This is a genomic window from Lapidilactobacillus concavus DSM 17758 (assembly GCF_001435835.1).
Classification (GTDB): Bacteria; Bacillota; Bacilli; order Lactobacillales; family Lactobacillaceae; genus Lapidilactobacillus; species Lapidilactobacillus concavus.
The window spans coordinates 1-56,992 of record NZ_AZFX01000001.1; the positions used below are offsets into that span (position 1 = coordinate 1).

Sequence of the window (56,992 nt, forward strand, 5' to 3'; positions counted from 1 at the left end):
ACCTTTCCGCCAGCTGTCTTCGCCTGCGCTGGCTAACTTGCACTTGCAATTTGCGACTTAAACTCTTTTGAGAACTTAGACATATGAAAACCCCCGGTATTGGATTTGGTCCAACATCGGGGGTTCAGTTCACTGACTAAACTGTTGCTAAGCCGGTTTTTCAATTGTCGGTAAACATGCTAAAATGGAAAGCATGATTTGATTCTGTTAGTGAATTAAAACAGACATGGAAGAATGAGGAAAATAAATGGCCCATCAATATTTCGAAAATAATGAAGACTTGGCGCACGAACGACAAGAAATCAAATTGAATCTACCATCCATTCAGTTAAGTTTAACCACCGATAGCGGTGTTTTTTCGCGCGATCGGGTTGACTATGGCACCATGGTCTTGCTGAAAGCAATCATGACAAAGATCCAGTCGGCTGCCACTCAGAAGATTTCTGTGCTGGATGTTGGCTGCGGTTACGGACCAATCGGGTTAGTGCTGGCGAAGTTATCGCCTCAGATCCATGTGGACATGATTGATGTCAATGAACGTGCGCTGCAACTTGCGCAAGAGAACGCTACCAAAAACGGTGTGGACACGCAAGTCAATATTTTTCAAAGTGATGGCTATACCAGTGTACCAGCAAAGCAATATGATTTTGTGATCACAAATCCGCCAATTCGTGCAGGCAAAAAAGTGGTTGATTCGATTCTTAAAGGCAGCCAAGAATTTTTAACAGCTCAGGGCGCTGTCTTTGCAGTGTTGCAAAAGAAACAGGGTGCGCCTTCCGCCAAGAAATTACTCGAAACCATTTATCCGCGCGTTGAAATAATCAAGCGTGATAAAGGTTATTATATTTTGGCTGCTCAAAAGAATTTTGATTAATAGACGATAATTTTTTTGAGTGTGCAAGCATTTACAACTCTAGCACCTAACCGACGTTTAATCGTTGAATGACGTGATCAGTAGGTAGCAGAGAACGAGGTCGTCCATATTTTTTAAATTCAAGTTGGTGGCTTCGTGGAAACGATCAAGACGATACTGTAACGTGTTTCGATGTAAAAAAAGCTGTTTGGCTGTTGAACTGAGATTACCCACGTTTTGGTAAAGCGCGATGATGACATCTTTAATATCATCGTCTTGGTTGAGTAATTGATTTAATTGCCTCGCTAAGACTGAACGTTGGAGTTGCGGACGTGCATAATAGTCTAAGGCTAGACTAGCTAAGCTACTGACAGAAAGTGTGGACTTCGCGAAGACAGCTTGCTCCTCGTTGAAAATCAGTGCTAATTCTTCATTTACCGGCCAAAAATTGCCCAGAAAAAGTTGGACTTTAACGAAGAAGTCACTCTCCATTGTTTGTAGAATACTTTGCAGCTCCGACATTGAAAGTGAGGAAGAGCCAGAACCATTAGTCTGCACAATGATCATCGTGGTTGGATTGATATAGAAGTGAGTCACGACCTGATTAAAGAGGTTGACGAGTGCTTCGGTTAACTCGCGTCGATCCATGTCGTCATGATCACGGTAAGTTAATCGGCACTGAATCAAGCGGACATGTTGTGCAGGATCTTCTAAATCGGGTGGCAGTTGTGTTTGGTGAGTCAAGAATTGATACCAATGATTGAGTGGATTACTCGTGGCATAATGTTGATCACTAAGTGCTTGTAGTAACTTCAAGCTGTCTTCACTGAGTTGGTCAGTTTTAAATAATAACCAGCTACCTTCAAATGACCATATTTTTTCATCAGGTTGTTCGGCACGTGGACCCTTGAGGTGCTGTGCGGTTGGAAAAGCATTTTCGATGCGATTCAAAAGCTCGTTTGTTTGATTATCCATTTTTTCACCACAGTTGTTAAAATTGAACACAAGAAAATCGCTTATTTCTATTAAGTTTAACATTTTTCAGAAGAAAGGTCAGCGTTTGATGGAAACACTTTCGACACTTACAACTCAAGAACAAGAAACTTTAATGCGTTTGGCATTTGAACAGGCACATCAGGCCGAATCGCTCGGTGAGGTGCCGATCGGGGCAATCATTGAGCGAGATGGTCAAATCATTGGCTCTGGTTATAACTTACGGGAGACAAGCCAGGATGCCATAGATCATGCAGAAATTATGGCAATCAAGCAGGCATGTGAGACGATTGGCAGCTGGCGCTTAGAGCGTGCGCGGTTATTTGTGACACTGGAGCCATGTCCGATGTGTGCCGGTGCGATCATCAATAGCCGCGTTGCTGAGGTTTATTTTGGTGCGAAAGATCCGAAGGCAGGTGCGGTTGGTAGTTTATTGAACCTACTGACCGATACACGCTTCAATCATCAACCAACGGTTTTTCCTGGCGTCTTGGAATTGGAATCGCAAGCATTGCTTCAGAACTTCTTCCGAGCGATCCGGGCTAAGCAGAAGCAATTGAAAAAAACTCAGCGGAATCGCTAGCTTTTTATTTCAAAATTCGCTACAATAGTAATTGCCGAAAGGCTAGGGCAATGATCCGCTCACGAATTGTGTCAGATTCGGAAGAAAGCAGCACTAAGTTTGCTGGATCATGTGCCTTATTTTTTTGTCTAATTTTTTAGTAATTAAGTGATTGGTTTGTAGTAATCATGGCTTTTTTTTGTTAAAGTTAAGTTAACTCGAAGCAATCATCATGTTTGGTGACGGATTGCTTCGAAATAGAGGGAACACTGAATTTATCCATGTTCTATGACTAATTCGTGTCCATTAAAAAGAAGGAGAAATATGGCTTATCAAGCACTGTATCGCGTCTGGCGGCCACAAAACTTCCAACAAGTTGTGGGACAAAAGATCGTGACACAAACGTTAAAAAATTCCATTGTCACGAATCAGATTAGTCATGCCTATCTTTTTTCTGGTCCGCGGGGTACGGGTAAAACTTCCTGTGCCAAGATTTTTGCTAAGGCCATCAACTGTCTGAACAGTCAAGACGGTGAGCCCTGCAATCAATGTGAGAATTGTCGGGCAATTAACGAGAACCGATTGACAGATATTGTTGAAATCGATGCGGCGTCAAACAATGGCGTTGACGAGATTCGCGATATTCGTGACAAGGTGAAGTATCCACCGACCCAGGCTAAATATAAAGTTTATATCATCGATGAAGTCCATATGCTGTCAACAGGTGCCTTCAATGCGTTATTGAAGACCTTGGAAGAACCACCAGCACATGTCGTCTTTATCCTCGCAACGACTGAGTCACAGAAGATCTTACCGACGATTATTTCACGGACGCAACACTTTAATTTTCGCCGAATTTCGCCCCAAGACATCTCAGAACAACTCGTTAAAATTTTAGCAGATAAGCAAATCAGTTATGATGAAAAAGCAATCACGGTTATCAGTCGTGCCGCTGACGGTGGAATGCGCGATGCGCTAAGCATTTTGGATCAAGTGCTATCGTTTGGCGACGATCATGTGTCATTGGAGAATGCATTAGAGGTAACGGGTGATGCCAATGATGAGCAACTTGATCAGTATTTGACCTCAGTACTGCAACATCAAGTGACACCAGCACTAACTCAGATCAATGAACTGTTTAGTCGTGGCAGTTCTGCAAACCGATTACTTGAAGGTGTGCTGGAATTGCTTCGAGATCTACTTTTACAGAAGAATGATGCAACAACGCTAGCGACGTTATCATTTCGTGAGCTATCGCCATCATTGATTACCGCTGTCTCAGTGCTAAGTTCGAGCCAACTTTATGAGATGATCGATATTGCAAATGATATTCAGTTACAACTAAAAAATAGCGCACACAGCGATTTATTTTTAGAAGTCATGACCGTTAAACTAGCACAGGTCACACAGCAAGGTGAGGCTTCCACCCAAACGACGGCATCTTCGACAGATACGCTAGATACAGGGGAAGTTCAACGACTACAAAAAGAAGTTGATGAATTAAAGGCGACGATTCAACAACTGCAGCAACAAACGCTGACCCCAACGTCAAAACTTTCCGATTCTTCCTCAGTTCAAAACGGCTTAAAGCGCCGTGCCGAGGTCAAGATCGATCGTAAACGCGTCTATGCTGTTTTAGCACAAGCAACCAAGGAAAGCCTGACAGCTGTTCGCGATGTTTGGCCAGATTTGCTATCGAAGTTGACCCCATCAAAACGGGCCATGATGCGTGTTTCCGAACCAGTTGCCGCCAGTCCAGACTCGATTGTGGTTGCATTCACCTATGAGTTCACCTTAAAGACGGCAACGACAGATCATGAGTTGCAAACTACCTTAAAACGTGAATTAAATGCTCTGATGCATAATGAGGCAGATATCATCTTGGTCCAGAAAGATCAATGGCCGAAGCTTCGCAAGGATTATATTGCGACTTTACACCAGACATCCGCAAAGGCAACGACTCCTTCGATTCAATCGATTGAGCAATCCAAGCCAGCCATTATTGATGAAGCAACCAAACTGTTTGGTAATGAAGTTGTAAAAATTAAAGCTGATTGATTTTAAACAAAAAAAGAGAGGTTGATTTAAATGCGTGCAAATCCCGGAAATATGGCAAATATGATGCGTAAAATGCAAAAAATGCAAAAAGAAATGAAGGCTGCTCAAGCGGCACTGGAAGTTAAAGAATATACGCAGACTTCCGCCGATGATTTGGTTAAGGTAACGATGACTGGGCAACATCGTTTGACGGATGTGACGATTGATCCGAAAGTCATCGATCCCGATGATCCAGATATGTTGCAAGATCTTCTCATCGAAACGATCAACCAAGTCTTAAGTGATGTGGATGAAGACACTGAAAAAACCATGGGTCAATACACTCGTGGCTTGATGTAGGACGTGGGCAGGATGCAATATCCAGAAGCAATCGCACAATTGATCGAAAGTTATATGAAACTTCCGGGGATCGGTAGTAAATCCGCCACTCGGCTGGCTTTTTATACGATCGACATGGACGAAGAAGACGTCAAAGACTTCTCTGATCGCTTAATTGCGGCTAAAAAGGATCTCCACTACTGCTCGATTTGTGGCAACATTACTGATGAGGACCCTTGCGAAATTTGTCGAGATACCGCACGTGATCAATCTAAAATTTTAGTGGTCGAGCAGCCTAAAGATATTATGGCAATGGAAAAAATGAACGATTATCAAGGTCTCTATCATGTTTTGCATGGCGTGTTGTCACCGATGGATGGCAAAGGCCCGGAAGAGTTAAACATTGCACCATTGATCAAACGCCTGCAGAAGACGGACGTTAATGAAGTGATTATTGCGACGAACGCTTCTCCAGAGGGCGAATCTACGGCAATGTATTTAGCACGCTTGATCAAGCCAGCAGGCATCAAAGTCACACGGTTGGCACATGGATTGTCTGTGGGCTCTGACATTGAATATGCTGATGAAATGACCTTGCAACGTGCTGTTGAAGGCCGACAGGAGATGTAAGATGTTTCATTTTAAGCCTCAACAACGCTTGCGAAAAACGACTGATCAACAATTGTTATCACAAATCGATAAGGCCAAAAAGAACTGGCTCTGGTTGCGAAAGACTGAAGCTCAAGATATTGATGCCGATCCTGAACTCACGCAGAAGGTTAGATTACAACGCGCAAAGTATAATTTTTTATTCATGGAAGCGCGTCGAAGAGGGACCCGAGCGTTAACTCTCAACGAAGGGGTCACACGTCGATATTGAGGGTAGAGTTTGATTTTTTGCTTTCTTATTAACAAATTAGGTAAAATGGAGTAGAGACAGATTATGGCAGGATTGTTCATTTCATTTGAGGGACCAGATGGTGCTGGTAAGACGACAGCAATCAAGTCGCTCGCGGAAAAAATTAGTCAAGCTGATTCACGTCACGTCATGATAACACGTGAACCTGGTGGGAGTCGAATTGCCGAAAAGATTCGTCAGATCATTCTCGACGCTGAAAATGTTGAGATGGATGATTGGACTGAAGCGTTGCTCTATGCTGCTTCAAGACGGCAACATTTAGTGGAAGTGATCCAACCTGCGCTTGCTGCCAATCAGATCGTCCTTTGTGATCGCTATGTGGATAGCTCAATCGCCTATCAGGGTGGTGGCCGTCAATTAGGTCCACAAAAAGTTGCTGACCTGAACAACTTTGCGATTCAAGGCGTGTTACCAGAATTGACGCTGTATTTTGATCTTCCTGTTGAAGTTGGTTTGAAACGAATCAAGAAGATTGGTGCCGGTTTTGATCGCTTAGAAGGTCAAGCATTGGCATTTCACGAGCGTGTTCGCCAGACTTATCTTCAGCAATTGAAGAACAATACCACGCGTATCAAGTCTGTCGATGCGACTCAAGCACCCGATGTAATTGTTGACCAATGTTTCGAGCTCATTCAACCGTTTTTAACCGAAGATTGAACTACTGGAGTCTTCTCGGGTTGAATAAATACTGTTAGTGCTTTGATTGATCATTTGAGGAGGAATTAGAATGAAATTAATTCTTGCAATCGTTCAAGATAAAGACGCAAATATTTTAAGCAATGAATTTATTGATGCCAATATTCGCGCGACCAAGCTTTCGACGACAGGTGGCTTCTTGAAGTCTGGAAACACGACGTTTATCGTCGGGGTTGAGGATGATCGAGTGGATGAAGTCTTGTCCCTGATCAAAGAAACCTCACATGCGCGTCAACAATTTGTGATTCCACCTGCTAACTTGGATCCAATGGGTGACAGTTCGATGCCATATCCAATCGAAGTTCAAGTCGGTGGCGCTACAGTCTTTGTCTTACCAGTTGATGCTTTCCATCATTTCTAGGAAGACGAATTTATTGTGAAAGCTAATCTAACCGAGTTACAAAATTATTTTAAAACTGTGATAGAACATCATGAATTGAGCCATGCCTATTTGTTTAATGGCCCGGCCAATTCAGGAAAAACTGCGTTGACGGAATGGTTGGCAATGCGGTTATTTTGCGAAAACTTGCAACAAGGATTGCCGTGTGGTCATTGTGCCGAATGTCTTCGGGTCAAAGAAAACAACAATCCGGATTATCTTGTGATCAGTAGCGGGACCAAAACAATTGGCATCGATGATATCCGCCATTTGAAGCAGGAATTATCAAAGAGTGGCCTCGAAAGTCAGCATCGTATTTTTGTCGTCAAAGATGCGGATAAGATGACGATACCAGCTGCGAATTCATTATTAAAGTTTCTAGAAGAGCCTGTGAGCCAAGTGGTGATTGTTCTAACGACGAGTCGATTAGGACATATTTTGCCAACGATTCAGTCCCGTGTCCAAATCATCAACTTTCAGGCGCCTTCTCTGGTTAAACGTCAGAGTGAGATTCAGGCTTTAGGGGTGTCCAGTGAGGTCAGTCACATCTTGAGTGAAACGCAATTGACTGTAGAAGAGTTGAAAAACGTCGTAGAAAACTCGGATTTTGAACTACTTCAGCAAGTCTTTTGGCGTTGGCTAAACCAGGTTTTTGCTGGGAAGATGACGGCTTTTCCATTGGTACAAATGGAACTACTACCTAATTTTAAGGAGCCACTCCTTCAGCAAATTTTTCAGAGCATGTTGGTTGATGCGTTCAGCGATTTATTGGCGGTCAAGAGTCATCTGGACCGTCAATTAAATTGGGATCAACATCTGGCGAATTATGAGCAGGCTGAGACATCATTATCCATGATGCAAGTTGCGGCAGAACTCGAATGTGTCTTGCAAGTTCGACGTCAGTTAGAAGCAAATGTTAGTTTTCAAAATGTTCTTGAACAGTTAACGTTACAACTTATAGCCGTAAAAGAGGGAAATTGAAATGAGTCAGCAGGATCCTTTTACAGACTTTCAGCGTCTAGCTACCGAAGCAGATCAACTTGCCCGTGATTTAACTGCGTTTCGACAAGAATTAAACCGCGTGTTAGAACAGAATGCAGAGTTGATTATTGAAAATAAACATTTACGCGGTCGCTTAGATCAATTATCAGAGCAAAACGAGCAGAGTGACAAGCCAGAAATGTTACCTTCACGGCGCAACTTAGAGAAGCTCTATGATGCTGGGTATCACATCTGTAACATGATGTACGGCGCACGGCGCGAAAACAACGAGCCTTGTGCCTTCTGTACAAATATTATCTATGGCAATGGTGATCGAACTAGTCGCCAAGCTTAAAAGGGGGGCCTTTAACGTTGCAAATTCAACAGAGTTTTGCGGCTACGAATCAAGGCACTCTTTTTTTGGTGCCGACACCAATCGGAAATTTGGATGACATGACTTTCCGAAGTGTCAAAATATTGAATGAAGTCGATCTGATCGCCGCGGAGGACACACGTAATACCGGCAAATTACTTGCGCATTTTGAAATCAAAACGCCTCAGACTAGTTTTCACGAACATAATACGCAACAGCGGATTCCCGAGCTGATTGAGAAGCTGAAGGCTGGAACGTCGATCGCACAGGTTTCCGATGCTGGTTTACCTTCGATTTCTGACCCAGGTCACGAGCTGGTCGTTGCTGCCATCGCAGCAGATATTGCGGTGGTACCACTACCAGGTGCCAGTGCGAGTTTGACCGCATTGATTGCTTCAGGGTTGTCACCGCAACCGTTTTATTTCTATGGCTTTTTGCCGAGAAAAAATAAAGAATTGGTGGCAGCATTAGCAAGTTTCAAAACGCGACAAGAAACAATCATTCTCTACGAATCTCCTCATCATTTAAAACGGACTTTGGCAGATTTGAATAGTGCGTTTGGCGAAAATCAACCGATCGTACTGGGTCGCGAACTGACCAAGATTCACGAATCTTTTGAGCGAGGCACAATTAGTGAGCTGCAGGCTTGGTACGACGCTCATGATCCACGAGGTGAGTATGTTTTGCTAATATCTGGTCCCGGGCAGAACCAAGTCGATCAGCGCTCAAATGATTTATCAGATGGTGAGATTATTCAAGCCGTCGACGCTAAGATCGAACAAGGATTCAAGCCGAATGCAGCAATCAAATGGGTTGCTGAGCAATTGCAGAAACGTCGTCAGGAAGTTTATCAAATTTATCATCAGATTCTGGCCAATCACATCGATGACAAAGACTAGATTTGTCAATGTGACGGTCAAATAATTTAACAAGTTGAGGTTCAATTAATCATGGTTGTTGAAAGATATTCAGAAGATTTTCAGGTGCCGTTTTATGAATGCGATCCTTCGGGAACACTTCATTTGTCGGCATTAATGAACCATCTTGTGTTGGCGTCGGAGCATCAATTAACCAATTTAGATGCGGGTCCTATTTTTATGAGTACCTTAGGGCTGGGTTGGGTCACCACCCAGTATGAAATTCGAATTAGCCGATTACCACGTCAGCACGAACACGTGACTGCGACGACGAGGGCAACGCAATATAATAAGTTTTTTTGCTATCGTGACTTTTGGCTTTATGATAGTCAGGGGAATGAACTCGCATTTGTGAGAAGCATGTGGGTCGTGCTAGATTTGAAGACGCGGCGAATGGTCCGGTTACCCGATGATTTAACGAAAAAAATAGCCTCTGAATTCAGTCCAGAGGTTATCCGTTTTGACCGTATTGAGAAGCTGGATTGGTCGCATGAATCAGTGATGGCAAAAACATTTCGTGTTCGCTATTTTGACATCGACAGTAATCGCCATGTAAATAATGCCCACTTTTTCGATTGGATGTTAGACAGTCTGCCGTTAGACTTTTTAAAGGGTCATGCAATTGAAAGCATGTCGATCAAGTACGACAATGAAGTGACTTATGGCAGTGAAATTAGCAGTCAAGCTGTTCAAAATCAGCTGATTACGCATCATCGAATCATGAATGGGGATCAACTCGCTGCGGATGCAATTATTCATTGGCGTTAAAATAACAAATGTTATGAGAGGTAATTTGGCGTTGAATTAGGAAACGGCGTTGTTAACGTACGTTTCTAGTTCGGCGCCTTTTTTACCCGCTGAAAGACCGACGAGAAGTTTAATACGCGCCTTTTGCCCATTGAGACCGCGGCAGAAAATAATACCCATCTTTTTCAGTTCTACACCGCCGCCTTGGTAGTCGTAAACGTCCTCTGCAACGCCGTTGAAACAACGTGAGACAAGCACGATTGGAATCTTATGGTCGAGCAATTTTTGGAGACCGGGTAATGTTTCTGGTGGGAGATTACCAGCGCCGAGTGCTTCAATCACCAATCCTTTCGTCGCGGTCGTGTCGATTGCTTCAAATAAGCTGCTGGTCATCCCGGCATAAGCCTTTAACAGATAGACGCCGTCAACCAAATGATCGATGTGGCAAACTTCTTGATTGATCAACTCTTGGTAAAAGTGAACATGGTGCTTGGAGATTAATCCGATCGGTCCGAAAGTTGGTGTTCGGAATGTAGAAACATTCGTGGTGTGGGTTTTCGTGACGAAACGAGCGGTGTGAACTTCGTCATTCATCGCAACGAGTACCCCTTTGTCGCGGGCCGCATCAGAATATGCCGTCCAAACGGCATTTCGAAAGTTATAGAGGCCGTCACTTCCAATTTCGTTAGATGAACGCATGGCGCCAGTGATTACCACGGGAACGTGTGTTGGTAAAGTTAGATCGAGAAAATAGGCGGTTTCTTCAAGCGTGTCTGTTCCGTGGGTCACCACGATGCCATCAATATCTTCTTCGTTTTCAGCAATTAAGATGCGATTGCACAATTCAAGCATGCGTTCAGGCGTCATATGTGGTGAGGGCAGGTTGAATATTTCCTCGCTGATCAGCTCAAGCTTGCCGGCAAACTCGTTGTCTGTATCTAAAAGTGGATTATGTTGATTAGGAAGGATATTTCCTTGTTGATCGGCCGACATTGCAATCGTGCCACCGGTGTGTAGAACTAAAATCTTTTTCATTTTTGACCTTCTATCATTAGTTAGGGATTAGTCGTTGTCGCATTGGAGGCAATCGTCTGACTGATTTTTCAGACAAGATTAAATTGATTTTAACACAACTTGGTCGGAATAATCAGTATCAGTCGAAGCGGGTAAGACAAAAAACTTGTTCTCTTTGTGAATTTGGCTTATGATTTTGCTATTCGGAGTAGGCAATTAAGCGTTAAGTGCTAGCGGAACGGAATGTGAACGTTAGCTTAAAAGGGTAATCCGCGATTTAATTGCCGCATTCGCCGCATTCGGACCATGTCTTGATCCCTTAAGTTTTGGGGGACATTCAGATGATTAATTTAATCTGGCGTCATAGACGTGTCGATTTGAGTCGTGGCACTCCAACAAAGGAGTGGTTTATATGAATCGAATAACTAACCATCAATCGAATTTGTTTCGGTTGATTTATTTAGCGTTTCTCATTGTGGTCCGTTTAGCCGTGGGACGCTTTTCTTTTGGCACGACATTTCTGCAGCTCAGTGGTACTTTTCTAGTCAGCGCCTTGATTGGTTACTGGTATGGGCCGTTATACGCGGGTGTTGCAGGTGGAATCAGCGATGTGGTTGGGGCACTTTTGTTTCCTAATGGGCCTTTCAATCCGGCGTTTACGTTGGTTGCGATTCTGAGTGGGGTCATTTATGGCGTTCTTCTGGACCATCGTACGATGTCACGGTTGAGTTGGTGGCATGTGGCATTGCTATCATTGTTAATCAACTTGGGCATCAATTTAGTGATTAACACGTTATTGCTGTACTTGATGTATCACACCCCCTTTTGGTCGCTATTCTGGGTGCGTCTACCTAAGGAATTACTCATGATACCGATTTATTACTTCGGCATTTATTACTTGTTGAAAACCGTCGATCGATTACATCTGACTGAACGGATCGATCAACATCATCCTGACAGGCGCACACCACGCAAATGAAACTCACAGATGACTCGTTAGATTGAGTGGCAGGGTTTAATGACGAATCAAAAAGGGCTCAGCTAAGATACAAGTTTTGTCGCCTTGGAATTTATGTTAGAATGTTTTTATTGACAACATGGCATCACTAAACAACTTGAAAAGAATCACGTTCACGTTGAACCGTTAAAATTAGTTGTCCCATTAGCTGTTCAGCTGATGACTTTAAATGAAAGAGGCGTTTACTTTGCGAACGCTCGCAATTGATACTTCAGCAATTCCACTAAGCGTTGCAATCATCGAAGATGGTGTTCCCGTTGCATCGGTGATGACTGCGCGCAAGAAAAATCATAGTGTCACACTCATGCCTGCAGTTCAAGAGGCTTTGGGACTCGCTCAATTAAAAGTTGATGAGCTTGACCGTTTGATTGTTGCAGCTGGTCCAGGCTCTTATACTGGTGTTCGGATTGCCGTGACAACGGCAAAAACGCTGGCGTGGACCACGGGGAAACCCTTATATGCTGTCTCAAGTTTGGCTGCGTTGACAACTTCTTGGGCACAATCAAGTGGTCAAATGATCGTGCCATTGATTGATGCACGTCGACAACATTTTTTCAGTGGCTTTTATCAATGGCAGTCTGGCGAGATTAAGCAGTTGGCACCGGATGATTATTTAGATCGTCAGTTGATTGTCGAGCGGATTCAGTCACTCGCAAGTCATCATGAGAAGATTGTGTTGAGTGGTGATTTGACGGATGAACAACAAGATTTCTTCGCAGAACAGTTAAAGCCGACTAACGTTGAATTGACGTTTGCACAGGGATTGCAGCGGATGCCGATTGCCGCTGAATTCGAAAGCTTAATTCAAAATCGTCAGCCAGTTGCTGATCTTGATGCTTTTGCGCCGATTTATTTACGATTAACCGAGGCGGAAGTCAACTGGCAAGCACAACATCCTAACGAGGTTTCTGAGCATTATGTTGAACAAGTTTAAGAACTTTTTTCAATCACAAACGCGGTCAGATGTAGTGCCACGTGAGTTTACTGCAACTAACTTTGAGCTCAATCAGCGAACATATGGGTTGCGTCGATTAACGACAGCTTCACTAGATCAGCTATTGATGATTGAGCGAGACGTTTATGCCGGCCAGACGCCCTGGGACCGTCTGGTTTTTTTAAATGAACTGAACAAGCGCCATAATCATCTCTATGTTGGCCTGTACAATGACCAAGAAGCATTGATCGGTTTCATCGGTTCTTGGTACGATGATTTTGAGCTGCATATTACGAATATCGCAGTGCTGAGTGCCTGGCAAAATTTGGGTTTAGGCCGGGAATTGATGACTTTCATGATCAATCAGGCCAAACAGCGGGATTGTCAACAAGTGACACTAGAGACGCGTGCAAGCAATGAGCCTGCTAAACATCTGTATCATCAGCTCGGGTTTATCGATCATAAGATTCGCAAGAATTATTATGCACTTGATAACGAGGATGCCATTTCAATGCGATTACCTTTGAACGATCAACGCCAAGAGTCACCATTGATGAATTAAGCATCTCATTTGAACATCGATCTTAAGTATGACACTAAAAAGTTTTAACAAAGTAGAGTGAAGATTTTGGTAAAAAACAAACGCGAATTAATTTTGGCATTTGAGACAAGCTGCGATGAAACTAGCGTGGCAGTGATCGAGGATGGTCATCGTATTCTCAGCAATATTATTGCGACACAAATTAAGAGTCATCAACGTTTTGGCGGGGTTGTTCCGGAAGTTGCGAGCCGTCACCATGTGGAGCAGATCTTACACTGCACACAGTTGGCGCTGACGGAGGCTGATGTCACTTATAGTGATTTAACGGCTGTGGCAGTTACTTATGGTCCTGGCTTGGTTGGCTCATTGTTAATTGGGATCAGTGCGGCCAAGACGATTTCATTTGCCCATCAGTTGCCGCTGATTCCCGTTAACCACTTGGCAGGTCATATCTATGCGGCCCAACTCGTAACGCCGCTAAGCTATCCCTTCATGGCTTTGGTGGTCTCTGGTGGTCACACCGAGCTCGTGTATGTTTCAGCTCCAAACACCTATCAGTTATTAGGCGAGACGCGGGATGATGCCGCTGGCGAAGCCTATGATAAAATTGGACGCGTGCTCGGAATCAATTATCCTGCCGGTAAGGCGGTCGATCAACTGGCACATGAAGGCCAGGATACATTTAACTTTCCGCGGGCAATGTTAGCAGAGGATAATCTTGACTTTAGTTTCAGCGGATTGAAGAGTGCGTTCATCAACACCGTGCATCATGCCGATCAACTTGGTGAAACATTGAATCGTGCCGATCTGGCGGCAAGTTTTCAAGCCAGCGTCTGCGATGTTCTTGTCGAAAAAACGCAGCGCGCACTAGCAGCTCATCCCGTCCAACAACTCGTTGTCGCCGGTGGGGTGGCTGCGAATCAAGGGTTGCGCGAGCGATTGACAGCGGTACTCGCCAATGATCAAAATGAGACAGAATTGATTGTCCCACCGTTGCGTTTGTGTGGTGATAATGCGGCGATGATCGGTGCGGCAGCCTCGGTTCAATTAGCAACAAAACAGCCATTCGCCGATCTCAATTTAAATGCCGATCCCAGTTTGGATTTAGTTTAGCGCTTTAATGAATTGACCGATTTTGGACGCGCACGATTAGAAACGTTGATAATGTTGACGAGAAATCATTGACAGCGGAATCATTTTGAGCTATGATTTTCCTATGATGAAAACGGTTATCAAGTTTTCATGCAAACATAAAGGAGCGTTTCACAATGGCTGAAAAAACAATCATGTTAGTATGTAGTGCAGGTATGTCAACTAGTTTGTTAGTGACAAAGATGCAAAAAGCTGCAGAAAAGAAGGGGATCGATGCAAAGATCTTCGCAACCGCAGCAGGTGACGCTGACAACGCACTTGCTTCTAACGACGTTAACGTTTTGTTGTTAGGACCACAAGTTCGTTTCATGTTATCACAATTCCAGAAGAAGCTAGAAGGCAAGGATATTCCTGTCGATGTTATCGATATGCGTTCTTACGGTATGATGGATGGCGACGCTGTCTTGTCACAAGCCGAAAAATTAATGAACTAATTCATCAATTTTACCAAAAAACTAGTCCTCTTAAACAAGAGGGCTAGTTTTTTTAGTGGGTTAAATTTAATTTATAGCTTGTCAGAATGTCGGTGTTGATATGTTGATCAGAGGATCATTGCTGACAGACATCGATATCGTTGAGATTGCTTAGCTCAATTTTTCTAAATCCTCGGATGCCAATAACCAGTCGTTTTCGGTTGCTTGCTGTTTGGCTTGTGTGTCTTCTAGTTGTTTCTGTAACTCGGCAAGCTTTTCGAAATCGTTCAAGTTTTCTGGTTGAGTCATTTCGATTTGAATGGCCTGATTCCGCTCATCAAGTTCATTGAGTTGAGTTTCCAAACTTGCAATTTTCCGTTCAACGCGACGAATTTCTTTCTGCTGTTCTTTATCTGCTTTGAAGGCGGCCTGGTTGTCGCTGATCACAGTTTCTTTTGTCGTTTCATGTGGTAATTCGATTTGTTGCCTTTTCTCAAGATAAAAATCGTAATTGCCTTGATAAATGTGACTACCATGTTCATCAATGTCGACGATTTTATCAGCGAGGCTGTTGATAAAATAACGGTCATGAGAAACAAATATTAAGGTGCCAGCGAAGTTTTGCAAGGCCTGTTCGAGAACTTCCTTACTCTGAATGTCCAAGTGATTCGTAGGCTCATCCATGAGGAGCACATTACGCTTTTCCATCGCAAGTTTTGTTAACAGCAAGCGTGCTTTTTCGCCACCAGACAATTGGTGCACGACTTTCTTAACATCGTCACCGCGGAAGAGAAAACTGCCTAGGACGTTGCGAATTTGTTGCTCAGGCAGCAGGGGATGCTCATCCCAAATCGTGTCCAGGACCGTTTTTGAAGCGTCTAACTGACTCTGATTCTGATCATAGTAACCAATTTCGACATTGGCGCCGAATTTGAAGTTACCAGCAAGTGCGGGAATTTCCTCGAGTAGCGTTTTGATGAGTGTCGATTTCCCGATGCCGTTCGGACCAATAATAGCTACTTTTTGTTGCTTGCGGACGTCAAAGTTAATCGGTTGTGCCATGATGTGATCCTCATAGCCGATTGCTAAGTCGTGGACCAGTAAAACTTCCTTACCGGTTTCTGTTGTCGTTTCAAACTGGAAATGCGCACTACTTTCTCCAGACTTAGGCTTTTCGAGACGAACCATCTTATCCAATTGCTTTTGTCGACTCTGAGCACGTTTGGTGGTCGACTTTCGGGTCATATTTTTGGCAACGAAGGTTTCTAATTTGTCGATTTCTTCTTGTTGTTGCTCATAAGCTTTTTCCGCATGTTTGAGTTCTTCGGCGGCTTGGCGCAAATAAGTTGTGTAATTGCCTTTATAGTGTTTCAATTGGTGCTGACTAAGCGCGTAAATTTCCTTGGCAACGTGATCGAGAAAATACTGGTCATGAGAGACGACAAGGATTGCGCCGGCATAGCTCTGCAAATAGTTCTCAAGCCAGTTGAGTGTTTCGATATCTAAATGGTTCGTTGGTTCGTCCAAGATCAGTAGCTCGGGCCGTTGTAATAAAATTTTAGCTAGCGCAAGCCGAGAACGCTCGCCACCGGATAATTCTGAAATCTGCATGTTGTAAGTTTCTTCTCGAAATTGGAAACCGTTCAGGACGGTTTTGATCTCGGACTCGTAAGTATAGCCATGATGAGACTTGTAGGTGTTAAGTAAGTTGTCATAGTTTGTCAAGAGTGTCTCGTTTGTCGGCTCATCGATTAATTGTAATTCCATGGCTTTCAATTGTTGCATCATTTCTTGTAATTCAGTGAAAACTGTTAGCATTTCTGCATAAATCGTTCGCTCGGAATCTAAACCACTATTCTGGGCGAGATAACCAATATGAATACCTTTATTCTTAACGACCTGTCCTTGATCGGCAGGATCAATGCCGGCGATGATCCGTAGTAATGTTGACTTGCCTGCACCATTAACGCCGACTAATCCAATTCGTGCACGATCTTGAACTTCTAAGTTGACTTGGTCAAATAAGGTATCCGCACCGAAAAAGCGAGCCACCTGTTGGGCTTGTAAAATAATCATAAACTGCCTCCTGAACAATGGAAATTTGAAATTAAGGAAAAATTAATCACTGCAGTTCGTCAAAGCTTGAACATGTAGAAATGCCTAAAGCGCTAAGGTTAGGCGTATAACTTGAAACAAAATCACGAAATGAGCTAAGATACGGAGTAAGTTAATTCTTGTTAAATTTCTGAAATTGTGGAATAATTCTTAATGATAATTGACATAGTACCAAATCTAAAAAAAAGTTTGAAAGTCTGAGGTGTTTCAGCAATGGCTGAAATAAAAATTCCAAAGGCAACCGCAAGACGGTTACCATTATACTACCGCTACCTGCAATTTTTGCATGGCAGTGACAAAACAAAATTTTCTTCTGCTGATCTTTCCGAAGCAGTGAAAGTTGATAGCGCGACGATTCGTCGTGATTTTTCATACTTTGGCGCACTCGGAAAGCGTGGTTATGGTTATGACGTTGAATCATTGTTATCCTTTTTCAAACGTCTTTTGAATCAAGACCATTTGACGAACGTGGCATTGATTGGTGTCGGTAATCTGGGGCATGCCCTGTTGAACTATAATTTCCGCCAATCAAATAACATTCGTATTAGTGCTGCGTTTGATGTTGATTCAAAGATTACGGGTACCATCCAGAGCGGCGTTCCGATTTATGATATGAGCGAACTCGAAACACAATTGTCTCAACAACAAATCGATATTGTTGTGTTGTCCGTCCCAATGGATGTTGCGCAAGATATTACGAATCGTTTGATCAGTGCCGGTGTCCACGGCATCTTGAACTTCACACCATTGCGTGTCAGTGTTCCAGATGACGTTCGTGTGCACAATGTTGATCTTGCGAATGAATTACAAACTTTGATTTATTTCTTGGATAACTTCAAGGATGATGGCACACTCGTTAACCCAATGGCTGGCGATGTGGATGAGTTTAAGACATCTAACGCTCATCCAACGCCTGAACATTAATTGAATAAACATCATTTCAACAAAAATCATCACTGAGGATGGTTTTTGTTTTTTTTTGTTTATCGTCACCATCGAGACATGTCAGCGTCCATGTTTTTTCTACCAGTTAAGTGGGTGCGTCCGAGTGATAAAAAAAGATTGTCGCAAAAGTTCCACCTTTGTCACAATCCATGCTATTTGTCTCAGTGTTGTTTAAACTTAATGAACTAATAAGGCCAAGGCCATGGTGATGCCGTTGAATAAGCCGTGAGCAACGATGTTCACTGTAATTGACTTTGTGCGTCTGAATAACCAGCAGAGTGCAAGTCCTAAGCCTGCGTAAACAATTAGATAATGATTATCATTGTGGGCGAGGCCGAAGAGTAGCGCAGAAGTCAGGGCAGCGCCTAGTGGGTTGATCAATGTTCGCCCAACGCCGTAAATATTTTTGCGAAAGACGATTTCTTCCATCATTGGTGCGAGCACGACCGCATAAATCACAAAAGCTGGGGCCATTTTAACAATCTGAAGAATCTCTTGAGTGTTTTGTGATTGAGTTTGTTGACCAAAAATAAGAATAATTGTCAATGAACAAACGATCTCGACTGCGAATAATAGAAACATTCCGGCGACACCATACAATGTCTTGTCGGCAATCGAGAGCTTGGGGGCAGGGGCTAAGCCTAATTGTCGATCTGTCGAACGATCAACTAAAATCAGAACCAAGGTGCCAACGGCCGTGATCGCGACTTGAAGATTAATGGCGAGTGCCCCGCGGAGTTTAAAAAGCTGTAAGATCCATCCGGGTAAGACTAAGACGACAAGGTAAATCAAGATGATCATGCCGATTTTTGAGAGTACACGTTTATTCGTCATAAGTTATCCTTTCTGTTATTAATGGTTCTATCATATCAATTTTCAAGACAATAAACAAAGTCGCTTGATGTCTCGCTAAATATTCACGCGAAGCGATTCAATCACGATGACAATGTTGGTCAGATTCAAGCATTTTTTCAAAAATATGAAGCCCAATACTTGCATTCACCTCTAGAAATGTTATGATATTTCTTGTGGTTAGCACTTAGATGTAATGAGTGCTAAACTAATAAATCATATAACGGAGGGATTTTCTGTGTTAAAACCTTTAGGAGATCGAGTAATCGTTACTGTTGAAGAGCAGGAAGAACAAACAGTTGGTGGCATCGTCTTAGCAAGCAACGCCAAGGAGAAACCACAAACTGGTAAAATTGTAGCCGTTGGTGCCGGCAACGTCACTGATTCCGGGAAGCAATTACCTCTTGCAGTTAAAGAAGGTCAAACAGTGATGTTTGATAAGTATGCCGGCTCTGAAGTTAAATACGAGGGTCAATCCTACTTAGTGCTTCATGAAAAAGATTTAATGGCAATTGTTGACTAAGTTAAATAAATAAATTTTATTCGAGGTGTATTTTTAAATGTCAAAAGAAATTAAATTTTCTGAAGATGCCCGTGCAGCAATGTTACGTGGTGTTGATCAATTAGCAAATACAGTTAAAACAACCTTAGGACCTAAAGGACGTAACGTCGTTCTTGAAAAATCATATGGCTCACCAGAGATCACTAATGATGGTGTCACAATCGCTAAGGATATCGAATTAGAAGATCATTTCGAGAATATGGGTGCAAAACTTGTTTCCGAAGTTGCTTCTAAGACGAACGATATTGCCGGTGATGGGACGACAACTGCAACGGTCTTGGCACAAGCGATTATTCGTGAAGGCATGAAGAACGTCACTGCAGGTGCAAACCCTGTTGGTATTCGTCGTGGGATCGAATTAGCAACAAAGGCTGCAGTTGATGAATTGCACAAGATTTCTCATAAAGTTGAGAACAAGAGCCAGATTGCACAAGTTGCTTCCGTTTCATCCGCTAACGAAGAAGTGGGTAAGTTGATTGCCGACGCTATGGAAAAAGTTGGTCATGATGGTGTCATCACGATTGAAGAGTCTAAAGGGATTGATACAGACCTTGATGTTGTTGAAGGGATGCAGTTCGACCGTGGCTATCTCTCACAATACATGGTGACAGATAACGACAAGATGGAAGCCGATCTCGACAACCCATACATCTTGATTACCGACAAGAAGATTTCTAACATTCAAGAAATTTTGCCATTGTTGCAAGAAATCGTTCAACAAGGTAAGGCATTGTTGATTATCGCTGACGATGTTGAGGGCGAAGCTTTACCAACGCTTGTTCTGAACAAAATTCGTGGCACATTCAACGTTGTCGCTGTGAAGGCTCCTGGTTTTGGTGATCGTCGTAAAGCACAATTAGAAGATATTGCAATTTTAACTGGTGCAACAGTGATCACAAGTGACCTTGGTCTTGAATTGAAAGACACGAAGTTGGAACAATTAGGTCAAGCAGGCAAGGTTACCGTCACAAAAGACAATACAACAATTGTTGAGGGTGCGGGCTCTAAAGATGCTATTAATGAACGCGTTGACTTGATCAAGGGTCAAATCGCTGATACAACGTCTGATTTCGATCGTGAGAAGTTACAAGAACGTTTAGCTAAATTAGCTGGTGGGGTTGCTGTGATCAATGTTGGTGCCGCAACTGAAACCGAATTGAAAGAACGCAAGTATCGCATTGAAGACGCCTTGAACGCAACTCGTGCTGCCGTTGAAGAAGGCTATGTTGCTGGTGGTGGTACTGCTTTGATCAACGTCATTCCTGCAGTTGCTAAGCTTTCTGAAGAAGGCGATGTTCAGACAGGGATTAATATTGTCCTGCGTGCACTCGAGGAACCTGTTCGTCAGATTGCTGAGAATGCAGGTCTTGAAGGCTCTGTGATTGTTGAGCATCTGAAGAACGAGAAGGTTGAAATCGGTTATAATGCCGCAACTGATCAATGGGAAAACATGATCGAAGCCGGCATCATCGACCCAACTAAAGTGACCCGTTCAGCATTACAAAATGCAGCAAGTGTTGCTGCCTTGTTGTTAACAACAGAAGCAGTTGTTGCTGACAAGCCAGAACCCGAAAAAGCTGAAGCTCCTGCAGGTCCAGGTGCCGGCATGGGCGGCATGATGTAATTTGGATTAAATTGGAAATTCAAGAAAAGCTTCGATTTGATATCGAAGCTTTTTTTATGCATTCGGTCAGCTTAAATAACAAATTAGATCTTTGGCTCATCGTTTTGACATCGTCATCAGACTTATCGTGAAAAAAGGCGGTTTTTGATGATGTTTCATTTACTTTTTATTGTAAATAAGATAAGATTAACAGGTATGTAAAACAGATTGATGTAAGATATCGGAGGTTAGTTATGTCTACCACATGGGAAAAGAAAGGCACCAACGATGGTGAACTTTCATTTGAAATTAGTATTGATGAAATTAGCAAAGGTTTAGACAGTGCATTTGCACGTATTAAGAAAAACTTATCTGTACCTGGATTCCGTAAGGGTAAAGTTTCTCGTCAGGTCTTTAACAGAATGTATGGCGAAGCTTCACTTTATGAAGACGCCTTAAATATTGTTTTACCAGAAGTTTATGATGCAGCGGTCAAAGAAGCAAAAATCGAACCCGTTGATCAACCTGAAATCAGCATTGAAAAAATGGAACCAAACGAACCTTGGTTGATCAAAGCCAAGGTTACGGTTAAACCAGAAGTTGTTTTAGGCGACTATAAAGGTTTGACGGTGCCAAAACAAAGCACTGAAGTCACAGATGCTGATGTTGATGCTGAATTAGAGAAGCGTCGCGAGCAACAAGCCGAATTAGTGCTTAAAGAAGACGGTGTCAGCGAAAACGGTGATACTGTTGTGATTGATTACAAAGGAACCGTTGATGGTGAAGCCTTCGATGGTGGTTCGGCAGAGAACCATTCACTCGAATTGGGCTCAAACACGTTCATCCCTGGCTTTGAAGATCAATTAGTTGGTCACAAGTCTGGCGATGAGGTTGATGTTGTTGTGACTTTCCCAGAAGACTATCAAGCTAAAGATCTTGCTGGCAAAGAAGCTCACTTTGCAACGACTGTTCATGAAGTCAAAACCAAGCAATTACCAGAGCTTGATGATGAATTCGCTAAAGATGTCGATGAAGAAGTTGAAACTTTGATCGAACTCAAAGCTAAGATCAAGGAACAACTCGAGAAGACAAAGAAGGACGAAGCTGAAGCTGCCATCCAACAAGCTGCCATTGACGGTGCAGTTGCCAATGCTGAAATCAAAGACTTGCCTAAAGCAATGATTGAAACAGAAGTTCACAATCAAATGGACCAATATTTAGGTAACATGCAACGCCAAGGCATTGACCCTAAGATGTACTATCAATTAACAGGAACAAGCGAAGATGATCTTCACAAACAATTTGAGCAAGATGCTGATCAACGTGTTAAGACTGACTTAGTTCTCGAAGCTATTGTTAAGGCTGAAAAGATTGAGCCATCACAAGAAGAGATTGATGCTGAAATTAGTAGCTTGGCTAGCGAATACAACATGGAAGAATCTGCTGTACGCAAAGCGCTCACTGATGATATGTTAGCTCATGATATTGGTGTTAAGAAGGCTATCGACATTATCTCCGACTCTGCAGTTCAAGAATAAGTCGATTAACTTCTGATTAAGTCTGAGAAGTTAGACGGTTGAGGTTGACCCCTATTGCGTCAACCTCTTTTCTGTCTTAATGATCATTCAGACTAACAGCGTGAATAACGTCATGAAGATGCTCTGGTGAGACCAGTCGAATTGGCCTTGCCAAGCCAAACAGATTGCTTTACAGTGCAGCTGAGTCGTGATAAGGTACACTTAAATTAAGGTTCATAAAGGTGGACAAAAAATGTTTGATAATATGCAGACGAGCGGAACGGTCAAATGTTCGTTTTGTGGTAAAACACAAGACCAAGTCAAAAAGATCATTGCCGGCCCCGGTGTTTACATTTGCAACGAATGTATTGATTTATGCAAAGATATTTTAGATGATGAATTACGTGCCGACGTCGTTGAACAAAACGTTAAGGTGCCGAAGCCACGGAAAATTCTTGATTTCCTGAACGAGTATGTTATCGGCCAAGATAATGCCAAGCGTGCGCTTTCTGTTGCAGTCTACAATCACTATAAACGGGTCAATCAAATGGCGATTGCCGAAGATGGTGATACTGAATTACAGAAGAGCAATATTGCGTTGATCGGACCAACTGGCTCTGGTAAAACTTTCCTTGCCCAGAGTTTGGCGCGCATCTTAAACGTGCCATTCGCAATTGCTGATGCGACCACCTTAACTGAAGCTGGTTACGTTGGCGAGGATGTCGAAAACATCCTGTTGAAGTTATTGCAGAACGCTGATTATGATGTTGAGCGTGCTCAACGTGGAATTGTGTATATTGATGAAATCGACAAGATCGCTAAGAAGAGCGAGAACGTGTCAATTACGCGTGATGTTTCTGGTGAAGGCGTTCAGCAAGCGTTGCTCAAGATTTTGGAAGGTACGATTGCTAACGTTCCACCACAGGGCGGACGCAAACATCCACAACAAGAATTTATTCAAATTGACACAACAAATATCTTATTTATTGTTGGCGGCGCCTTTGATGGCATCGAGAATATTGTTCGTCAACGTTTAGGCGAGCAGACGATTGGTTTTGGATCAATCGAAGAGAAGACACAGGAGCTAGATGCTGATCATATTTTGCAACAAGTCATTCCTGAAGATCTGATGAAGTTCGGGATCATTCCCGAATTTATCGGTCGAATTCCAATTATTTCAGCCTTGTCAAAATTGACTGAGGATGACTTGGTTCGTATTTTAACGGAGCCAAAGAATGCCTTGGTTAAACAATACAAGAAATTGATCGAACTTGATGGCGTCAAACTTGAGTTCACAGAAGGTGCGTTACATGCAATTGCGCATCAAGCCATCGAGCGCGATACCGGCGCTCGTGGGTTACGTTCAATCATGGAAAGTGTAATGCAAGACACGATGTTTGAGTTACCAGAGAAGGAGAACGTGAACAAAGTTGTGGTCACGAAACCTTCAGTTGTGGATCAACAAGAACCTAAGTTGATTTTTGAGGATAGCGAAAAAGCGTCGTAATTCGTGGTGAATTGAATCGTTAGTCGTGATGTCATATCATTAAAAAAGAGGTTGTGGCAAAAGTCACCTTTTGTTGCAACCTCTTTTATCGAGCTCGATTCAAATAAAGTCTTAATGTGAAATTGAAGAGGATATAAAATGAAAGTTACAGATGCACAAATGTTAATCAGTGCGGTCAGCGAGACACAGTATCCCAAGGAAGGATTACCAGAAATCGTCCTTTCTGGGCGCTCGAATGTTGGTAAGTCTTCATTGATCAATCGACTTCTGAGCCGAAAGAGCTTGGCGAGAACATCCAGTCAGCCAGGGAAGACGCAGACGCTGAATTTTTATCAAGTGAATCATGTGTTGAACCTCGTTGACGTCCCTGGTTATGGCTACGCGAAGGTGTCGAAGTCACAGCGGGAGAAGTTTGGCCAGATCATCGAGCATTATTTGATGTCACGTCAGGAGTTGAAGGGGGCGGTGATTCTAGTCGATGCGCGCCATGAACCGACCGCCGATGATCAGTCGATGTATCACTATGTAGATTATTACGATGTTCCGATTCTCGTGGTAGCAACCAAAATTGATAAGATCACGCGCAATCAGCGTGCCAAGTCATTACAACGAATTCGTCAAGTCTTAGAAATGCCTCAAGATTCCCCCTTACAGCCTTTTAGCGCGACAACAGGCGAAGGTGCATCAGAAGTCTGGCAGTGGATTGAACATCGCATGAAAGACTAAGAAGACTGCTCACGAGTAAAGCTGCAATCGCTTGACTGTCAATGGATTAAGTCAGCTTTAATTCGAGTGAGATTTCGTTTCAAAAAAAGCATTTCTTTCGCTTCCCAGTGACTGGGTGAGCGGGAGAAATGCTTTTTGTCTCATGATTATCGTTTATTTCTTTTTGTCAGTGATTTTTTTATCATCGTCAGCACGTTGGTTAACATCTTTAAGCACTTCGCTGGTTTTCTTATCTTCAGGTAAGGTAGCAAACTTATCGAAGAGACTTGTGAGCTTGTCGTCACGTTTGATTGTTAATCCCATCATCATCACCTGCCATTCCTTTATGGATTTAGTTGACCAGAACTCGATGATCTGAGTTGTTCAATTCATGAGAAAGGGATTGTTAATGTAGCATCATCATAGCATATTTCGGCGATAATCGCTAGCGACCACCGGGGGATGAATTGGCGATCGTTCGAAGATGGCGGCGATTTAGAATGGCCTTGTCGTGACCAGGTGATATACGATTATATCGAATAAATATTCCAATAATCGGAATATATTTGCATATTTATAAATTTAATGATATACTTTGTTCATTCTTAAAGCGGGTGAAATGATGACAGTAATTCTAGAAACGAAACAATTAACCAAGAAATTCGGTGATAATCTTGTCCTGAAAGGGATTGATTCAAAAATCGAGCAAGGCCAAGTCATTGCCGTGATTGGACCTTCCGGTAGTGGTAAGAGTACCTATCATCGCTACTTAAATTTGTTAGAGCAACCAACATCAGGCTCAGTTGTTTTTGAAGATCAGACGATCAACCAGTTAACTGAGAACGAATTGGATAAGATTCGTGAAAAAATGGGGATGGTCTTCCAATCTTTTAACTTATTTGCAAATTATTCGGAGCTCGAAAATGTGAACCTTGCACCAATGAATGTTCAAGGGTTAACGGCAGAAGCGGCGACGAAACAAAGCCAAGCCTTGCTTGAACAAGTTGGGTTAGCAGATAAAGCTGATGCACAGCCGACGAGTTTATCAGGTGGTCAGCAACAACGGGTCGCGATTGCGCGTGCCTTAGCGATGCATCCAGATGTCATGTTGTTTGATGAGCCGACTTCGGCGTTGGATCCAGAGATGGTCGGCGAAGTTTTGAACGTCATCAAGAATCTGGCGCAGACTGGGATGACGATGATTATCGTGACTCATGAAATGGGCTTCGCCAAGAACGTGGCCGATCAGGTCTGGTTCATGGATGAGGGGCAACTGATCGAAAAAGGAACGCCCACTCAAGTCTTTGATCATCCACAAGAAGCACGGACACAAGACTTTCTTTCTAAAGTATTAGTCAGCTAATAGCTGATCTCTAATTGCCGAGCTGGCGAGACGGTCAAGTCGGCTAAGTTTAAATTTTGACGATTCTAAGCTACAATACTAAACAGGGTATTGTGGCTTTTTGCGTGTTAAAAATCAAATGATGGAGGCTAACGATGGCTTCAGAACATATTGAGCATAAACTAGCCTTATTGCCTGACCTGCCAGGTTGCTATTTGATGAAGAATATCAACGCGCAGGTCATTTATGTGGGCAAGGCTAAGAATTTAAAGAATCGCGTGCGCTCATATTTTAAGAGTGCACATACTGGAAAGACGGCACGTCTGGTCGAAGAAATTGTCGATTTTGAGACGATTATTACCAGCACGGATAAAGAAGCCTTCCTGTTAGAAATTACGCTGATCCAGAAGCATCAGCCTTATTATAATATCCGATTGAAACAAGGGACGGGTTATCCTTACATTAAAATCACCAACGAGCGGGATCCAATGATTCAGATCACCGGCCAAATCAAAAAAGATGGCGCCTATTATTTTGGTCCCTACACGAATGTTTATGCGGCTGAAGAAACGATGCACTTTATTCAGAAAGTTTATCCATTGCGTCGTTGTCAAGGCCATTTACACCGACCATGTTTGTATTATCATATGGGTCAATGTTTAGGTGCTTGTTTTAAAGAAGTGCCAGAGGAAACTTATCAACGTCAGATTGAGAAAATCAAGCGCTTTTTGAATGGTCATGTTGGCGAGATCAAGCGTAAGTTGACGAATGAGATGCAGACGGCTTCGGCTAAGCTACAATTCGAACGTGCGGCCGAATTACGCGACCAGTTGCATTATATCGATGCCACAGTTGAGAAACAGAAAATTATCTCTCACGATAATACACCACGCGATATTTTTGGTTATTACGTGGATAAGGGCTGGTTATCGATTCAGGTCTTCTTCATACGTCAAGCAAGGTTGATGAAACGAGAGAAACGATTGATTCCGTTGATCAGCACTCCCGAAGAAGAGCTTTCAACGTTTATTTTGCAGTTCTACAATCGAAAGAACAACGTCTTACCAAAAGAAATTTTAGTGCCAAAGAACATTGGACAATCGATTCTGAGCGAGATTTTGAAGGTGCCGGTGAGAACGCCTAGCCGTGGACAGAAACGCGAATTATTGGCGCTAGCTGAAAAAAATGCCAAGCTAGTACTCGATGAAAAGTTTCGCTTATTGGAGTTGGATGAACGCCAAACCATTGGGGCACAAAATGAAATTTTATCTGCATTAGGATTGCCAAATGGTCATGTCATAGAAGCGTTTGACCACTCGCATATTCAGGGCGCCGATCCTGTTTCGGCGATGGTTAGTTTTCTTGATGGTCGTCCGGATAAGTCTAATTATCGTAAGTATAAGTTGCGGGGAGACGTCGAGGATCAGCAAGGTGCCGATGAAGCCGCGAATACCAGAGAAGTGATTCGTCGTCGATTTACCCGGCTATTGAAAGAAAGCAAGGCATTACCAGACTTGATTTTGATGGATGGTGGCATCATCGAAATGAACGCGGCCAAAGATGTACTTGAGAATGAATTGAATTTATTCACACCGGTCGCAGGCATGGTCAAGAACGATAAACATAAGACGGCGCAACTGATTTTCGGTGAGGATGGTCATCATGTGCCACTGGATCCTAAGTCTCAAGGCTTTTATTTACTGCAACGGATCCAAGATGAAGTACACCGTTTTGCCATCACCTTTCACCGTCAAACTCATGCGAAGAACAGTCTTTCTTCGAGATTAGAAACGATTCAAGGTGTCGGTCCAAAAACGAGAACTAAGTTACTGAAGCATTTTGGTTCGATGAAGAAAATCAAGGACGCTTCATTGGAAGAGCTCCAAGAATTGGGTATCTCTAAAACAATTGCACAAACAATCAAGCTTGCGATTCAATAGTCTCGCAAGCTTTTTTGTGTTTGAAAATGAATAAAAATAAATTTTTAGAAATTAATCGTGCATAAATATAAAAAATAGTGTATAATACTTTTATTATCAATAGGGGAAGTTGACATCATGAAAAAAATCAAAAGCACTTTTTAACTTGGATCGTTTTCTGTTTCGTTTTGTTATTGGGCACGGTGATTGGTCCGGTGAGCACGACTGTCCAAGCTGCCACAAAGACGGATGCACAGTTGACCGCCATTAAGAAACGAGGGTACATGGTTCTGGGTGTTTCCGCCGATTATCCACCTTATGAATTTCATAAAACCATCAATGGTGAAGATAAGGTGGTTGGTTTTGATATTGAATTGGCACGTCAGGTCGCTAAGGATATCGGCGTTGAATTGCGTATTAAGGAATTGGGATTTGATTCATTATTAGGCAGCCTAAAGACAGGCAAAGTCGATATGATCGTTTCTGCAATGACACCGACCCCGGAACGGATGAAGGAAGTTGCCTTCTCAGATTCATACTTGCGAGTGGCACAGAAGGTGATCGTTCGTAAAGGCGAGGAGAATAAGTATCGCAGCGTCATGGACTTCAAAGGTCAGCGTGTCGGCGTTCAAAAACAAACGACACAAGAAACAACTGCTAAAGAGGAAATGAGTGGCGCAAAGGTCGTTTCTTTGAAAAAAGTGACCGACTTAATTCTGAATTTGCAACAGAAGAAGTTAAATGCTGTTGTTGTTGAAGCACCAGTTGCAGATGCTTACGTTCAAACAAATCAAGCATTGACGCTGGCCAATATCAAGTTTACAAATGCGGATTATGATTGTGCCATTGCGCTGCCTAAAGGTTCACCCGCTTATCTGGCATCGGTGAATCGCACGATTAAAAAAGTGAAGGCGAATGGTCAGTTCAAGAAATGGCGCAAAACGGCTAATGACCAGATGTTTTCTAAGCAAAATTTCTGGCAAGCCTATGGGAGTTATTTCATTAAGGGAACTGGCATCACAATTATATTGACGATTGTTGGTGTACTGTTTGGTAGTTTATTGGGGACGTTATTAGCGTTGATGAAGCGTGCTAAGAACAAACTTTTGAAGGCAATCGCGACAGTTTATATCCAGTATTTCCGCGGGACACCATTATTGGTTCAGGTCTTCATGATTTATTTTGGGACTCAAGTGATTCATCTGAATGTGTCTGCCTTCGTTTCTGCCGCCATTGCGTTATCACTCAATTCTGGCGCGTATGTTTTCGAAGTCATTCGTTCAGGCATCCAGTCTGTGGCTAAGGGACAGACTGAAGCTGCACGCTCGCTGGGCCTCTCGAATAAAAAGACGATGCGATTAGTTATCCTACCACAGGCAATCAAAACGATTTTGCCTGCCTTAGGTAATGAATTCATTTCATTGTTGAAGGAATCCGCGATTGTCAGTGTTATCGGTGTTGGTGAGTTGATGTTCCAAACGAGTGTTATTCAAGGATCCAGCTTTAAACCGTTCTTACCACTGGTGATCACATCATTGATTTACTTTGTCTTGACACTGATTTTATCCTTGCTCTTACGTTATTTTGAGAAGAAAATGAAGGTTGGCAAGGCGAACAACGAAGTCTTTGATTAATCACTAGACCTTGAAGAGAAAATTGATAGTCAATTGAAGCGACAAAAAAATCATGAGTCTGATGAATGATCCTGTCATCAACTCATGATTATTTATTTGTTTCAATTAAGCAGCTTGATTGGTCACAAGCGATTTTTTCCAGAGGCCAAGAATCAAACCTGAGATGGCTGCACCAACAACGACGGAAATGAGATAACCTAATGGATTGTTGGCGAGAAAGATCACGAACAATCCACCGTGTGGCGCAGGAACATTCACGTTGAGCAGTTGACTGAGACCACCACCGACTGCAGCGCCAATCACGCTAGAAGTAATGACACGCAATGGGTCAGCAGCGGCAAAAGGAATTGCACCCTCGGTAATGAAAGAGATGCCAAGCAGATAATTACTTAAACCAGAATTACGTTTTCGCGCCGTCCATTTCTGTGGCCAGAAGGTCGTTGCGATAGCGATGGCAAGTGGGGGAACCATCCCACCAACCATGACAGCTGCCATTAAGGCACCATTCTCTGTTGTTTGGAAAGCACCAATGGCAAAAACATAAGCGGCTTTATTGAAGGGACCACCCATATCAATGGCCATCATTCCACCGAGCAACGTGCCAAGAACGACCGCGTTTGCTGTACCCATGTTGTTCAAGAATGCGGTGATGCCGTGATTGATGAATCCGAAGATTGGATCTACCACGAAATACATGCCAGCGCCAACAATTAGTAGGCCTAAGATTGGGAAGATGAAGATAGGTTTAAGGCCATCAAACGTTTTTGGTAATTTTTTGAAGACTTTTTTCATCAGGACAACGACGTATCCTGCGAGGAATCCGGCAACCAAACCACCTAAGAATCCGGCAGGGCTCTTAGAAGGCAAGATACTCATCGTTGCCTGACTTGCCATATAACCACCGACGAAACCTGGCATCAAAGCTGGACGATCGCCGATTGCTTCGGCAATGTATGCGGAAAGAACTGGAATTAAGAAACTGAATGCGGCGTTACCAATCATGTTGGGGAACTTGAACCAGAGTGACTGATCGCCGGTAAAGCGTTCAATCAGGAAGGAGAGGGCCATGACGATCCCACCTGCAACAACGAAGGGTAACATGTTGGAGATCCCATTCATTAATTGACCGTACAGTTGGCTGCCGGCAGACTTCGTATTGCCATCGTTTTGGTCATGTGTTGCTGTTTCTTCAGTCGTGAAGGTAGGCGCTTGGCGGTCGATCACGGTTTGAATCAATTCGTGTGGTTTCTTGATGCCATCAATTACCGGACGATTAAGCAATGGCTTGCCATTGAAGCGGGCCATTTCAACTTTCTTATCCGCAGCAACAATGACCCCCACTGCATTGGCGATATCTTGGTCCGTCAATCGATGTTTGATGCCTTCTGATCCATTCGTTTCGACTTTGATGTCAACGTGCATCTTCTCGGCTTCTTCAATCAGCGCAGCCTCGGCCATGTAAGTGTGGGCGATTCCTGTAGGACAGGCGGTTACCGCAACCACATATGGTCGTTGTTCAGAGGTTGTCATCTTTGGTGTTTCAGAGACTGCTGCTGTTGCTGTTTCTTTCGCCTCACGAGCCTGATCCTCTGCGTCTTTCTTAGCTTGAGCATCTGAGAAAAGTTGTTGGACTTCATCAGGCGTTTGCGCTTGTTTCAGTTGGGCAACTAAGTCTGGATTGATCAAAAGAGAAGAGAGGGCAGATAAAGCTTGGAGATGGGCATTATTGGCACCCTCTGGCGCAGCAATCATGAAGAAGAGATGAACGGGTTGACCATCTAAGGCGTTATATTCGACGCCGGCTTCGCTTTTGGCAAAAAGAACTGCGGCCTTGTTGACCGAGCTAACTTTAGCATGGGGCATGGCGATACCATCACCAATACCGGTGGTTGATTCTGACTCGCGTTTCAGGATTGCTTGGCGGTAATTGTCAACATCTCCAATGACGCCAACATCGTGGTAACGTGCAATCATTTCATCAATGGCTGCTTCTTTAGTCGTTGCCTTTAAAGACATGATCATGGCATCTTTGAGCAGTAAATCTTGAATTTTCATTTGTGACCCTCCAATATTAATTATTTATCGAAAGAAAAGAGATGGTGCTTCGACGGATTAGCGCACGCGATCAATGATGATTTGTGGTAATAGCTGATTGATCTGGTTAAGGGTTGCGATATTTTCGGTAAAGGCGGTTGCGCTACCACAAGCTAAGCCGTATTTGAAGGCGAGCTCGGGATCGTGATGTTTGGTGAATTCGCCGATGTAACCAGCTAACATGGAATCACCGGCGCCAACAGAGTTGACGACGGTTCCCTTAGGCGCTGCAGAATGATAAACATGGCCCTCGGCGAGTAAATAAGCACCCGCACCAGCCATGGAGATCAGGACGTGATGAGCACCGAGTTCATGCAGTTTTTCAGCAGACGTCAAAAGTTCATCATCGTCGTGGAGCGTCGTTTGGAATAAATCGGCAAGTTCATGATGGTTGGGCTTAATGACGAGCGGTTGCTTGTCAAGGGTATCTAGCAAAGCTTGACCAGTTGTATCAATCGCGAATTGCGCCTGCTTAGCAACAACCAAGTCAATCAGTTCTAGATAGAAGTCATTGGTCAGTTGTGGCAATAAACTACCGGAGAAGATCACAATATCGCCAGCCTGAACTTGATCGAATTTTTGCTTAAAATCTGCAAGTTCTTCCGCGGTAACTCGTGGGCCTGCCGCGTTTAGCTCAGTTTCAGTTTCACTTTTAAGTTTGACATTGACACGTGTATTTGCGTTGATCGCGGTAAAATCAGAATGAATCTGTTCATCACTTAAAGTCGTTTTGAGAAATTCACCGGTAAAACCGCCTAGAAATCCCCAAGCAATATTTGGACGGTCCAACTGATTCAAAATTTTAGAAACATTGATACCTTTTCCACCGGCAATGAAGTTTGTATACTGTGGCCGGTTGACTTCACCGAGATTTAGTTTCGGCGTCTGAATGATGTAGTCGATCGCAGGATTGACTGTCACCGTATAAATCATCAACTCAACTCCTTTATATTTTCTTGTTTAAATTGTTCACGCAAGGGCGCGGTGAGATGCGCAGTCACCAGTTGGCTGATGTCTGCAAGGCTTGCAAAGGTGGCGAAAGCAACTTGTTTAAACTTCGTCTGATCACTCAAGACGATGGCTTTCGTGGCATTCTTGATAGCAACCGCCTTGACATTTGCCTCGTCAATATCTGGTGTCATTAGCGCACCGGTAACGGCGATGCCATTGGTCCCAATTAAGGCGAGATCGAAATGGTAACTCATCAGATCATTCACGGTTGATGACCCAACGAGTGCCTTGGTGGTTTGCTTCAAGTGACCAGCCGGTAGAAAGACGTCAAGATGCTGTTCTGACAACTTCAGGGCAGTCGTGACACTATTGGTAACGATTGACAACTGATCGAAGCGTCCCAGAAACGGAATGATCTCTTGAACCGAGGTGCCGGCATCAAGAAAAATCACTTGTCCATCATGAATATCATGATTGGCAACGTGGCGAGCAATCAATTCTTTATCAGAACGATTCAGTTGCTCACGATCGTTTTGCGACTGGTCTGGCGTCAACTTCGTCAACAAACGGGCACCACCATGAATTCGTTCTAGCAATCCTTTAGCTTCTAATTCGTCTAGATCACGTCGAATTGTCGACTCTGAAGCATCGGTTAAGTGGACGAGTTCATTAAGTTTGCAAATACCTTGTTGCGTCAAAGTCTGTAAAATGATTTGGTATCGCTGCGCGGTTAACATGTTTTTCACCTCAAGAAGAGTATAACAGGTAAATTTCAATAATCAAGCAAAATCTGTCATTTTCTATCAATAATGGTCAATTAATGCAAGGTGAATTCGAATACAAGTATTGTTATTACAGCGATTGAAAGATAATGATTGGTTTTACTGAAACGTCAAATTCGCCGTTAATTCTCAAATGAGGCAAGGATGTCATTGCGTTTATAAAAAATTATGCTTTGGGTACGCGCGAATTTATGCTTTTTCGTTGAAAATTTGTTATCATAGAGAATGAACTTTTCGAATTCTGCAATCAGATTGTCACAATTGTAAAAAGATTGAAATATGCCGAGGTCACTCAGGAGGTCACTAATGTTTGTTGATCAGATTAAAATTGAAGTAAAAGCGGGTAAGGGTGGCGATGGATCCGTCGCATTCCGACACGAGAAATTCGTCCCTAATGGTGGTCCTGCGGGTGGTGATGGCGGCCACGGCGGTGATGTTGTGCTCGTCGGCGATGAAGGTCTCCGAACACTGTTAGATTTTCGTTATCGTCGTCATTTCAAAGCGGATGCCGGACAAAATGGACAGAACAAAGCCATGTACGGTCGTGGCGCCGAGAACACGTACGTTAAAGTCCCAACCGGAACGAGTGTTAAAGACATCGAAACCGGTGAGTTTATTGGTGATATCGTCGAAAACGGACAAGAATTAGTTGTTGCCCGCGGTGGTCGTGGTGGTCGTGGCAATATTCATTTCGCAACGGCGCGTAATACAGCACCAGAAATCGCCGAAAATGGTGAACCTGGTGAAGAACGCACACTTCAACTTGAGCTAAAAGTCTTGGCTGATGTTGGCTTGGTTGGATTTCCATCCGTTGGTAAATCAACGTTGTTATCAGTTGCCACTTCGGCAAAACCAAAAATTGCATCCTATCAGTTTACGACGTTGGTTCCTAATTTGGGGATGGTCCAACTTGATGATGGTCGAGATTACGTGATGGCGGATTTACCCGGTCTAATTGCTGGCGCCGCGCAAGGTGTTGGTTTGGGGATTCAATTTTTACGTCATATTGAACGCACTCGGGTGATCTTACACCTGATTGATATGGATCCTGAGAACGGGCGCGACCCATGGGAAGACTACCAACAAATTCGTCACGAATTGGAACAATACGATCCTAGCTTGTTAAATCGACCAGAAATTATTGTGCCCACAAAAATGGACATGCCAGGAACCGAAGAACGTCTTGCGACCTTCCGCAGCAGATTATTTGTTGAAATACCTGACCAGAAGCCGCTCGTCGTGCCAATTTCCAGTATCAATCATCAGGGTGTGCAGAAGTTGTTACAGCAAACCGCCGATGTTTTGGCAAGAACACCAAAACCTTCGCTACATTCGCAACCCGTCACGGATGATCAATCTGTGACTTACCAATTCTCAGCAAATGAGAATCAACGTGATTTTGAGATTGAAAAGACTGATGATCATGAATTTACGGTCACTGGTGCCCGAATCGAAAAATTTGTGAAGATGACAAATTTGGATCATCAAGATGGTATTATGCGTTTCGCACGGGCACTGGCTAATTGGGGAATTGAAGCTGCGCTGCGTGAAGCGGGTGCAGAGAATGGTGATACGATCGTGATTTCAGACTTCAGCTTTGACTTCCTTGAATAATCACTGCTGTTGTTAACTATTAGATTATAGTCAGTCTTTGAATAAATGAGGGGAAAATATGTTACAAGGGCAATCTCAAAAGAGAATGAGAAAGCGTTACATCACGGGATTTGATGGCATGCGAACACTTGGTGTGATCGGTGTGATCTTCTATCATTTGAATCCGGGAGTCTTTAAGGGAGGAATGCTAGGTGTCCCTATTTTCCTAGTCTTATCAGGTTATCTGATTACGGACCATTTGATTATTGATGTTAAACGCACGGGACATTTTGATTTTAAGAATTTTTGGATTCGAAGACTGAAACGACTCTATCCAACGTTAATAACAATGTTGCTGGGAACATCCGCCTATATCGTCTTGTTCCAGCGTAGTTTACTGTACAATTTACACAAAATTGTCTTCACTAATATTGCTTACGTTTACAACTGGTGGCAAATTGCCAATGGACAATCGTACTTTGAACGATTTGCAAGCAATGAATCGCCGTTTACACACTTGTGGACGTTATCGATCGAAGGCCAATTTTACCTGGTTTGGCCGTTACTTTTTATGCTATTGTTGCATTTCAAACAGAAGCGTCGCACGATTTTCGGGATTACGATGTTTCTCGGCCTCTTTTCTGCCGTCTTAATGGGCGTACTCTTCACACCCGGTGCGGATCCAAGCCGAATTTATTACGGGACGGACACGCGGATGTTTTCGCTCTTGTTTGGCTGTGCCTTGGCATTGATTTGGCCAAGTAATCGGCTTAAGGCGAGAGTCGCGACATCTGACCGGATCGTTTTAGATATTATCGGCGCCGCGGCTTTCTTTGGCATGATCGTCATGATGTTGACTTCTGATGCGCAGTCGAGTTTCTTGTATCGTGGTGGTATGGTACTCTTCTCCTTATTGACCGTCGTTTTGACGGCCATCGTGGCGCATCCAGGTGCTGACTGGGATCAGTTGTTGTCTAACGGTGTCTTTAGTTGGTTTGGTTCACGTAGTTATGGGATTTATCTCTATCAATTTCCAGTGATGATTTTCTTCGAGACTCACTTTACAGATATCGCGGATCATCGTTTATTGTACCCTGTGATTGAGATTGCCTTAATTCTGCTGATCAGTGAATTGTCCTACCGCTTTGTTGAAAAGGCAACTGGCCGATTTGATTATCGTCAAACTGGTAAATGGTTACGTTCTTTATTCAATCGTCAGGGTTCACCGAAGCTCTGGCGACAACGCTTGGTCACATTGATCCTCGTGTTGATTCTAGGCACGGGTGCCACTGGCGTCGTTCAAGCGTTCGGTGTTCATACGAATGCGGCTGACCATTCTGAAGTTGCCGATACGATCAAGGCGAATAAAAAGAAGACAGCTGCGCAGAACAAGTCGTTATTAGCTAAGATACGTGCCTCTAAGGAATCGAGCAAAAAAGCGAAGTCTGAGAGTATCAAGGCTGAATCTGACAAGTCCTTGAGTAAATCAATCAGTGAATCACAACGTATCTCCAGCTCATCACAGGCTGCCGAGATTGTGAAGGATCCCGCAAATACTGATTTGATTCAAAAGGGTTTGACTGCGTCAGAGCTTGCCTTTGCGCGCTCACTGCAAATTACCGCAATCGGTGATTCTGTCATGTTGGGTAGTGCGCAGAATTACAAGCGGATTTTTCCAAATATGTATATGGATGCCGATGTTAGTCGGCAAGCTTATCAATTGCCAGGCATTATCGACAGTATCGTTTCCAAAGGAGCGATGTCTGATGTTGTATTAGTCGGAATGGGGACGAATGGTTCCTTCACAGACCCACAATTTGCCAACATTATGAGTAAGCTGGGCCAGCGAAAAGTTTACTGGATCAATGCTTATGTCCCAACACGACCATGGCAAAATACAGTTAATACGGCATTGAATGAGGCAACGAAGAAATATCCTAACTTACGAATCATCGATTGGTATGATACGGCTAAACAACATCCAGGTTGGTTCTCTGGCGATCATGTCCATCCAAATCCAAAGGGATCACCGTATTACACGGCTTTTATTGCGAAGTCATTATTGAGTGAATTACAGAAAGAACCAAAATAAGTATTTAAAAAGGTGAGGTCAGTTAATGGAAATTGAGTTTCTCGGAACGGGTGCTGGTGTGCCAGCTCGTAGCCGAAATGTGACAAGTATTGCGTTGAAGTTGTTAGATGAGCGCAATGAGGTTTGGTTGTTTGATTGTGGCGAGGGAACTCAGCAACAGATTCTCAAAACAACCATTAAGCCGCGCAAAGTAAATAAAATTTTCATTACTCATCTGCATGGCGATCATATCTTTGGTTTGCCTGGATTCTTGACCAGCCGTTCAAATCAAGGAGGCGAAACGCGTCTCGATTTATATGGCCCAACGGGAATCAAACGCTATGTTCAAACTTCTTTAGCCGTTACAGGCACACGCTTGAGTTATCCAATCGCTTATCATGAAATCACCGAGCCGGGAATTGTCTTTGAGGATGACCAATTTCAAGTGTCGCAACTGAAACTTGATCACCGGATCGACAGTTATGGCTATCGAATTCAAGAAGCGGCGTTTACGGGTGAATTATTAGTCGATAAATTAAAGGCAGAACAGGTTCCTTCCGGCCCAATTTATGGTAAATTAAAAGCAGGTGAAACAGTGAGCCTGCCAGATGGTCGTGTCTTGAATGGACATGACTACATTGGGGAGAGTCGTCCAGGACGAATCGTCGCGATCATGGGGGATACGCGTAAGACTGATCACACGATTACGCTGGCGCAAGACGCAGATGTTTTGGTTCATGAAAGTACGTTCAGCCAACATGAGAGCAAGCTTGCGCGTCAGTATTTCCATTCGACCTCAACTCAGGCCGCTCAAATTGCGGTTGCGGCTCACTGCAGACGCTTACTTTTAACCCATATTTCTGCTCGCTATTTGGGACGAGCTGCGCGCCAATTACAAGAAGAAGCGCGAGAAGTCTTTCCAAATACTCGGGTCGTCAATGATTTTGATATTATCAAAATACCGTTGCCTGTTGCGGTAAAGGAGTGATTGATTGTGGTGAATAATTATCGAACTTTGCGAGACAAGGTCGTTGTCATTACGGGAGCTTCTTCTGGGATTGGTCGCGCAATTGCTTTAGAATCTGCGAGTCGCGGTGCACGCGTCTTTTTGTTGGCTCGTGGACTTGATCGATTGAACGAAGTCAGAAATGAATGTGCGAATCTTTCATTGACTGAAGCAACCGCCATTCAAGTCGATGTCAGTCAACTTTCCGATTTGGAGGCTGCTGTTGACCAGATCATTCAAGAAGTGGATCACGTCGATGTGCTCGTCAATGCGGCGGGTTTTGGTGATTTTTCAAACTTCATGGAAATCGATCTTGAGACGATTGAACAAATGTTTCGGGTCAATGTCTTAGGTACAATGTTACTCACACGTTTGCTGGCACCCTCAATGTTTGAAGCGCAGGGTCATATCGTCAATATTGGATCGATTGCTGGTAAAATTCAGACGCCAAAATCTGCCGTATACGCGGCAACAAAAGCGGCTGTGATCGCATTTTCCAATTCGTTGCGCTTGGAATTAAAACCCGTTAAGGTAAAGGTGACAACCGTTAATCCCGGCCCAGTGAATACTAACTTCTTTAATATTGCTGATTCAGGTCGTCAATATTTAGAAAAGGTGGGTTGGATCACCCTTGATCCCGAGCGTTTAGCAACAAAAATCGTTGCCAGCTTTGGTCATCCGGTTCGCGAGATCAATGCGCCATGGTTTATGGATGTTGCTGCACGGCTCTTCCCGCTATTTCCACGCGTTGGGGATTTTCTAGCTGGTTCGATTGGTAACCAGAAATAAGTCTCAGGAGGAGGGAGCAACATGAAAAATCAAGGGCGTTTTATCTTAGGGTTATTATTAGCATTAGTCGTTGTGATTTTTGCAGTTTTGAATGTTGAGTCGGTCTCAATCAACTTTGGGTTTGCCAAAGTGGCCATGCCGCTCGTTTTGATTCTATTACTGAGCTTAGTCATTGGTGCGTTGATCGCTTTCTTATTGGCAACCGGTAGCAATCTCTCACTGAAGAAGCAGAATAAACGCTTGAATCTTGAAGTGACTCAATTGAAAAACGACCAACAAGCTGCCATCGAGCAGCAAGTGGCCGAATTTAAGGCGGCTGATCAGGAGCATATTGCCGCTCAGTCAAAGACGATTGCTGAATTACAGGCACAATTGAAAGAATTGTCCGATCAAAAAACAGACTTGGCGAGTGATCACTCACAAACTCAAGCCTAGTGTTAAGATTTACTTGCGTTGTCATCACTTTGATAGTATTATAGTTAGGTGAACGAAAAAGCTGTCTAGTTGATAGTCGCTTTAGCTGAATTCAATCGTTATTGAAAAGGAGTTTTTAAAATGGCTGTACCTGCACGTCGCACCTCAAAACAAAAGAAACGCCAACGTCGTGGACATATCAAATTGCAAACACCTAATTTACAATTCGATGCAACGAATGGTGAATACCGTTTAAGCCATCATGTTTCGCCTAAAGGTTTCTACAAGGGCCGTCAAGTGCTCAAACAAGAAACTCAAGACGCTAAATAATGATGACCACTGATATCCATAGATGGCAATGAGAGCTGATCAGAAATGAGTCGGCTTTTTTTGTGCGCTGAAATAATTAATGATGATATCTTACCTAGTCCCTATAATGATGTGTTAAAATGTTGTTAGTGAGGTGATTCAAATGGAAAATCAAAAATTCTCAGATTATTTAAAGCAGATTCAGTTGTTAAACATTCCTCGTTGGAGTGAATTACCTAAATTTGATCTCTACATGGATCAAGTCGTAAGTTATATCAATCAAATGTTAGAGCCGTTAGAATTCGACAGTTTGACACCAGCAATGATCAATAATTACGTGAAGACAGGCTTATTGACTGCACCGAAGAAGAAGAAATATGGTCAAGATCAAGTTGCTAGTCTTGTGGTAATTGCTATTTTGAAGAGCGTTTTTTCTATTGCGGATATTCAAACGGGTTTTCAGTTAGTCACTCAGTCTAAAGCGGGTCACCCCGGTCAATCCTATGATTATTTCGTGACGATCTTTTTAAAGACGATTCACGATGTAACGAGCAATTTTCATCAGGAAGTGGTCATCAGTTCTGCAACGAAAGATAGTGTAGTTGCCGAGGCGACGAACCTCGTTAAATTAAGTTGCAGTACGGTTGTTCAGCGCATTATTGTTTTGCGCCTTTTGACCAAGCTACAAACACAGAATCAACCAGTTTTGAGTAAAGAAGGTTAAAAAATTTTGAAACTCACAATTTTATCGACGAGTGATACTCATGGTTATCTTTTACCAACGGATTATCGTGATCGTGAATTGAACGCGAACTTCGGATTGACCAAGGCCGCCAGCGTGATTGCAGACGAGCAGGAAAAAGCGCAAGGGCCGGTATTGATCATCGAAAATGGTGACTTTTTGCAGGGTTCTGCCTATTCTTACTATCAAGCCAAGGTGGCTAAACAGGTCGTAGGAATGACGTCGGTTTACAATGCGTTGCCATATCAAGTTGGGATTATCGGGAATCATGAATTTAACTATGGCGTGGATTATTTGCGGGCGGCAATTCACAACAGTAAACGCCAATTTTTGTGTGCCAATATTCTAGATGAACATGGCGAACCGGCTTTCGGCCAACCGTATGAAGTCATTGACTATGGCGAGTTGAAGGTAGCTGTTCTGGGATTAACGACCCAGTATATCCCTCATTGGGAAGCACCAGAAAAAATTAGTGGGTTAGTTTTTGAATCTGCGGCAGAAACTGCCCAGAAATGGGTTCCTCAACTTCACCAGCTTGCTGATATCGTCGTTGTTGCCTATCATGGTGGGTTTGAACGTGATTTACAGACAGGAACACCAACTGAAGTTTTAAGCGGCGAGAACGAAGGCTATGAGCTTTTAAAGCATGTTGATGGCATTGATGCTTTAGTCACTGGTCATCAACACCGCGAAGTTGCGGAAGTCATCGATGGGATTCCAACAACGCAACCTGGCTCCAAGGCGACGCACGTGGGCAAGATGGTCCTGACACTCGACGAAAAACGGCAAGTGACGGGTACAACCGCAGAATTATTAGTGACAGCCAATGCGACTGCAAATAATCAGTTAACCGATAATTTACTTGCTGATAATGGTAATGTCGAAGACTGGTTAGATCAACCTCTGGGCACAACTGAGGGTGATCTTACGATTCAGGATCCATTTGCGGTCAGAATCGCGCCACATCCTTATATCCAGTTTGTTCAAGATGTTCAACGTGCCGCAACTCAGACAAAAATTTCGGGAACCGCCTTGTTCAATAATGATGGCCAGGGATTCGGCTCGGTGATCACTTTCCGCTCAGTGTTGACGAATTATATTTATCCGAACACGTTAGCAGTGGTTAAATTGACCGGTGCAGATTTGAAGGCGGCGCTGGAACAGTCCGCAGAATATTTCATTCAAGATCAATCTGGCGCAATCACTGTTAATCCGAGATTTATTAAGCCAAAGCCTCAACATTATAATTATGATATGTATGCAGGGGTGGATTATACCATTGATGTCAGTCAACCAGTGGGGCAACGGATCACGACATTGACGGTTGGGCAAGTGCCAGTTGAACCCAATCGAGAATTAGAAGTTGTCGTGAATCAGTACCGTGCAGTTGGCGGTGGCAATTATCGAATGTTCACAGCAGATAAAATCGTGCGCGAGGTCACCGAAGATATGACCGAGATTATTGCGGACTATTTGCGTGAGCATCCCGTTGTCAAAGCTGAAACCGAAGAGAATTTTCGGGTAATTGCAAGTCATCAATGAATCCAATTAGCTGACGAGATCTCTTAGTTTCGAATGAGGCCGCAAATCATCAAACCAAATTTATTTAAGGCTTAAGGTAATCAAGATAACTACGAAGGTCGATCCATTTTTGAGATTGGCCTTTTTTGTTGCAAAATTCTAAGTATAAATGCGGATACATTTATAAAGGGACGGGATTTTGATCTTTCTGTATCGGACTAGACCAAAATTATTTTAAGTAAAATAAAAGGCTTGTTCGACCTTTATGAAGGTATAGACCATTCAAAAAAGTGCCGACAAACGTTTGCATAACGGCGTTTGTAAGCATATATTTAAACGGTAAAAGTTTATTTTCTATCTTGAGGGGAGTTTTCACATGAAGTCATATCTTCAGAGAATGGGTCGTTCCCTACAACTTCCCGTTGCCGGTTTGCCTGCCGCAGCTTTAATTGTCGGCGTTGGTAACTGGTGGGATTCGATTCATCCGGATGCAGTCTCTGCTTTTTTACAAGCAGGTGGTAATGCTATTCTGGGCCAATTGGCGCTGTTGTTTGCTGTTGGTTTAGCATTAGGCATGTCCAAGGATAAAGATGGTGCTGCCGCATTAGCCGGTGTTGTTGCCTACTTTGTCCCTGTATCAGTTTTATCCGCAGATACGGTTGCTAAATTAAAGGGGATTAAGCTTACTGCTGTTGATCCTGCCTTCAGCCATATCACAAATAACGTTTTGATTGGTATTATTGCTGGTTTAATTGCCGCTGCATGATACAATCGGTTCCGCGATACGAAATTGCCAATGGCTTTCTCGTTCTTCAGTGGTAAACGTTTAGTGCCAATCATGGCTTCGGTTGTCATGTTAGGCGTGACGGTTGTGTTGCTGTTCGTTTGGCCACCAATTTATGATGCCTTGGTTGCTTTTGGTAAGACTTTCATGAGCATGGGCGCTATTGGTGCAGGTCTCTACGGATTCTTTAACCGTTTGTTGATCCCAACTGGGTTACACCAGGCGTTGAACTCGGTCTTCTGGTTCGACGTTGCGGGCATCAATGATATTGGTAAGTTCTTGTCATCTCAAGGTCCTAAAGGAATCACCGGGATGTATCAAGCTGGTTTCTTCCCAGTTATGATGTTTGGGTTACCAGCTGGTGCCTTAGCAATCTACAAGAATGCTCGTCCTGAGAATAAAAAAGTCACTGCTTCATTAATGCTTGCTGGTGCCTTTGCTTCATTCTTCACGGGTGTGACAGAGCCACTTGAATTTTCATTCATGTTCGTTGCATGGCCACTCTATGTCATCCATGCAGCCTTCACAGGTATTTCACTAGCTTTCGCTGCATTCATGCACTGGACCGCTGGATTTGCATTTAGTGCCGGTCTTGTCGATTTCGTCTTAAGCTTGAAGAACCCAATTGCTAACCAACCATACATGCTTGTTGTGCAAGGTTTGGTGATGGCAGTGATCTACTACTTCGGTTTTGACTTTGCAATCAAGAAATTCCACTTGATGACACCAGGTCGTGAAAAAGCAGAAGCAGCTGATGTAGATGCTGAAGTTGACACAGATTCAGATGACGACAAATATACGCGTCAAGCTAAGAAAATCTATGCAGCTATCGGTGGTTTCGATAACATTACCGAAATCGATAACTGTACGACACGTTTACGTTTACAACTTGATGATACAGATAAGATCAACAAGAATGCGATCAAGTCTGCCGGTGCAGCTGGGGTTAACGTCTTAGACAAAACTAACTTACAGATTATCATCGGGACTGAGGTTCAATTTACAGCCGATGCCTTATCAAAACTCTATGATGCTAAGGAACCTGTTTCGGCAGTGACAACTGTTCAAGAACCAGCCTCATCACCTGTTGAAGAAAAAGCTGATCCAAGTATTCATTCTGGTGCAACGGATGCTTTCTACAGTGTTGCCAATGGTGAACTGTTAAACATCGAAGAAGTTTCTGATCCAACCTTTGCTCAGAAGATGATTGGTGATGGCTATGCTGTAGAACCAACTGATGGCGAAATTGTTTCACCAGTGAGTGGTGAGATTACAACGATTTTCCCAACGAAACATGCGATGGGTATCAAGACAGATAATGGCTTGGAAGTCCTCGTTCATATTGGTCTTGACACGGTAGAATTAGCCGGTGAACCATTTGACTTACATGTTTCAGAAGGTGACAAAGTTGAACATGGCACGCCATTAGCAACTGTCGACTTAGATGGCATCAAAGCAGCAGGCAAGCAGACAACGATGTTAGTCGTTGTGACCAACATGCCTGTTGTCGGTTACTTCAAGTTCTCTGCAGCCGATCGTCAGGTTGCAGCAGATGCTGAAGTTTTACAAGTCACGATTCGTTAAAGACACGAGAATTGACTTCGATTCATTGGAATCAAATCTGAATATAAAAGAACGACCAGTTGAGATCATTTCAACTGGTCGTTCTTTTTTTGAACGTTTAATTATTTATGCTCAGACTTTGAATCAGGCGCTTGCGTATAAGTGCCCTTCATAATCTCAGGGACAAAATTGAGGAGTAGGCCAAAAATAGCAAACACAACGACGCTCAATGCAATATTGACAGCGTTCTGATCAAGCTTGGCCCCGATGAACCCGGCAACGACACCGAGAATAATTGCCCAAATTACAACTACCACACGTTTCACGGTCAACCCTTCTTTCACTTTCAGGACTTTATTTTAGCATAGTTCCGCTGAAAACACCAAACATCCCCAGTCTTGTTTTGACGATAGATAGGAACTATTCAAGACGTGAGTACCCTGTCGTTTGATTGTGGTGGTGCGGGATTATTTTGTTATAATGACAATAGATAGAAAGAGGTGTGACCATGACTTTTGTGAATCTACAGGTTCGAAGTGCATTTAGTCTGTTACAGAGTGCCACTAAAATCGATGATCTGGTACAGACGGCGCACCAATATGGCTATCAGGCCATTGCGTTAACGGACCTCAACACGATGTATGGTGTGGTTCATTTTTATCGTGCAGCCAAGGCCGCTGGAATTAAGCCAATTATTGGGTTGACGGTGCAGATAGCCAGTTTGGTAGCACCAGAAAAGACATCTGACTTGATCCTATTGGCTAAGAATAACCATGGCTATCACCAGTTGTTCAAAATTTCCTCACTGAAAATGACGCAGGATCAGCTCACTTGGTCGGATATTGCGCCATTACTCTCAGATGTGATCGTAATTCTACCACCCATTGCTAGTGAAACCGCGGCATTGTTGACGGCGTCTCATGAAGCGCGCGAGCAGTGGCTGACGTCTGTTTCAACGGCATTTTCAGATCCACAAGCACAACTTTATGTGGGTATTTCAACCCGCGGGGTCACTAAGACGGACTTGAATCAGATTCAGTCGGTGGCGTCTGAATTAAATTTACACCTCGTGGCAGTGGATGACGTGCGTTATTTACGACCACAGGATACGTTTACCAATGAGGTCTTGGCAGCAATTGATCACGGTGAACAATTGGAAGATCCTGTTTTTCGTGCGACACAGCAGGGGACTTATTATTTAGATCGTCTTGAAAATATTAGCGAGCGCTACGAACGTGCGGGGTTAGCAGATGCGAGTCATCAAACGCAACAGATTGCGGACCAATGTGAAGTTGAGTTAGAGTTCAAACGAGCACAGTTGCCGCATTTTCCTGTACCCGAAAAAACCACCGCGGCCAGTTATTTGTTACAACTGGCAGAGACGGGGCTAAAACGACGGGTTGGTGAGCCTGTTGACGCTGCTTATCAAGAACGGTTGCGTAACGAGCTAAAAGTAATTGTTTCGATGGGATTTGCGGATTACTTTTTAATTGTCTGGGACGTCATCCGCCACGCGCATCAAGTTGGCATTATGACTGGTCCAGGTCGTGGCTCTGCCGCTGGTTCGCTGGTCGCTTATAGCCTAGGAATTACTGAAGTTGATCCGCTGAAATATGATCTCTTGTTTGAGCGGTTCTTGAATCCAGAGCGTGTCAGTATGCCGGATATCGATTTAGATATTCCGGATGATCGACGTGATGAACTCATTCAATATATGCATGAGCGTTACGGCGACCAGCACATGGCACAGATCATCACTTTTGGTACCTTGGCAGCTAAACAAGCATTGCGTGATGTGGGGCGGACGTTCAAGCTAACTCAGATTGAGATGAGTGAGTGGTCACAAGCGGTCCCGAGTCAACTGAATATCACCTTGCGTGCTGCTTATCAACAATCTGAACGGCTTAAGAACTTAGTGGTGGGTAGTGAGAAAAATAAATTGCTCTTCAAAACTGCATTGGCAATAGAAGGGTTACCACGACACTATTCGACGCACGCAGCCGGGATTGTTTTGAGTGAGACGCCTTTGACTGATACCGTACCAGTGCAAGGTGCCAGCGATGACATCAAACTCACTCAATTACCAAAAGGAGATGTTGAATCTCTTGGGTTGCTTAAGATGGATTTCTTAGGCTTACGCAATTTAAGCATTCTAAATACAACGATCGAGGCGGTCCGAAAGCATCATCCCGAGTTGGCTGAATTTGATCCGAGACGCATTGATCTTGAGGACCAGGCCACGCTTGAGCTTTTCCAAAAGGGGGACACAGATGGTGTTTTCCAGTTCGAATCTAGTGGCATTCGCAATGTCTTGCAGCGGCTACATCCGACCAAGTTTGATGATGTGGTGGCGACCAATGCCTTATACCGACCAGGTCCGATGGAGAACATTCCGACTTTTATTGCTCGCAAGAATGGTAAAGAGGCCGTTTCCTATCCCGTTCCAGAACTGAAGGCGATTTTGCAAGACACGTATGGCGTCTTGGTTTATCAGGAACAAATTATGCAGGTTGCCGTTAAGATGGCTGGATTTACCTTGGCGCAAGCCGATAATTTACGACGTGCGGTTAGCAAAAAGAAGAAAGCAGATCTCGATCAAGCTCGCGATAACTTCATTAAGGGGTCAATCGCACAAGGTTACCAAGAAACGGTGGCCAAAACGGTTTACGATTATATCGAGCGTTTCGCAAACTATGGGTTTAATAAGTCACACTCAGTTGCCTATAGCATGGTTGCTTTTTGGTTGGCCTATCTTAAAGTACACTATCCAGCTGAGTTTTTCCTCTCGTTATTAAATTCAAATTTGAATAATGATCGTAAAATTGCCTCGTATTTACAAGAATTGCGTAGTCGTCACGTTAAAGTTGCAGGGCCAGATATTAACCTAAGTGCGGCCGAGTTTACCCTAGATCAAGGGAGGGTTCGCTTCGGTTTTGAATCAATTAAGGGAATCCGGAGAGACTTTATTCATGCCATCATTGATGAACGACAGGCGAATGGTCACTTTGCGGATCTGGATGACTTCTTGAAACGATTGACGATGCGCTATCTTAAACTGGAACCGATCACGGCATTAGCGCAAGTTGGTTGCTTCGATGGGTTCGATCATAATCGTCATCAAGTCGTCGCTAACCTTGAAGATTTAATTGAAAGCCTGCAGCTTTCCGGGGATAGCGTGCCATTGTTTGATGTCTTGGCACCAAAAGTTGCGCAAGTCAGTGATTATTCGGATCAGGAACGAATTGAACTTGAGAAAGAATTAATTGGCGTCTATCTCTCGGGACACCCACTTTCGAATTATCAGCAAACCTTTGAACGGGTACACGCGACGACAGTTTCACAATTGGATGCCAAGCCGACGACATTATTAGTTTATTTAAGACACGTCAAAACAATTCGCACGAAACGGGGCGAACAAATGGCGTTTGTCAGTGCCGAAGATTTGACCGACGAAATCGAAATCACTGTTTTCCCGCGTGTCTTTCAGAGAGCGCACGATTTTTTAGCCACGGGTAAAGTTCTCGTGGTCAAGGGCAAACGAGATGCTCGACCGGGGCAGGCAGGACAACGTCAGTTCATCGCGGATGCCGTTGAATTGGCAGCACCCGACCAAATACCGGCAACGTTATTCCTGCAAGTCACTGCGGATCAGGACCTCTCAAAGATTCGTCCTGAGATGAAAAGAATCTTGCTGGCGCATCCTGGATTTTCATCAGTGATCGTTCATTTTGCCGCTAGTCAGCGCAATATTCAGCTGGGAACGCCGTATCACGTGAATGTGACCGGTGAACTAATTGAGAAACTTGCTCGACTGCTCGGAAGTGAAAATGTCGTTGCCAAGCATTAAATTTTCTGAAAACTAAATTTTCATTCGGATATCTAAAGACAATTTGTGCTAAAGGTGGTAGTATTAGAATGTTCGTGTTGAGCAATGATCAAAACGATGGTTTCTGAAGTCGAATGGCCGTCGATTTTTGATGATCGTTCAATCAAGTATGAGATGATTCTCAATCTGAGGTGAAAAAATGAAAAAGATCGGTATTTTAACGAGTGGTGGCGACGCACCTGGCATGAACGCTGCTGTTCGAGCCGTTGCTTTGCGTGCCCTTGACGAGGGTCTTGAAGTTTATGGAATCAATTATGGTTATGCTGGCTTAGTTGCTGGTGATATCTTCCAATTAACACGCCAAGTCCTTGCAGATAAAATCGCTCGCGGCGGTACCTTCCTATATTCAGCGCGTTATCCAGAATTTGCGAAGGTTGAAGGTCAATTGAAAGGAATCGAGCAACTGAAGAAATTCGGAATCGATGCCTTGGTCGTTGTTGGTGGCGACGGTTCGTATCATGGGGCGTTACGTTTAACGGAACATGGTTACAACGCTGTTGGGTTACCAGGAACAATTGACAATGATATTCCTTACACTGACTTTACAATTGGTTTTGACACAGCATTGTCGACGGCTGTTGACGCAATCGATAAGATTCGTGATACAGCAACAAGCCACCAACGTGTCTTCGTTGTTGAAGTCATGGGCCGTGGGGCTGGCGATCTTGCACTCTGGGCTGGTGTCGCAACCGGTGCCGAAGCAATTGTCGTCCCAGAACGCGATTATGATATTGATGCGATCGCTAAGAAGTTAACCGAATACCGCGAAGCAGGTCATGATAATGCCGTTATTGTGATTGCTGAAGGTGTCATGAGTGCGCAAGACTTTAAAGCAGAGCTCGATAAACACGGTGACTTCGATTCACGTGCAACAACGATTGGTCACGTCCAACGTGGGGGTTCACCAACTGCTCGCGATCGCGTTTTAGCAAGCAAGATGGGGAACTATGCTGTTGAGCTGTTACTCGCTGGTAAGGGTGGCCTTGCAATCGGTATCGAGAACAACCAAATTACACATCATCCAATGGAAGAACTCTTCGATGAGAAGCATCATGCTGATTTAGACCTGTATGATATGAACAATAAGTTTAATCAGTAATAATGTTAGTGATTCTTGTTTAATTATGTTAGAATAGCTTTGAAATGCTATTAAAAAAATATGTTAGGAGCGTTTTTTTACATGAAAAAGACCAAGATTGTTTCTACACTTGGACCTGCAAGCAATGACGTTGATACAATCGTCAAATTGATCGAATCAGGTGCAAATGTTTTCCGTTTTAACTTCTCACATGGTGACCATGCTGAGCATTTGGAACGGATGAACATGGTTCGCGAAGCTGAAAAGATCACTGGTAAATTAGTAGGTATCGTTCTTGATACAAAGGGTGCCGAAATTCGGACAACCGATCAAGAAGGTGGCAAGTTCGAAGCTAAGACTGGTGACGTCATGCGTATTTCGATGGATGCCTCATTAACTGGGACACCTGACAAGATTGCCGTAACGTATCCTGGACTTTATGATGATACACATGTTGGTGGACATGTTTTGATCGATGATGGTCTTGTTGACTTGAAGATCACTGCTAAAGACGAAGCTAACAAAGAATTAGTTACCGAAGTTCAAAACGATGGTTTAATTGGTTCAAAGAAGGGTGTTAACGCTCCTGGCGTTGAAATCCGTCTCCCAGGTATCACCGAAAAAGATGCAGATGATATTCGTTTCGGTTGTGACCATGATATTAACTTCATCTCTGCAAGTTTCGTTCGTAAAGCATCTGATGTCTTAGACATTCGTGAGATCCTTGAAGAAAAACATGCAGAAAACGTTAAGATCTTCCCTAAGATCGAGTCTCAAGAAGGTATCGACAACATCGATGACATCTTGAAGGTTTCTGATGGTTTGATGGTTGCTCGTGGTGACATGGGTGTCGAAATTCCATTTGAAAACGTTCCTTTCGTTCAAAAAGCTTTGATCAAGAAGTGCAATGCTTTAGGTATGCCAGTTATCACTGCAACACAAATGCTTGATTCAATGCAAGAAAACCCACGTCCTACACGTGCCGAAGTTACTGACGTTGCTAACTCTGTCTTAGACGGTACTGATGCAACCATGCTTTCTGGTGAAAGTGCAAATGGTGACTACCCTGTAGAATCTGTTGCAACGATGAACCGGATCAACATCCGTACCGAACAAGAATTGCAAAAACGTAATACTTTAGCTTTACAACGTTTCGAAGAATACAAGGGTTCTAACACGACGGAATCAATTGGCGAATCAGTTGTTCGTACAGCCGAAGAATTACATGTAAATGCTATTGTTGTTGCAACTTCATCAGGCTATTCAGCTCGTATGATCTCGAAATATCGTCCAAATGCTAACATTTTGGCCGTTACTTTCGACGAGAAGACACAACGTAGCTTGACGATTACATGGGGTGTCACACCTGTTCTTGCTGCAAAGCCAGAATCAACTGACGAAATGTTTGAAATTGCTGCTCAAAAAGCACAAGATCTTGGTTTCGCTAAGGAAGGCGACTTGATCTTGATCGTTGCCGGCGTTCCTGTTGGTGAATCAGGCACAACTAACTTGATGAAAGTTCAATTAATTGGCTCTAAGTTAGCACAAGGCCAAGGTGTCGGCGACGAAACTGTTGTTGGCAAAGCCGTTGTTGCTTCAAGTGCTAAAGAAGCTGTTGATAAAGCAACTGATGGCAGCATCTTAGTTGTTAAGACAACTGACAAAGATTACTTACCTGCAATCGAAAAGGCAAGTGCAATCGTTGTTGAAACAGGTGGCTTAACTTCTCATGCAGCCGTTGTTGGTATTGCAATGGGTATTCCTGTCATTGTTGGTGCAACTGATGCAACTTCATTGATCAAGGATGGCGAATTGATCACCGTTGATTCACGCCGTGGTGTGATTTATCGTGGTGCTTCAAACTCACTTTAATCTTAAAAATAAATGAATCGCGATTTAAATAGTCGTTAAGGCGTTGGTAACAGCTAACCTGACACTATTCACGTGATTAACCTAGAGGTTGTGGCAAAATTTATTTTTGTCGCAGCCTCTTTGTGTTTGTCCAACCATCGGTGGAATTGAACCGGCTTAATCATGGGTGTACGAGGACAACTTTCATCATCGTTTTATGTTAGGATGTTTCTTTGACGTTTCTTAATATTCAGATATTTGGTACAATGGAGGTATAGTCTATTTTCGGAAAGTGGGTGGACGCGTGGAAAGTTGGCTTTTTCTTGGCTTAATTTTAGTCGTCGCACTTTTGAGCCAGAATCATTCTTTGATTATTGCGACAGCAGTGGTTCTCTTGATCAAGTTGTTTCCACAGTCGGGCAAACTTTACACGTTGCTCTCTGCCCAAGGCATTAACTGGGGTGTGACCATTATTTCAATCGCCATCTTAGTCCCAATCGCCACTGGTAAAATTGGTTTTCGTGACTTGTTGAACGCCTTCAAAACACCTGCTGGCTTCATTGCGGTGGGGTGTGGCATTCTTGTGGCTGTTTTATCGGCCAGAGGTGTCGGCTTGCTTGCTCAGAGTCCAGAGATCACCGTTGCGCTAGTTTTTGGAACGATTGTGGGTGTCGTTGTGTTTAAAGGCATCGCCGCGGGACCCGTGATTGCTTCGGGAATGACATATGTTTTAATAACGTTATTAAATTCGACTTTGAGTCGATTGTGAGGTCAAAATGATAAGTTCAGGTTCAATCATTAATGCGGTCGTTAGCGACCAAAACGGCGAAGAATTCTTCGCTCAATATGAAGGTCAAACTTTACGACTTGTGAGTGCTCAGCAAGACTGGCATTTAAAGGACGAGGTCACTGGCTTTGCCTATGAAAATAAAAAGGATCAGTGGGTCCTAACCACTGAAATTCCAGCGGTGGGTATGGATCGCTATGCTTACGGCACGGTTGTTCAGGTTCGTCGTGACCTTGGCGTGTTTATCGATATTGGCTTGCCAGATAAGGATATTGTGTTGTCACTCGATGATCTACCCCTCATGCATAATCTTTGGCCACAACAGGGCGATCGACTCATGATTGCGCTCAAACGTGACCACAAGAATCGTTTATGGGCACAACTTGCCAACGATGATTTGTTTAAGGAAATTGGTCATTTTAGCCCGGATTTTGATCGTAACGAAACGGTGACAGGAACCGTTTATCTGACTAAGCGCGTGGGTTCATTCTTGTTACTCAATGACTATCGTCTAGGTTTTATCCATGAGACCGAACGCGAAGACGAACCGCGTATTGGTCAAGAGGTCACAGGACGTGTGATTGGTCGGATGCAAGATGGTCGGTTATCAATCAGTCTGAAGCCACTGGCGTTCGTTGAGATTCAGCAGGATGCGCAAATGTTGCTCGCTGTTCTTCAACGTGATCCTAAACATGCCTTTATTTATCATGATAAGAGTGACCCAACGATCATCAAGGATTATTTTGGAATCAGCAAGGGTGCCTTTAAACGTGCCCTAGGGAATCTATTGAAAAACGGATTGATCACCACAGACGATACCGGCACGAAATTGACCGAAAAGGGTATTGAGTATCGTGGATAATGCTTTGGTTGACTACCTCCGGTCACTGACAATCGAGCAGGGATTAGCAGCCAACAGTATTGCGAGCTACCGTCGCGATCTTCAACATTTTATTCGTTGGTTGACTTCGCAGCAACTGACGGCTTTTCCTGAGGATGCCGCAGTCATCAGTGATTATCTCAATCAACTGGTTATCGAACAAAAAGCAGAAAACAGTCGAATGCGAGCCGTCTCGAGTTTGCGCCATTTTTATCGATGGTTGGCGGCACGCGAGTTGATTGCGCATGATCCGATGCAGACGATTCCATCACCCAAGCGCGGTCAACATTTACCAGTTGCGCTAAGTATGGCGGAAGTTGATCAGTTGTTGGCTGCCCCTGATGTGAATCAACCATTAGGCTTGCGCGATCGTGCGATTCTCGAAGTCATGTATGCGACTGGATTACGGGTTAGCGAACTGGTGCATCTGCAACTAGGGGATCTACACCTCGAAATGAAGCTGATCCAAACTATTGGTAAAGGCAATAAAGAACGTCTGATTCCCATCGGTGAGATTGCCATTGATTATATTCAACGCTATTTGAAAGAAAGTCGACCGCGATTGATTCGATCGGATCACTTTGTCGGGACACTTTTTTTAAATTTTCATGGTCGACCCTTATCACGCCAAGCCATTTGGAAAATGATCAAAAAATATATTGAGCAGGTGGACATTCATAAGGATGTTACCCCGCATACCCTGCGTCATTCATTTGCGACTCATCTATTAGAGAATGGGGCGGACTTACGTGTTGTTCAAGAATTATTGGGACACAGTGATATTTCAACCACTCAAATTTATACTCATATTACCCAACAACGGCTGTTGGACGTTTATCAAAAGTCGCATCCGCGCGATTAACACGATCAGTTCTCAATGAACGATATGGAGGCATTTGATGTTAGTTAAATATAAACAGGACTATGAGAAGATTGCTTTAGGATTGCTCTCATTTATGCCAGATTTGAAGGAATTTGACCGTTTATCGGCCGAATTAGCTGCTTATAGTTCTGAAGAAAACCGACAATTATTTTTATGGAAAAATAGTGAAGGTGATTTTGTCGGTGTGGTTGGTGTCGAAGTTGCACCGACTTATTTGATGTTACGTCACCTCGCGTTTACACCCAATTATCGACAAGATACGGTTAAATTCGATGTTTTAGATGCGCTACATGAACTTTTCATAGATAAACGAATCATGTCACCTGTTGATATGAGCGAGTTATTGACGGCTTGGGAGCGCCATTGTGCAGAACGATCGCAGGATCTGGATCATGGTGAATAAAGATGGCGACACAAGAATTACAATTACAGCTCAATAAATTCGAAGGGCCACTAGACCTGCTGTTGCAGTTGATCAAGAAGCAAGAAATCGATATTTATGATATTCCCATTGCTCAAATCACGGATCAATATTTGGCCTACTTAACGGCGATGGAGGAGCTTGAACTGGATGTTGCCGGGGACTATCTCGTGATGGCCTCAACTTTAATGGCCATTAAGAGTCGTCTATTATTACCACAATCTAAGGTCGAAGAGCTCGATGGTCGGGGCGATGAAGAGATTGACCCACGCCAAGCATTAGTTGATCAATTATTGGCTTATCAAACCTATCAAGAGGTCAGTCATTATCTTGGCCAACAAGAGCGTGTTCAAGCTCGCTATTTTGGTAAGGAACCCTCCGCTATCCCCGAACAACCAATTCAACCGTTGGTGAAGGGATTAGTCACGACTACCGAGTTGGGCGCGGCTTTGGGTCGCTTATTGGCGCAGCAAGTCGAAGATCATGCCTTCGTGAACCAAACCATCGATCGAGAAACCTTCTCAATTGAAGCTGCACAAGATTGGATTTGTACGCAGTTGCAAGCCGCTCAAGGGGAGCGTGTGAAGTTTACGGCACTAATGCAGCTGCCAGTCACGCGCCAACAGGTTATTTCTTTGTTCTTGGCTTGTTTAGAATTGATGAAGAACAAAATGATTACTTGCTACCAAAATGACACGAATGATGAGATTCTGCTGAATTGGGAGGGGAAGGCGCATGAGTCAGTATCAGGGTGAAATCGAGAGCATTCTTTACACACTTGGTGATGAAGGAATTTCTTTAAAGAATTTAGCGGCAATACTGGGGCTTCACGTCAGTGCTGTTCGTCAATTGTTAGAAGAATTGCAAAAGGATTACGAGACAAGTGAGGGTGGCCTAACCTTATTACATCATCACGAAGTTTATCGATTAGCCACTAAGCCCAAGTATGCACCGCTCTTACATCAATATTTCAGCGAACATCAGCCCACAAGCTTGAGTCAAGCCGCATTAGAAACTATGGCAATCGTGGCTTATCAACAACCTGTGACCCGAATCGACGTTGATCAAATTCGTGGGGTCAAGAGTACAGGGGCGTTGCAGACGCTTATTTCCAGACAAATGATCAAAGAGGCGGGACGCAAAGAAGTTCCCGGTCGCCCCATCTTGTATGCGACAACATCTTATTTCTTAGATTATTTTGGGCTCAACTCAATCAACGATTTGCCCCCATTAACAGAATTCAGTTCTGGTAAACTTGATCAGAACGGCAATTTAGATTTATTTTTCAGAAACAGACCGTCACAAACAGACGAATTGGAAGAAGGACATCAAGATGAAACCAACGGAAACGATGGAACGACTTCAGAAGGTCATCGCTAATGCAGGCGTGACTTCGCGGCGCAAGGCAGAAGAGCTCATTGCAACTGGCCGGGTCAGCGTGAATGGACAGATTGTTCGCGAACTCGGAACTAAGGTCGACCAACGCGCCAAGATTGAGGTCGATGGCGTACCAATCGATAAGAAACAGAAGACGATGACTTTTCTATTCTATAAACCCCGTGGCGTGATCTCTGCGGTGAGCGACGATAAACATCGCAAAGTCATCACTGACTACTTTGCGGATCAGGACGCGCGACTTTATCCGATTGGTCGCTTAGACTACGACACGTCTGGCTTGATTTTAGTGACTAATGATGGTCAACTTGCCAACCTAATGATGCATCCGAAGTTTAAAGTTGATAAAACATACTTGGCGAAGGTTGAAGGGATTCCTAATCAAGCAGCCTTAACTAAATTGCGCCAAGGGGTTTCGATCCACAGTCGCAAGACGGCTTCGGCTAAGGCCTGGATCGAAAACAAAAATCAAGCCAAGAATACGGCATTAGTTGGGTTGACAATCCACGAAGGCATGAACCATCAAGTAAAATTGATGATGCGTGACGTGGGCTATCCCGTGATGAAATTGAAACGCGATCGGGTTGCTTTCTTGGATCTGACTGGACTACAGCCTGGTGAGGCACGCCGATTGAGTGGCGAAGAAGTTGATCGCCTTTATCGTTTGGCACAAGGCAAGGAAGATTAATTGCATCTGCTCACGAGTTTGATATAATGAATCAGTAATTAAATATTTGGTTTGTCTTCAGGGCAGGGTGAAATTCCCGACCGGCGGTTAAAAAGTCCGCGACCTACTTGCAAAAGTAGCCGATCCAGTGTGATTCTGGAACCGATAGTATAGTCTAGATGGAAGAAGACAGTCTTATTTGTGATCATGCAAATTGGCTGTTAGTCCCTGACTAACAGTTTTTTAATGCGATGATCCAAGTAGTGTCTGTACCGAAGACAACCGTTAAGGAGCGGTTTGTATGGGCGATCATAAGTTGCGAACTTTGGTTGGCGTGAGTTTATTTGGTGTTTTGAGCTATTTGGTAATGTTGATCGAGATTCCACTGCCGGGATTTCCATTTCTCAAACTGGATTTCAGCGATCTGATTGTTTTAAGTGGTCTCGTGATTTTCGGTTGGGGTGGTGCTGCGGCTTCAATCTTGGTTCGTGCGTTTCTCCATCTGATCATGACTGGTTTTTCGATGCCATCATTGATTGGTGAACTGGGTTCTGTTGTTGCGAGTTTCACCCTGATCACCGTGGTTCACTTGTTACTAAAAGGGATGACTCATTGGCAACAGAAAGTCGTGATGATTGTGTCGAGCACCTTGGCACTGACTGTGGTGATGGCAGTTATGAACTATTTTGTATTGACACCGTTATACGTCAACGTCACTGGATTTCAGTTGAACATGAATTATCTGAAGTATGTCCTAATCGCAATTGTGCCTTTTAATTTGATCAAGGGCGCATTAGTAACGACAGTCTTTGCTCTGATTTATCGAAAAATTGGAACGTGGATGAAAGTCCAGAATAAAAATTATTAAGATAAAGTTTTGTCAGCTTTTCGAATAAAAATAAACCCGAATTGTCAAATCAAGTGCAACACTACTGATCTATTCTTATAAATTGGTA

At 43.5% G+C, this 56,992-nt stretch carries 54 protein-coding genes, 1 other RNA gene, 1 pseudogene and 2 riboswitches; of the genes and pseudogenes, 47 read left to right on the forward strand and 9 right to left on the reverse strand.

The window, feature by feature from the left end; genetic code table 11:
• Positions 1–247: 247 nt before the first annotated feature.
• Positions 248–874, forward strand: coding sequence for a class I SAM-dependent methyltransferase (locus FC15_RS00005; protein WP_057822641.1), 627 nt, complete (start codon positions 248–250; stop codon positions 872–874).
• A gap of 57 nt (positions 875–931) precedes the next feature.
• Here the strand turns inward: FC15_RS00005 and FC15_RS00010 are convergent, their stop codons facing one another.
• On the reverse strand, positions 932–1,828 hold the full coding sequence (locus tag FC15_RS00010; protein WP_057822643.1) for a PucR family transcriptional regulator: 897 nt from the start codon (positions 1,826–1,828) through the stop codon (positions 932–934).
• 88 nt (positions 1,829–1,916) lie between these two features.
• On the opposite strand from FC15_RS00010, the gene tadA reads away from it, so the two are divergent.
• From tadA to FC15_RS00065, 12 genes are all read left to right on the forward strand, one after another.
• Positions 1,917–2,429 (forward strand): tRNA adenosine(34) deaminase TadA, encoded by a 513-nt coding sequence (gene tadA / locus FC15_RS00015; RefSeq protein ID WP_057822645.1) that lies wholly within the window; start codon positions 1,917–1,919, stop codon positions 2,427–2,429.
• A 34-nt stretch (positions 2,430–2,463) separates the two neighbouring features.
• Positions 2,464–2,562, forward strand: an RNA gene (gene ffs / locus FC15_RS08915) — signal recognition particle sRNA small type.
• A gap of 170 nt (positions 2,563–2,732) precedes the next feature.
• Entirely contained in the window at positions 2,733–4,466 is a 1,734-nt protein-coding gene (gene dnaX, locus FC15_RS00020; protein ID WP_057822647.1) for a DNA polymerase III subunit gamma/tau, read from the forward strand.
• A gap of 30 nt (positions 4,467–4,496) precedes the next feature.
• Positions 4,497–4,805, forward strand: a complete 309-nt coding sequence (locus FC15_RS00025) for a YbaB/EbfC family nucleoid-associated protein (RefSeq protein ID WP_057822650.1) — start codon at positions 4,497–4,499, stop codon at positions 4,803–4,805.
• A gap of 12 nt (positions 4,806–4,817) precedes the next feature.
• Positions 4,818–5,414, forward strand: coding sequence for a recombination mediator RecR (gene recR, locus FC15_RS00030; protein ID WP_057822652.1), 597 nt, complete (start codon positions 4,818–4,820; stop codon positions 5,412–5,414).
• Position 5,415: 1 nt separating this feature from the next.
• The gene (locus FC15_RS00035) at positions 5,416–5,664 is read left to right on the forward strand and encodes a YaaL family protein (RefSeq protein WP_057822655.1); all 249 of its coding nucleotides are present in this window, start codon (positions 5,416–5,418) and stop codon (positions 5,662–5,664) included.
• Positions 5,665–5,727: 63 nt separating this feature from the next.
• Entirely contained in the window at positions 5,728–6,360 is a 633-nt protein-coding gene (tmk, locus tag FC15_RS00040; protein WP_057822657.1) for a dTMP kinase, read from the forward strand.
• 70 nt (positions 6,361–6,430) lie between these two features.
• Positions 6,431–6,760: a cyclic-di-AMP receptor gene (locus tag FC15_RS00045; protein WP_057822659.1), complete on the forward strand. Its 330-nt coding sequence runs from the start codon at positions 6,431–6,433 to the stop codon at positions 6,758–6,760.
• A gap of 15 nt (positions 6,761–6,775) precedes the next feature.
• On the forward strand, positions 6,776–7,759 hold the full coding sequence (locus FC15_RS00050) for an AAA family ATPase (RefSeq protein WP_057822660.1): 984 nt from the start codon (positions 6,776–6,778) through the stop codon (positions 7,757–7,759).
• Position 7,760: 1 nt separating this feature from the next.
• A complete protein-coding gene (locus tag FC15_RS00055) occupies positions 7,761–8,114 on the forward strand; it encodes a DNA replication initiation control protein YabA (protein WP_057822662.1) in 354 nt (117 codons plus the stop codon).
• Positions 8,115–8,131: 17 nt separating this feature from the next.
• Positions 8,132–9,031 (forward strand): 16S rRNA (cytidine(1402)-2'-O)-methyltransferase, encoded by a 900-nt coding sequence (rsmI, locus tag FC15_RS00060; RefSeq protein WP_057822664.1) that lies wholly within the window; start codon positions 8,132–8,134, stop codon positions 9,029–9,031.
• A gap of 51 nt (positions 9,032–9,082) precedes the next feature.
• Positions 9,083–9,817 carry an acyl-[acyl-carrier-protein] thioesterase gene (locus tag FC15_RS00065; RefSeq protein WP_057822666.1) on the forward strand — a complete coding sequence of 245 codons (735 nt, stop codon included), beginning with the start codon at positions 9,083–9,085 and terminating at the stop codon, positions 9,815–9,817.
• A gap of 36 nt (positions 9,818–9,853) precedes the next feature.
• On the opposite strand, the gene FC15_RS00070 is transcribed toward FC15_RS00065, so the two are convergent.
• Positions 9,854–10,831 (reverse strand): asparaginase, encoded by a 978-nt coding sequence (locus FC15_RS00070; RefSeq protein ID WP_057822667.1) that lies wholly within the window; start codon positions 10,829–10,831, stop codon positions 9,854–9,856.
• 181 nt (positions 10,832–11,012) lie between these two features.
• Positions 11,013–11,108, forward strand: a riboswitch (THF riboswitch).
• Between the two features lie 114 nt (positions 11,109–11,222).
• On the opposite strand from FC15_RS00070, the gene FC15_RS00075 reads away from it, so the two are divergent.
• The 5 genes from FC15_RS00075 (at position 11,223) to FC15_RS00095 (ending at position 14,889) form a co-directional block, all read left to right on the forward strand.
• Positions 11,223–11,789 carry a folate family ECF transporter S component gene (locus FC15_RS00075; protein ID WP_057822669.1) on the forward strand — a complete coding sequence of 189 codons (567 nt, stop codon included), beginning with the start codon at positions 11,223–11,225 and terminating at the stop codon, positions 11,787–11,789.
• A 208-nt stretch (positions 11,790–11,997) separates the two neighbouring features.
• Positions 11,998–12,762, forward strand: a complete 765-nt coding sequence (gene tsaB, locus FC15_RS00080) for a tRNA (adenosine(37)-N6)-threonylcarbamoyltransferase complex dimerization subunit type 1 TsaB (RefSeq protein ID WP_083479005.1) — start codon at positions 11,998–12,000, stop codon at positions 12,760–12,762.
• A gap of 34 nt (positions 12,763–12,796) precedes the next feature.
• Entirely contained in the window at positions 12,797–13,324 is a 528-nt protein-coding gene (gene rimI, locus FC15_RS00085; RefSeq protein ID WP_162258391.1) for a ribosomal protein S18-alanine N-acetyltransferase, read from the forward strand.
• Between the two features lie 66 nt (positions 13,325–13,390).
• Positions 13,391–14,416, forward strand: a complete 1,026-nt coding sequence (gene tsaD / locus FC15_RS00090) for a tRNA (adenosine(37)-N6)-threonylcarbamoyltransferase complex transferase subunit TsaD (protein ID WP_146979113.1) — start codon at positions 13,391–13,393, stop codon at positions 14,414–14,416.
• 155 nt (positions 14,417–14,571) lie between these two features.
• A complete protein-coding gene (locus FC15_RS00095) occupies positions 14,572–14,889 on the forward strand; it encodes a PTS sugar transporter subunit IIB (RefSeq protein WP_057822675.1) in 318 nt (105 codons plus the stop codon).
• A 150-nt stretch (positions 14,890–15,039) separates the two neighbouring features.
• Here FC15_RS00095 and FC15_RS00100 read toward each other — a convergent pair whose 3' ends face one another.
• Positions 15,040–16,944 (reverse strand): ABC-F family ATP-binding cassette domain-containing protein, encoded by a 1,905-nt coding sequence (locus FC15_RS00100; protein WP_057822677.1) that lies wholly within the window; start codon positions 16,942–16,944, stop codon positions 15,040–15,042.
• A gap of 252 nt (positions 16,945–17,196) precedes the next feature.
• Here FC15_RS00100 and FC15_RS00105 point away from each other — a divergent pair, with 252 nt between their 5' ends.
• Positions 17,197–17,907: a redox-sensing transcriptional repressor Rex gene (locus FC15_RS00105; protein ID WP_083479006.1), complete on the forward strand. Its 711-nt coding sequence runs from the start codon at positions 17,197–17,199 to the stop codon at positions 17,905–17,907.
• Between the two features lie 198 nt (positions 17,908–18,105).
• Here the strand turns inward: FC15_RS00105 and FC15_RS00110 are convergent, their stop codons facing one another.
• Entirely contained in the window at positions 18,106–18,762 is a 657-nt protein-coding gene (locus FC15_RS00110) for a CPBP family intramembrane glutamic endopeptidase (protein WP_057822679.1), read from the reverse strand.
• A 256-nt stretch (positions 18,763–19,018) separates the two neighbouring features.
• On the opposite strand from FC15_RS00110, the gene groES reads away from it, so the two are divergent.
• From groES to yihA, 5 genes are all read left to right on the forward strand, one after another.
• Positions 19,019–19,303, forward strand: a complete 285-nt coding sequence (gene groES, locus FC15_RS00115; RefSeq protein WP_057822681.1) for a co-chaperone GroES — start codon at positions 19,019–19,021, stop codon at positions 19,301–19,303.
• A 37-nt stretch (positions 19,304–19,340) separates the two neighbouring features.
• Entirely contained in the window at positions 19,341–20,966 is a 1,626-nt protein-coding gene (gene groL, locus FC15_RS00120; RefSeq protein ID WP_057822684.1) for a chaperonin GroEL, read from the forward strand.
• A gap of 233 nt (positions 20,967–21,199) precedes the next feature.
• Positions 21,200–22,483, forward strand: a complete 1,284-nt coding sequence (gene tig, locus FC15_RS00125; protein WP_057822686.1) for a trigger factor — start codon at positions 21,200–21,202, stop codon at positions 22,481–22,483.
• Between the two features lie 232 nt (positions 22,484–22,715).
• Positions 22,716–23,969, forward strand: coding sequence for an ATP-dependent Clp protease ATP-binding subunit ClpX (gene clpX, locus FC15_RS00130; protein WP_057822689.1), 1,254 nt, complete (start codon positions 22,716–22,718; stop codon positions 23,967–23,969).
• A 138-nt stretch (positions 23,970–24,107) separates the two neighbouring features.
• Positions 24,108–24,695 carry a ribosome biogenesis GTP-binding protein YihA/YsxC gene (yihA, locus tag FC15_RS00135; protein WP_057822691.1) on the forward strand — a complete coding sequence of 196 codons (588 nt, stop codon included), beginning with the start codon at positions 24,108–24,110 and terminating at the stop codon, positions 24,693–24,695.
• A gap of 153 nt (positions 24,696–24,848) precedes the next feature.
• On the opposite strand, the gene FC15_RS09215 is transcribed toward yihA, so the two are convergent.
• The gene (locus FC15_RS09215; RefSeq protein WP_235803294.1) at positions 24,849–24,998 is read right to left on the reverse strand and encodes an SPJ_0845 family protein; all 150 of its coding nucleotides are present in this window, start codon (positions 24,996–24,998) and stop codon (positions 24,849–24,851) included.
• Between the two features lie 298 nt (positions 24,999–25,296).
• On the opposite strand from FC15_RS09215, the gene FC15_RS00140 reads away from it, so the two are divergent.
• The 3 genes from FC15_RS00140 (at position 25,297) to FC15_RS00150 (ending at position 29,569) form a co-directional block, all read left to right on the forward strand.
• Complete coding sequence (locus FC15_RS00140) at positions 25,297–26,037, forward strand: amino acid ABC transporter ATP-binding protein (protein ID WP_057822693.1); 741 nt, start codon at positions 25,297–25,299, stop codon at positions 26,035–26,037.
• Between the two features lie 134 nt (positions 26,038–26,171).
• Positions 26,172–27,956 carry an excinuclease ABC subunit UvrC gene (gene uvrC, locus FC15_RS00145; RefSeq protein ID WP_057822696.1) on the forward strand — a complete coding sequence of 595 codons (1,785 nt, stop codon included), beginning with the start codon at positions 26,172–26,174 and terminating at the stop codon, positions 27,954–27,956.
• A 185-nt stretch (positions 27,957–28,141) separates the two neighbouring features.
• Positions 28,142–29,569, forward strand: coding sequence for an ABC transporter substrate-binding protein/permease (locus tag FC15_RS00150; protein ID WP_371861348.1), 1,428 nt, complete (start codon positions 28,142–28,144; stop codon positions 29,567–29,569).
• Positions 29,570–29,674: 105 nt separating this feature from the next.
• Here FC15_RS00150 and FC15_RS00155 read toward each other — a convergent pair whose 3' ends face one another.
• Genes FC15_RS00155 through FC15_RS00165 form a run of 3 tightly spaced genes read right to left on the reverse strand, consistent with a single transcriptional unit; the run spans position 29,675 to position 33,351 of the window.
• Positions 29,675–31,624, reverse strand: coding sequence for a PTS fructose transporter subunit IIABC (locus tag FC15_RS00155; RefSeq protein ID WP_057822701.1), 1,950 nt, complete (start codon positions 31,622–31,624; stop codon positions 29,675–29,677).
• Between the two features lie 57 nt (positions 31,625–31,681).
• Positions 31,682–32,596, reverse strand: a complete 915-nt coding sequence (gene pfkB / locus FC15_RS00160) for a 1-phosphofructokinase (protein ID WP_057822703.1) — start codon at positions 32,594–32,596, stop codon at positions 31,682–31,684.
• The gene (locus FC15_RS00165; protein WP_057822705.1) at positions 32,596–33,351 is read right to left on the reverse strand and encodes a DeoR/GlpR family DNA-binding transcription regulator; all 756 of its coding nucleotides are present in this window, start codon (positions 33,349–33,351) and stop codon (positions 32,596–32,598) included. Before FC15_RS00165 ends, pfkB begins: the two co-directional genes overlap by 1 nt.
• Positions 33,352–33,702: 351 nt before the next feature.
• Between FC15_RS00165 and obgE the strand changes: the two genes are divergently transcribed.
• From obgE to nagE, 9 genes and pseudogenes are all read left to right on the forward strand, one after another.
• Positions 33,703–35,010 (forward strand): GTPase ObgE, encoded by a 1,308-nt coding sequence (obgE, locus tag FC15_RS00170; RefSeq protein ID WP_057822707.1) that lies wholly within the window; start codon positions 33,703–33,705, stop codon positions 35,008–35,010.
• Positions 35,011–35,068: 58 nt separating this feature from the next.
• On the forward strand, positions 35,069–37,081 hold the full coding sequence (locus tag FC15_RS00175) for an acyltransferase family protein (protein WP_057822709.1): 2,013 nt from the start codon (positions 35,069–35,071) through the stop codon (positions 37,079–37,081).
• Positions 37,082–37,106: 25 nt separating this feature from the next.
• Complete coding sequence (gene rnz, locus FC15_RS00180) at positions 37,107–38,048, forward strand: ribonuclease Z (RefSeq protein ID WP_057822711.1); 942 nt, start codon at positions 37,107–37,109, stop codon at positions 38,046–38,048.
• A gap of 9 nt (positions 38,049–38,057) precedes the next feature.
• Positions 38,058–38,855: an SDR family NAD(P)-dependent oxidoreductase gene (locus tag FC15_RS00185; protein ID WP_162258392.1), complete on the forward strand. Its 798-nt coding sequence runs from the start codon at positions 38,058–38,060 to the stop codon at positions 38,853–38,855.
• A 21-nt stretch (positions 38,856–38,876) separates the two neighbouring features.
• Positions 38,877–39,290, forward strand: coding sequence for a lipopolysaccharide assembly protein LapA domain-containing protein (locus tag FC15_RS00190; protein ID WP_057822715.1), 414 nt, complete (start codon positions 38,877–38,879; stop codon positions 39,288–39,290).
• Between the two features lie 120 nt (positions 39,291–39,410).
• On the forward strand, positions 39,411–39,599 hold the full coding sequence (gene rpmF / locus FC15_RS00195) for a 50S ribosomal protein L32 (RefSeq protein WP_057822716.1): 189 nt from the start codon (positions 39,411–39,413) through the stop codon (positions 39,597–39,599).
• Positions 39,600–39,741: 142 nt separating this feature from the next.
• Entirely contained in the window at positions 39,742–40,302 is a 561-nt protein-coding gene (locus tag FC15_RS00200) for a DUF1836 domain-containing protein (RefSeq protein WP_057822719.1), read from the forward strand.
• A gap of 6 nt (positions 40,303–40,308) precedes the next feature.
• The gene (locus FC15_RS00205) at positions 40,309–41,862 is read left to right on the forward strand and encodes a bifunctional metallophosphatase/5'-nucleotidase (RefSeq protein ID WP_057822721.1); all 1,554 of its coding nucleotides are present in this window, start codon (positions 40,309–40,311) and stop codon (positions 41,860–41,862) included.
• Between the two features lie 355 nt (positions 41,863–42,217).
• A pseudogene (nagE, locus tag FC15_RS00210) lies at positions 42,218–44,209 on the forward strand (N-acetylglucosamine-specific PTS transporter subunit IIBC).
• 101 nt (positions 44,210–44,310) lie between these two features.
• Here nagE and FC15_RS00215 read toward each other — a convergent pair.
• Positions 44,311–44,514: a DUF2929 family protein gene (locus FC15_RS00215; protein ID WP_057822723.1), complete on the reverse strand. Its 204-nt coding sequence runs from the start codon at positions 44,512–44,514 to the stop codon at positions 44,311–44,313.
• Between the two features lie 182 nt (positions 44,515–44,696).
• Here FC15_RS00215 and dnaE point away from each other — a divergent pair, with 182 nt between their 5' ends.
• From dnaE to FC15_RS00270, 11 genes are all read left to right on the forward strand, one after another.
• Positions 44,697–48,035: a DNA polymerase III subunit alpha gene (gene dnaE, locus FC15_RS00220; protein ID WP_057822725.1), complete on the forward strand. Its 3,339-nt coding sequence runs from the start codon at positions 44,697–44,699 to the stop codon at positions 48,033–48,035.
• 178 nt (positions 48,036–48,213) lie between these two features.
• Positions 48,214–49,173 carry a 6-phosphofructokinase gene (pfkA, locus tag FC15_RS00225; RefSeq protein WP_057822727.1) on the forward strand — a complete coding sequence of 320 codons (960 nt, stop codon included), beginning with the start codon at positions 48,214–48,216 and terminating at the stop codon, positions 49,171–49,173.
• 81 nt (positions 49,174–49,254) lie between these two features.
• On the forward strand, positions 49,255–51,024 hold the full coding sequence (gene pyk / locus FC15_RS00230) for a pyruvate kinase (protein WP_057822729.1): 1,770 nt from the start codon (positions 49,255–49,257) through the stop codon (positions 51,022–51,024).
• A gap of 283 nt (positions 51,025–51,307) precedes the next feature.
• Positions 51,308–51,772, forward strand: coding sequence for a DUF441 domain-containing protein (locus FC15_RS00235; RefSeq protein ID WP_057822745.1), 465 nt, complete (start codon positions 51,308–51,310; stop codon positions 51,770–51,772).
• A 7-nt stretch (positions 51,773–51,779) separates the two neighbouring features.
• Entirely contained in the window at positions 51,780–52,652 is an 873-nt protein-coding gene (locus tag FC15_RS00240; RefSeq protein ID WP_057822731.1) for a CvfB family protein, read from the forward strand.
• On the forward strand, positions 52,645–53,532 hold the full coding sequence (gene xerD, locus FC15_RS00245; protein ID WP_057822733.1) for a site-specific tyrosine recombinase XerD: 888 nt from the start codon (positions 52,645–52,647) through the stop codon (positions 53,530–53,532). Before FC15_RS00240 ends, xerD begins: the two co-directional genes overlap by 8 nt.
• 37 nt (positions 53,533–53,569) lie before the next feature.
• Positions 53,570–53,956, forward strand: coding sequence for a hypothetical protein (locus FC15_RS00250; protein WP_057822735.1), 387 nt, complete (start codon positions 53,570–53,572; stop codon positions 53,954–53,956).
• Positions 53,957–53,958: 2 nt separating this feature from the next.
• The gene (locus tag FC15_RS00255) at positions 53,959–54,729 is read left to right on the forward strand and encodes a segregation and condensation protein A (RefSeq protein ID WP_057822737.1); all 771 of its coding nucleotides are present in this window, start codon (positions 53,959–53,961) and stop codon (positions 54,727–54,729) included.
• Positions 54,710–55,354, forward strand: a complete 645-nt coding sequence (scpB, locus tag FC15_RS00260) for an SMC-Scp complex subunit ScpB (protein WP_057822739.1) — start codon at positions 54,710–54,712, stop codon at positions 55,352–55,354. Before FC15_RS00255 ends, scpB begins: the two co-directional genes overlap by 20 nt.
• Positions 55,308–56,057 carry a pseudouridine synthase gene (locus tag FC15_RS00265; protein WP_371861347.1) on the forward strand — a complete coding sequence of 250 codons (750 nt, stop codon included), beginning with the start codon at positions 55,308–55,310 and terminating at the stop codon, positions 56,055–56,057. Before scpB ends, FC15_RS00265 begins: the two co-directional genes overlap by 47 nt.
• A gap of 49 nt (positions 56,058–56,106) precedes the next feature.
• A riboswitch (FMN riboswitch) is annotated at positions 56,107–56,231 on the forward strand.
• Positions 56,232–56,337: 106 nt separating this feature from the next.
• Positions 56,338–56,904, forward strand: a complete 567-nt coding sequence (locus tag FC15_RS00270) for an ECF transporter S component (RefSeq protein ID WP_057822741.1) — start codon at positions 56,338–56,340, stop codon at positions 56,902–56,904.
• Positions 56,905–56,992: the final 88 nt, after the last annotated feature.

Excerpts from the sequence above, each read along its gene's own strand:
- FC15_RS00005 (WP_057822641.1), top strand. The coding sequence starts at position 248 with ATGGCCCATCAATATTTCGAAAATAATGAAGACTTGGCGCACGAACGA.
- FC15_RS00010 (WP_057822643.1), bottom strand. The coding sequence starts at position 1,828 with ATGGATAATCAAACAAACGAGCTTTTGAATCGCATCGAAAATGCTTTT.
- tadA (WP_057822645.1), top strand. The coding sequence starts at position 1,917 with ATGGAAACACTTTCGACACTTACAACTCAAGAACAAGAAACTTTAATG.
- dnaX (WP_057822647.1), top strand. The coding sequence starts at position 2,733 with ATGGCTTATCAAGCACTGTATCGCGTCTGGCGGCCACAAAACTTCCAA.
- FC15_RS00025 (WP_057822650.1), top strand. The coding sequence starts at position 4,497 with ATGCGTGCAAATCCCGGAAATATGGCAAATATGATGCGTAAAATGCAA.
- recR (WP_057822652.1), top strand. The coding sequence starts at position 4,818 with ATGCAATATCCAGAAGCAATCGCACAATTGATCGAAAGTTATATGAAA.
- FC15_RS00035 (WP_057822655.1), top strand. The coding sequence starts at position 5,416 with ATGTTTCATTTTAAGCCTCAACAACGCTTGCGAAAAACGACTGATCAA.
- tmk (WP_057822657.1), top strand. The coding sequence starts at position 5,728 with ATGGCAGGATTGTTCATTTCATTTGAGGGACCAGATGGTGCTGGTAAG.
- FC15_RS00045 (WP_057822659.1), top strand. The coding sequence starts at position 6,431 with ATGAAATTAATTCTTGCAATCGTTCAAGATAAAGACGCAAATATTTTA.
- FC15_RS00055 (WP_057822662.1), top strand. The coding sequence starts at position 7,761 with ATGAGTCAGCAGGATCCTTTTACAGACTTTCAGCGTCTAGCTACCGAA.
- FC15_RS00065 (WP_057822666.1), top strand. The coding sequence starts at position 9,083 with ATGGTTGTTGAAAGATATTCAGAAGATTTTCAGGTGCCGTTTTATGAA.
- FC15_RS00070 (WP_057822667.1), bottom strand. The coding sequence starts at position 10,831 with ATGAAAAAGATTTTAGTTCTACACACCGGTGGCACGATTGCAATGTCG.
- FC15_RS00075 (WP_057822669.1), top strand. The coding sequence starts at position 11,223 with ATGAATCGAATAACTAACCATCAATCGAATTTGTTTCGGTTGATTTAT.
- tsaB (WP_083479005.1), top strand. The coding sequence starts at position 11,998 with ATGAAAGAGGCGTTTACTTTGCGAACGCTCGCAATTGATACTTCAGCA.
- FC15_RS00095 (WP_057822675.1), top strand. The coding sequence starts at position 14,572 with ATGGCTGAAAAAACAATCATGTTAGTATGTAGTGCAGGTATGTCAACT.
- FC15_RS00100 (WP_057822677.1), bottom strand. The coding sequence starts at position 16,944 with ATGATTATTTTACAAGCCCAACAGGTGGCTCGCTTTTTCGGTGCGGAT.
- FC15_RS00105 (WP_083479006.1), top strand. The coding sequence starts at position 17,197 with ATGGCTGAAATAAAAATTCCAAAGGCAACCGCAAGACGGTTACCATTA.
- FC15_RS00110 (WP_057822679.1), bottom strand. The coding sequence starts at position 18,762 with ATGACGAATAAACGTGTACTCTCAAAAATCGGCATGATCATCTTGATT.
- groL (WP_057822684.1), top strand. The coding sequence starts at position 19,341 with ATGTCAAAAGAAATTAAATTTTCTGAAGATGCCCGTGCAGCAATGTTA.
- tig (WP_057822686.1), top strand. The coding sequence starts at position 21,200 with ATGTCTACCACATGGGAAAAGAAAGGCACCAACGATGGTGAACTTTCA.
- clpX (WP_057822689.1), top strand. The coding sequence starts at position 22,716 with ATGTTTGATAATATGCAGACGAGCGGAACGGTCAAATGTTCGTTTTGT.
- yihA (WP_057822691.1), top strand. The coding sequence starts at position 24,108 with ATGAAAGTTACAGATGCACAAATGTTAATCAGTGCGGTCAGCGAGACA.
- FC15_RS09215 (WP_235803294.1), bottom strand. The coding sequence starts at position 24,998 with ATGGGATTAACAATCAAACGTGACGACAAGCTCACAAGTCTCTTCGAT.
- FC15_RS00140 (WP_057822693.1), top strand. The coding sequence starts at position 25,297 with ATGACAGTAATTCTAGAAACGAAACAATTAACCAAGAAATTCGGTGAT.
- uvrC (WP_057822696.1), top strand. The coding sequence starts at position 26,172 with ATGGCTTCAGAACATATTGAGCATAAACTAGCCTTATTGCCTGACCTG.
- FC15_RS00155 (WP_057822701.1), bottom strand. The coding sequence starts at position 31,624 with ATGAAAATTCAAGATTTACTGCTCAAAGATGCCATGATCATGTCTTTA.
- pfkB (WP_057822703.1), bottom strand. The coding sequence starts at position 32,596 with ATGATTTATACGGTGACAGTCAATCCTGCGATCGACTACATCATTCAG.
- FC15_RS00165 (WP_057822705.1), bottom strand. The coding sequence starts at position 33,351 with ATGTTAACCGCGCAGCGATACCAAATCATTTTACAGACTTTGACGCAA.
- obgE (WP_057822707.1), top strand. The coding sequence starts at position 33,703 with ATGTTTGTTGATCAGATTAAAATTGAAGTAAAAGCGGGTAAGGGTGGC.
- FC15_RS00175 (WP_057822709.1), top strand. The coding sequence starts at position 35,069 with ATGTTACAAGGGCAATCTCAAAAGAGAATGAGAAAGCGTTACATCACG.
- rnz (WP_057822711.1), top strand. The coding sequence starts at position 37,107 with ATGGAAATTGAGTTTCTCGGAACGGGTGCTGGTGTGCCAGCTCGTAGC.
- FC15_RS00190 (WP_057822715.1), top strand. The coding sequence starts at position 38,877 with ATGAAAAATCAAGGGCGTTTTATCTTAGGGTTATTATTAGCATTAGTC.
- rpmF (WP_057822716.1), top strand. The coding sequence starts at position 39,411 with ATGGCTGTACCTGCACGTCGCACCTCAAAACAAAAGAAACGCCAACGT.
- FC15_RS00200 (WP_057822719.1), top strand. The coding sequence starts at position 39,742 with ATGGAAAATCAAAAATTCTCAGATTATTTAAAGCAGATTCAGTTGTTA.
- dnaE (WP_057822725.1), top strand. The coding sequence starts at position 44,697 with ATGACTTTTGTGAATCTACAGGTTCGAAGTGCATTTAGTCTGTTACAG.
- pfkA (WP_057822727.1), top strand. The coding sequence starts at position 48,214 with ATGAAAAAGATCGGTATTTTAACGAGTGGTGGCGACGCACCTGGCATG.
- pyk (WP_057822729.1), top strand. The coding sequence starts at position 49,255 with ATGAAAAAGACCAAGATTGTTTCTACACTTGGACCTGCAAGCAATGAC.
- FC15_RS00240 (WP_057822731.1), top strand. The coding sequence starts at position 51,780 with ATGATAAGTTCAGGTTCAATCATTAATGCGGTCGTTAGCGACCAAAAC.
- FC15_RS00250 (WP_057822735.1), top strand. The coding sequence starts at position 53,570 with ATGTTAGTTAAATATAAACAGGACTATGAGAAGATTGCTTTAGGATTG.
- FC15_RS00255 (WP_057822737.1), top strand. The coding sequence starts at position 53,959 with ATGGCGACACAAGAATTACAATTACAGCTCAATAAATTCGAAGGGCCA.
- scpB (WP_057822739.1), top strand. The coding sequence starts at position 54,710 with ATGAGTCAGTATCAGGGTGAAATCGAGAGCATTCTTTACACACTTGGT.
- FC15_RS00265 (WP_371861347.1), top strand. The coding sequence starts at position 55,308 with ATGAAACCAACGGAAACGATGGAACGACTTCAGAAGGTCATCGCTAAT.
- FC15_RS00270 (WP_057822741.1), top strand. The coding sequence starts at position 56,338 with ATGGGCGATCATAAGTTGCGAACTTTGGTTGGCGTGAGTTTATTTGGT.